The organism is Chryseobacterium angstadtii, assembly GCF_001045465.1.
Taxonomy (GTDB): domain Bacteria; phylum Bacteroidota; class Bacteroidia; order Flavobacteriales; family Weeksellaceae; genus Chryseobacterium; species Chryseobacterium angstadtii.
Map to the genome: position 1 here is coordinate 576,270 of NZ_LFND01000002.1, position 57,671 is coordinate 633,940.

Sequence of the window (57,671 nt, forward strand, 5' to 3'; positions counted from 1 at the left end):
AAAATATTTTTCAAAACTCATTATTCACACCTGCACCAGCACAAAATTATGGCTGTCTTACTATAAAACAGGATATAAATAAAAAATCCCCAGATTGCTCTGGGGATAAAAACTAATAACCATGAAAACTCAAATTAAACATGAGTTGCTTGATACATTGAAAAATCGTGCCAAAGTTGTTTTGAATTTCAATACTTTTTATAATTTCTTTTATTCCGTTATTGATGAAACGATTTCTTTTTCATAAGATTATTCCATTGTGGAAACTTTCTCTCTTTTAGAAATAAAAAAAGCCTCCACAATGGAGGCCTCAAAAACACAAATGATGAAAAAAATTTTTATAATTTATAATTAAAATTATTTGTCGTTTAATTCTGTATGTAAAATTACGTGTTTAAATCCGGTCATTTTATGAGTCCAGTCATAAAGTATTTTTTTTTACAGTTTTTCTGTTCAATGCCACTTAAAAAAGGAACTCATTAAACAGAAACAAAAGTTGAGAATATCAAATGTTTTTTAAATTAACAATAATTCATTGATAAATAATTATTTAAGAATTTTCAACACCATAATTTCATAAAATACAAAAAAATTAACAAATACACCATGATCCAGGTCATATTTTTCAACTATTTAATTTCCTAGTTTTACATCAAAATATTATTCAATATAACGTGATAAAATTCTCTATACTTATAGCCAATTATAATAATGGAAAGTACTTTAGAGACTGTTATAACTCGTTGATCAGCCAGACTTATAAAAACTGGGAAGTTATAATCGTTGATGATGCATCTACAGACGATTCCGTAGAACAAATACAATCCATTATTAAAAATGACTCACGTTTCAGGATATACCAAAACGCCACTAATCAAGGCTGCGGCTATACCAAAAGAGAATGCATGAAATATGCGAAAGGGGAAATATGCGCCTATCTGGATCCCGATGATGCACTTTATACGGATGCTTTAGAAAAAACAGCTGAAGAATTTTCCAAAAGTGACATTACAGCCGCTTACTCGCAGATGATGCTCTGTGACCAGCAGCTTAATCCGGATAAAGTATATGCCAGCACCAAGAAGATTTACAACAACAGGTACTTCTTCAACTGCCCTACCCAGTTCGCTCATTTCTTTACTTTTAAAAAAGAAACTTATCTGAAAACTTCCGGCATCAACCCCAATCTAAAAAGTGCCGTAGACCAGGATCTTTATCTGAAGATCCTGGAGCATGGCAGCGTAAAGTACATAAAAGAACCACTTTACCTGTATCGCCTGCACTCTAATGGAATTTCCCAGCACAGATTCAAACAAAGCGCCAAAGAATCTTTTGCCAAAGTAATTCATGATGCAATGAAAAGAAGGGGAATCAGAAGAATCAACAACCAGCTGGTCCCGGAAGTATATACCAACCCGCAGGAAATCTATGAACTTTTGAATTATCAGACTCAAAAACTCCACAGACTGATCAATAAAGTAAAAGTAACTTTCAATATATAACTAAATTAGAAGCTTCTCAGTAATGGGAAGCTTTTTTACTACCATCCTTCTATCCTAAAAAAGAACCTTATCCTAATCTGTATCTTCCTGTTTATTTCATTCGTCTGTTGAGCCCAAACAAAAGCCCCCAATGAAGGAGGCCTAAAAACACAAATGATGAAAAAATCTATTTAGAAAAATCCAAACAGAATTTGTAGACAATGAATGTCTTAATATTTTCTTTTACTGTATTTCTTCCAGTAAGGAAAGTCATAACTGTAACACCAGAAACCTGATTTGTGGTTAATTTTTTTGAGAAGCAGACAACATCCAAAAATAACAAGCATTGAGAAAGCAAACAGCATCATAAGTTTTAAAATAAACGAATAGTCGTAGATGTCCATAAACAGTAGTTTTTTTCAGTTTTTTTTATAATGTTAAATTTAATATAAATTTCTAAAACAAGTGAATAAAACAGTCTACAATCTATGAATTTATTAAAAAAATCCTCATGCGAGGATCTTTAAAAATGGATGTTCTTGTTTACCACAAATTTACTCGGCCCAGGTTACCGGAATATACACGGTAACATATCCGTCTGCATCCACCTGAGCATCCGATACTGTACCTGTTACAGACCCGTAGCCTGTCCAGCCTCCCTGCCCCTGCATAGCGGAAAATTGGTATGATCCTTCAGGAATTCCTTCATAATATGCAGGAAGCGTCTGAAATCCTCCACTATAATAAGTATCATACACTTCTCCGGTAACCGTATTTTCAGCCAGGAAACTTCCCACATCATGGTTTCCGGATAATGTTTTTGTTCCATCTAAAGAAATAAGTCCAAATCTCACCTTATAGGTTTTTGTTTTGGAGGCCTCCTTAGATGCTGCTGTATTCGTCTGAGGCTTTACATCTGCACTCATGTCATCGGCGGAAGAGCATGAAATACTTATCACCGACAGCCCTGCGAAAGCAATCGTTTTAAAAATTGATATTTTCATATTAAAGTAATTTGGTATTTCAAAAGTAGCCAATTCATATGAACTGAATAAAAACCATTAATTAACTTAAAATTACATTCATGAAGATAATTATCAACCCAAAAGCTTGTTTTGAAATCACCATAAACAGGGCTTTTTAACTTAAAAAACATTATTTTAACATTTATTAACTAAATTTTGGCTTCATAATTGAAAATACATAAAAAGTTGCCGCCGTTTTGGCTCAGACTACTTATTAAAATTTGAATTATGAGAAAGATAGTATTAGCAGGTTTTTTATCCGTCCTTTTAATGACGGCCTGCAAAAAAGACGACAGGACAGCTGAAAAATCACTGGAAGAGCAGAAACTTGAATTTCAGGCAAGACAGCTTGATATAGAAAAACAAAAGCTGGCCATTGAGAAAGAAAAAATAGTGTATGAGGCTCAGAAAAAAGCAGACAGCATTGCGGAAAGTAAAAAATCCCAGGCAGCTGCTGCCAACAATTCAAAACCTCAGATTATAAGAGAGACGAGAACAGTATACAGAGACAGAGGATCCAACTCTAACTCAGGAGGAGGTACCTATGCAGACAACGGAAACACGTCTTCACAGGGAACTACTACCCAGAAAAAAGGATGGAGTAAAGCCGCTAAAGGAACCGTTATCGGTACCGTAGGTGGAGCTGCAGTAGGTGCCATTGTTGCCAAGAAAAACAGAGGTCTTGGTGCTGTAATTGGTGGTGTAGTAGGAGGTGCAACCGGTTATACAATCGGTAGAGCCGGAGATAGAAAAGACGGAAGAGTTCAGCCGCGTAATTAATATTTTCACGATAACATGTAAAGATTGCTTATTTTTAGGCAATCTTTTTTTATGATGTTACTTTTCCTTTCCTCGGCACTCATCCTCTCAGTTCTCGCAGGCTGGGGGAAAATTTTGGAAAGTTTCTTCGGTTCTTTATACCGGGGAGTTTCGGGAAGTATTTTAACCGGAATATTAGGACTCGGTCTTATCTGGACGGTTCTGGCCTTCTTTATTCCTATCAATATATATGTAGAAATTCCTTTTGTAGCAGCCGGAATACTATTCTTCTTCAAAAAGAAACTGTATCTGGAATTCTTTGAGGTTTCAAAAAAAGATGGCCTTTTGACAGGAATAGCTTCCCTGGTTATTTTATATGGCGGTTCTTTTTACCCTTATATACTGGATCATTTCGGATATTATTTTCCTACCATCAAATGGCTCACAGAATTTGGCTTAGTAAAAGGTATTTCCAATCTGGATTTCACACTGGGGCAAATGTCTGTCTGGCATATTTTCCAGGCGGGATTTTCAGGTTTTTCAGATCCTTTTTTAAGAATAAACACAATACTGCTGCTCGTTTACACCCTTTATATTGTTGAACGGAAAAGCTGGATACAGCTCTGTTTTATTCCGGTACTTCTTCTTTTCTCGCAATCTCCGAGCCCCGATCTTCCTGTCATTACTCTCTCCCTGATTATTTTAAATGAAATTATTTCAGGAAATAAAAATACAGCTCTTCTGTTTGCCTGGTCAGTATTTGTATTTTCCATGAAACCTACGATGATATGGCTTCCGGTGCTGGTGTTTTTATGCTCAGTTTTTATTTTTAAATCGAATTACAGACACTGGATCCCGGGAATCGGAATTCTTCTTTTATTTTTCATTAAAAATCTGTGGACATTCGGATACCCTGTATTTCCTGTAGCCGTCGCCGATTTCGAATTGAGCTGGAAACCTAATCCTGAAGTATTAAAAATATCCTCTCAGTATGCCGTTCAGAAAACTTACGATATGCAGTATACTTATGAGGAAATTCAACAATTTTCGTCTTATGATTCGGTCAGAAACTGGTTTTCTCTGGAAGGCATTAAATCAAAGATCAATATTATTTTTATTTTGAGCCTCATTCTATTCACGACATTTGCCTTTATAAAAAGAAAAAAAATCATCAGTCTGATCTGTATTTCTCTGCTGATAAAAAGTGTACTGGTATTAGCATTTTCTGCGCAGTATCGTTTCTTTATGGATGTATTTTTTGTGATATTTTTCATCTTCTTCACTCATATCAGTAAAAGAAATTCAATTGTATTTTTTTCTGTCCTGAGTTTGCTCATAACAGGTATATTAAGTTGTCCTGATTCCATTCAGTATTATTTCCCAAGTTTCAAGCCCGGGAATTTCATGGCAGGATTTAGAAAGGAACAGTTTTACAAACCTTCAGTATATCATTACAACCGGTTTGAAACCTTCAGAACCGGAAATCTAAAGTTCAATATATCAAAAAATTATCCTTTTAATTTCGATACTCCTCTTCCCGCCATTTCATCCGGTTATATTCTTGATGATGCCCAAACAGGAATTTTTCCTCAATCCATTGATGAGAAAAATATAAAAAAAGGCTTTGTCTGGAAGAAAATGACTTCACAGGAAAAAAAGGAGCTGGAGAAGATTATTAATACTATCAAAAACACTAATCAATAGAACAAATCCAGAAACTTTATTATCTGAAGAAAAAAAGGTAATTTTGTAGTATGTTCAACACATTAGGTAATCTTCTCAGTCTTACAACATTTGGAGAGAGTCACGGCGTGGCTTATGGCGGTATCATCAATAATTTTCCGGCAGGTTTAACGGTAGATTTCGATAAAATTCAATATGAATTGGATCGTAGAAAGCCGGGCCAGTCTGCTATTGTAACCCAAAGAAAAGAAAGTGACACGGTAAAGTTCCTTTCCGGAATCTTTGAGGGAAAAACGACGGGTACCCCAATTGGTTTTATCATAGAAAATGAAAATCAGAAGTCTAAGGACTACGATCATATTGCTGATTCGTATCGTCCGAGTCATGCAGATTTCACTTACGACCAGAAATTTGGTATCAGAGACTATCGCGGCGGCGGAAAATCTTCTGCCCGTGAAACGATCAACTGGGTCGTTGCGGGAGCTTTGGCCAAACAGCTTTTATCCGGAATTGAAATCAATGCTTACGTTTCTTCTGTAGGTGACATTTTTTGTGAAAAACCTTATCAGGATCTGGATTTTTCGAAGACGGAAAGCAACGCGGTACGTTGTCCGGATGCTGAAACGGCTGAAAAAATGATCGAAAGGATCAAAGAAATTAAAAAAGAAGGCAATACAATCGGAGGTACGGTAACCTGCGTGATCAAAAACGTTCCTGTGGGAATTGGAGAACCTATATTTTCCAAACTTCAGGCCGAGCTTGGTAAAGCGATGCTGAATATTAATGCATGCAAAGGATTTGAGTATGGAAGCGGGTTCTGCGGAGCCAAGATGACCGGAAAGGAGCACAATGATGCCTTTAATACGGACTTCACTACCCAATCTAATTTATCAGGAGGAATCCAGGGAGGAATTTCCAACGGAATGGATATTTATTTCCGTGCTGCATTCAAACCTGTGGCTACTATTTTAAGACCTCAGGAAAGTGTGGACCGATACGGAAACCCTGTAATCGTAGAAGGAAAAGGACGTCATGATCCATGTGTAGTTCCAAGAGCCGTTCCCGTTGTGGAAAGTCTGGCTGCATTTGTATTGGCCGATTTATTTCTGATCAACAAAACAAGAAACATCAATAATTTTTAATATAAATACTTTAGTAATGAAAAATTACTGGGACCAGGCAATTTCTTTTGAAGAGTATATCCGAATCGGTAAAGAAAGATTGGAGCATCCTTCCAACCCACAGGAAATTGACTATAAACAATACTACGAACTTGGACTTCAGAGAATGGAAAGAACATTGAAAAAATATGTTCCGGATGAAGAGCAGGTAAAAGAACTGGCTAATAAAAATTTTGACGGAAAAATTCTGATTATTTCAGAAGCCTGGTGCGGTGATGCAAGCGCCACGGTTCCTGCATTGGTTACTTTTTTCAAAGAACATAACGAGGTGAAAATCTTTTTAAGAGACAGCGACAAAAGTCTGATCAACCAGTTTATGACAAACGGAACAGAATCTATTCCTAAAGTCATTATTCTGGACAAGGATTTCAATGTTAAAAATTCATGGGGACCACGTCCAAAATACGGATATGAATTACTAATGAAATATAAAGCCGATCCTGAAACGTATCCGAAAGATCAGTTTTATAACGATCTGCAGCTGTATTATGCCAAAAACAGAGGCAAGGACGCAGTTCAGGAAATATTAGAATTATTATAATACAGATTGAATTTCATCTATCTGCCTCTACATAACAGTAAAGATTAACGTATGAAAAAGAATATCATTTATCTTGTCCTTATCATTATTATCGGTGTGATTGCTTTTGTTCCGGGAGTAAAAGAATACCTCCGTGATCAGTTTTTCCCGATCGCTACGATTGAAAATGCAGTACATATAAGTGAAGCGGACTATGACATTGAGCTTAAAGGAATCAATGTTCCGGACACGAATCTTAAAAATTTAAAAGATAAACCTGTTTTCCTTAACTTCTGGGGAACCTGGTGCCCACCATGCAGAAAAGAATGGCCTTCCATCCAGAAATTATATGATTCCCGAAAAGGAAATGTAAATTTCGTTCTGATTGCCATGAATGATAAAGAAGAAGCGGTAAGAAAGTTTTTGAAAGAAAACAATTATAACGTTCCTGTCTATATTGCACAAAGTCCTATTTCTGAAAATATTCTTCCCAAAGTATTCCCTACCACTTTTCTTATAGATCAGCACGGAAGAATCATCATTAAGGAAGATGCATACAGAGATTGGAACACAGAGACTGTGCATCAGTTCATTGACAATATCATCAAGTAATTTTTTTAACTAAATTTTATAGTTTATTGGTATAAAATTTGCGAAATTTACTACGTTGAAAAATTTATTAAAACTAAACACAAAATGAAATATTCAAAATTGAATCTTGCAAAAGAAGCCATCAGCCATAAAGGTTTTGTAAAAAAAATACCTGATATTTTCAGAATGGTCAAATTATGGAGAAAAGGAGTTTATCCTATGAGATCTATTGACATCATCCTTCCTCTTCTGGGAATTTTGTATGTGATCTCTCCTATCGACCTTCTTCCTGAATTTGCAGTTCCGGTATTGGGTGTTATGGATGACTTGGCCGTATTGTCGCTCACGATTCCAAAACTGATTAAGGAAGTAGATAAATTTTTACTGTGGGAAGCCGAACAAAGACTGAACGGCACAAAAGTGATAGACGCAGAAATTGTAAAATAATTTTATTTACAGAAATAACATTGAAGCCACTCTGAAACATTCAGGGTGGTTTTTTAATGACAATTGCCTGATAAATTTTTAAGCCTTATTTCAAATCCTTAAATTTGCACTATCTAATAAAAAATAATGGAAAGTAAAAAAGAATTTTTCTTAGAGTGCTACAAACTGGGCATCATCAAATTCGGAAGATTTACTCTGAAAAGTGGCATTGAAAGTCCGTTCTACGTAGACCTGAGACCTTTGGCTTCAGACCCTAAAATCCTAAAAAATCTGGCTAATTATTTACTGGAAATGCTTCCACTGGATAATTTTGATTTAATCTGCGGAGTGCCTTATGCTGCTCTTCCGATGGCCACTGCAATGTCTCTGGAAAGCTACATTCCATTAATTATTAAAAGAAAAGAGGCTAAAAGCTACGGAACTAAAAAGCTCATTGAAGGAATTTACCAGAAAGGACAGAACTGCCTGTTGGTAGAAGATGTCATTACTTCAGGAAAATCTCTTGTAGAAACCATTGCCGAAGTAGAGCAGGAAGACCTTAAAGTAGCCGATATTGTTGTGGTTCTTGACAGAGAACAGGGCGGAAAACAGTTATTGGAAAGCAAAGGCTACAGAGTTCATACGCTGTTCAATATCTCAGAAGTCTGCGCTATTCTTCAGGAAACCGGAGAACTTTCGGATGAAGAAGTAAAGAGAATCCAGGATTTCCTTCAGGGGAACCACATTCAGTTTGAAGAAAAAATAAGAAGTTCTTACGAGCAGAAGCTTCAACACGCCCAACACTCAGTTTCTAAAAAGCTATTGGAAACCGCTTTGGCTAAAAAATCAAACCTGATTGCCTCTGCAGATGTTACTACTACACAGGAACTTCTTGACCTGGCAGAAAAGGTAGGGCCACACGTGATCGCTTTAAAGACCCATATTGATATCATTTCAGATTTTGAATATGAAAAAACCATTACTCCATTAAAAGCATTGGCTGAAAAGCACAGATTCTTATTGATGGAAGACAGAAAGTTTGCAGATATCGGAAATACGCAGGAACTTCAGTTTACCAGCGGTGTATTTAAAATTACAGACTGGGCAGATTTTGTCACTTCACAGGTGATCGGAGGATTTGAATCCTTAGACTGCTTTAAAAATGTAGGTGTAGTAGCTATTGTGGGGATGTCTTCCAAAGGAGCACTGACTACGGCCAGTTACCGTGAAGAGGCTTTAAAAATAGCATCATCCCACCCGAATGTAATTGGAGGCGTATCACAAAACCCGATTCCTGAAGAGCTTCTTCTTTTCACGCCGGGAGTGAATCTTGCAGATTCAGGAGACGGAAAAGGACAGCAATACAATACGCCTGAACATGTTTTCAAAATGCTTCATACCGACTTCATTATTGTCGGAAGAGGAATCTACAAATCCAATGATCCTGAAACGGCCGCTATTACGTATAAAAACGAGGGCTGGAGCGCGTATATTAATTCTTTGCAAAAAAACGAGATCCACGGCTAAAATCCTGTTGAATATTTTCAAAATAAGTTTATATTTGGGCTTTATCACAGGATATTGAAAAAGATCACCACATGTCTTATTTTGTTTTGGGGAATTATACAGATTTCCGGGCAGAAAGACAGCATATATATTGAAGCAAAATTATCTGCCGACAGGAAGACGCTGGAGGTCAATCAGGAAATGGTGTATTACAATCATTCTGATAAAGACCTGCATTCGGTGAAGCTCCTCAACTGGGTTTCTGCTTACAACAAAAGAGGAACCTCACTGGTATACAGAAAACTGGAAGACCGGAGCAGCGATCTGCATTTTGCAAAACCAGAGCAGCTGGCTAAACTTCTGGATTTACAGATTAAAGATTCGGCTCAGCAGCCTGTTTCTGTGAATTCCACGACAGATGAAAATCTTTTTCTTGCTCTTAAAGAGGCTTTAAAACCTGGCGAAAGCATCAAATTGCAGCTTCAGTACCGGATGATCCTTCCTGATAAAAAATTTACGGGATACGGTACTTCCGATACTACAACAGCTTTAAAATATTTCTTTATTGTTCCGGATCGTTTCGATCCGGACAATATTTCCAAAAGAAATTATCATGATATTGAGGAGTCTGTAAGTTTCAATACTTTCTGGACGATCAACTTTGATCTTCCGCCGAACAGCTTTATCGAAGGGAATCTTCCTCAAACCCAGATGAATTCTTTCAAGGGCTATCTTGATTCTGATCCCGAATTTATTATTTCTCAAAACGGGCTTCCTTCCATCACAGTCAATGTGGATGGAGCAGACACCACCATTAAATTCGGATACAGTCTGAAACCGGAAGAGAAGCAGAATCTTGAATTTTACCTGCCTTTACATTTAAAGTTTATCAAGGAAAAAACGGGTTTCCTTCCGAAAGATCTTTTTATTTCGGATAAGTTCAGATCTGCGGAAGATTTCTTCGGAAACAATGATATCACTTTCTGGAAGTTCAGATTTCAACTGTTCACTGATGCTGAAAAAACAGATCTCGATTATTTCGGAATCATCGCAAAAAAAATCCTTGACGAAGGTATCATTGCCGATAAACAGGACCATCACTGGTTCAAAAACGGATTGAAATCGTATCTGGAAATCCAGTACATCCAAAAGTTCTACAAAGACACCAAATTATTGGGAAATCTTCCCGAAACCCGTATTTTCGGAGTAAAACCTCTGAAACTGTTTCATGCATCGGAAGTAAAACTTATTGACCGTTACGGACTCGCTTATCAATATATTACGTCTCAAAACCTTGATCAGAAGATCAGTGAAAAATTTACGGTTTTGAGCAATTTCAACAATATGGCTGTCAGCAGCTTTGAAACAGGGAGTCTTTTCAATTATACTGCTGATAAAATGGGTTATGACCGTTTTAACAGTATTTTAAAGGATTATATCTCAAAAAATACAGACAGACAGATAAATCCGGAAGATTTTCTTAAAGAGCTGGCCGAAAAAGAAAAAACGTCAGCCTATCTTTCTGATTTTTTAAAACAAAAAAACAGGGTGAACTTCCGATTGAAAACAGTGAGAAAGGAGGATGACTCTTTAAGCATTAAGATCGCAAAAAATACAGACTCTCCTATTCCGGTAAAATTAGAAACCAAAACGAGTGAGGGTGAAAAAAAATCCTACTGGATAGAAACGGAAAGCGACCGGATGACCAATTTTTCTCTTCCGGCTTCTGAAGACATTCATAAAGTTACGCTTAACAGTGATTATATTTTCCCAGAATCTAAATACCGGGACAATTTTTTATATGCAAAAGGAATTTTTTCGAATGCTAAAAAAATAAAGTTTAAGCTTATCAAGGATATTCCCAATCCTGAATATAACGAAATATACATCAGCCCGAGGGTACGTTTTAACAACACATATGATAAATTCCTTCTGGGAGTGAACTTAAAGAATCAGTCTTTCTTCGATCAGAAGTTTCTGTACTCTTTTACCCCAACCTACAGTACCGGAACCGGAAAGCTGACAGGATCGGGAGCGGTCTCCTACTCTTTCCTTCCTGCCGAAAGTATTTTCAGAAGTATCACTTTTGGTGTTTCAGGTTCTTATTTCCACTATGATTACGGATTGGCTTACAGAAAAGGTTCTGTATTTTCCAGTTTCAATTTTAGAAAGAATCCACGAAGCACGGTAAGCAGAAGTATCGGGTTTTCTTATAATTACCTGGAAAGAGATCTGAGCCCCCGAATGGTAGCGAACAGAGATTATGGCAAGTATAATCTGTGGACCGCAGGATATGGCTACAGCGACAGCCAGATGATCCATGAAAAAAGTTTAAGTTTAAGCACTCAGGGAATGGAGGACTTCAACAAAATTACGGCTGAAGGTTTTTACAGATGGGAATTTGCCCCTAAACAAAAACTAAGTCTCCGTCTGTTTGCCGGCTATTTTATAAGAAACGATACCCGAAACAGTACGTTTAACTATGGAATTTCCAGGGTATCCAACTATTCTTTCTCTTATAATCTTTTGGGTGAAAGTGCTAACAGCGGGCTGCTATCTCAACAATTTATATTGGCTGACGGTGGTTTTAAATCTTTCCTTCCCGGATCTGTCAACCAATGGATTACTTCTTTCAATGTAGATTCAAGTGTATGGAAGATATTTCACGTGTATGCTGATGCCGGAATCTATAAAAATAAAAACCGTCCTGCAGAATTTATCTGGGACAGTGGTATTAAAGTGAGGCTAATTCCGGATTTTCTTGAAATATATTTCCCGATACAATCGTCTTTAGGGTTTGAGCCTTCTTTTAAAGATTACGGGAAACGTATCAGATATACTTTGATTCTTAATCTGGGTGCGGTTATCAATGCAGCCCGAAGAGGATGGTATTAAAAATAAAAAAGCAGCTGTAAAAAATACATCTGCTCCTTTTAACATGTTATATTGAAAACTAACTTTTGCTTTTGCAGAAACGGTTCCTACTCATATGATTCAGGTTCTTATTCTACACTAACAAAATATCAAAAACAGTACCACAAAATTAATTATTACTAAAGAATCAGCTCATCCGCAAAATATCAAACACATTTTCTATTCAATTCATTAAGATATTTCAAATAAAATTAATGATTAGGATAGCTTTAGAAAAAAGGCTCCGGCCATTTCTTCGAAATGGCCGGAGCTTATATTTAAAAAAAACTGAAATTAGTCTTTTAAGATCTTCTGAGATACAGGCTCGTTGTTTACCGTTCCTGTTACGATATAATTTCCTTTGGCAAGCTCAGCAACGTTTACGGTTCCGTTTTGTTTAACAGAAGTAGTTTTTACCACCTGTCCGAACATATTGTAAACTTTTACATCCTTCACATCAGCTCCGAAAGTGATCTCGTCGCTTTTTACAAAAGTATTTTTTACGAAGTTGGCTGTTTTTGCATTTTTCACATCAGACACAGCTAGTGAACCTGAAGTATTTTGAGGAGTCGGAGCACCTGCTACGAAATCTGCTGCATTATTATTGGTATCACCTGCTGTTCTTGCTACTGAATTAGCAGCTGACGGAGCCGGAGCAGGCCCTGTTCCTTCGAATTGAGTTGCGGTTGTTCCATACCCTACAAAATCTACCACATTAGCATCTGTAGGAGTTGTAACCTGTACTGAGTTATTGGCTAAAACTACTTTACCGGCACCCGCTGCCATTGCAAACCCCGGGGTTGTGTTTGTTCCTGTACCAAAATTGGTAGGAATCGGAGCGATGTAGTCCGGTGTTGGTAAATTAGTTGTACCTCCAGTACCTGCGCTTTCCTGTATTAAAAACATTTGGCCAGGATTCAAAGTAATGGTAGGTAGAGGATGATACTGGTTGAAAGTACCTGCGGCAGAAGCATATTGTAAAGTAGCTCCTGTTAAAGTAACAACAGTTGAACCTATATTTTTCAATTCAACAAAATCATTTTTATATGTAGATCCAGAGTTTCCACCGCCTCCATATACTTCATTGATCACAATCTGCGCATTCATTGATGCCGCTGCAGAAATTAATCCTAAAACTGTAAAGATTTTTTTCATTATAAAAAGTTTTAAATTTATGATATAAAAGTACAAAAAAACCGTCACTTTATTAAAATGACGGTATATAATTAATGATTAATTAAAATTACCTTTTAATAATTTTCTCTGAAACCGCTTTACCATTAATATTTCCGGTTACAATATAAATTCCTTTCTGAAGATCTGCAACATTTAAAACTCCGTTTTCTTTAACGGAAGCAGTTTTAACCAGCTGTCCACCTGCTGTGAAAACTTTAATATCAGATTTTAATCCGAAATGAATTTCATTCTCAACAGAAGTGTTTTTAACAAATGCTTTATCGGCTACTTTATTATCAATAGTTGCTAATGCAGAACCTTGTGGAGTAAGTGAAAAATCATCAATAGCAAGACCGTCATCTGTTCCGGTAATGTTTACATCAACAAATCTGATCCAGAATGTTTGACCTGCTGCAATATTTAATCCTGAAATAGTAGAATTAAGAGCTGTTCTCAAACTTGCACTATTACCATCTCTTGTTCCGGCTGTTCCTGAAATATCAGTAGTATTATACGTTAAAGCGGATACGCCAGTCCAGGTTCCTGTAGTAAGTGAAGTAGCATTTGTACTGTATTCAAATGTGATCTGATCATTTGTTCCTCTGGTCGCCTGCCCCATTCTCCATTCTTCTCCGGTATATGCAACTGCAAGCTGAGTGATCGGGCTTCCTGTATTGTTGGTAAACTGAGCTCCCCATCTTGATAAAAGGTTACCACTTGCGATAGATCCTAATGCTCTGTCTGTACTCCCTGTAGAACCATAGCTATAAGTATCTCCGGCATTCAAAGCACCTGTATCTGCAGTGTAGGTAGCATTGGCATTGGCTCCTGTTTCGGAAACACTCCAGCCTGCAAGAGTTCCTGATAAGGTTAAAGAACCTGTACTTGTATTGGCAAGACCATCAAAGTTTTGGGTGTAAGCTGTGTTGAGTGCTGTTAAACTGATTTGACCAAATGCAAAACCGGTCAAAGCAAGTAAAGCTAACGAATAAATTTTTTTCATGATTTTTAAATTATATAATTAATAATATCCAGGGCTAAATTACATGATTTTTTTCTTCAAATACAATAATTAGGTTAAATTTTTGTTAATAATGCCAAAACCGTTACTATTAACATTTTTTAGTTATTTTTACGAATTATTTTGAAAGGCTTGCGCAATCTTTTTCTTCTGATCGGTTTGTTTTTCATGGGCATATTTTCATCTTATGCACAAATATTTTCGTGGAAAAACCCCAACAATATTCCGGAAGATACTATTAAAAAAGACAGCATTCTGGCCGCTAAATTTGAACGGGATATTTTTGCAAAGGACACCCTGGATTTTGTAAGAACCAATAACAAAATAATTGTAGACGAAGCGGTACTCGCCAAAAACGATAAGAAAAGATTTTTAGGAGAGCTGAACTCTAAAGGTTCCATTATCCGCGGAATTACATTCGGTAACAATCAGGGGCAGTCTGTACAGAGTTCTATGGATCTTCAGATTTCCGGAAGGTTGTCAAAAGACGTTACCATTCTGGCCAGTATCTCAGATCATAATTTACCTATTCAGGCGGACGGCTATACGCAAACCCTGGAAGAATTCGACAAGATTTATATGCAGCTTAATATTAAGGATAAATCAATCCTTAGAGCAGGGCATCTTGATCTTCTGGAAGCCAAAACTTATTTTGCAAAATACCAGAGACGAAGCATGGGGCTTCAGTTTCAGACCGAATTCGGAAAAGATAATAAAACATTTGTAGATGTATCTATGGGTGTGGCCCGAAGTGAATTTCACAGAGTCCGTTTTCAGGGGGTTGAAGGTAACCAGGGACCTTACCGTCTGACCGGGAAAAACGGGGAACAGTTCATCACCCTTATTTCCGGTTCTGAGCAGGTATTTATTGATGGTATCCTTATGAAGCGTGGAGAAAATCAGGATTATATCATTAATTATAATACCGGAGAGGTGACATTCACCAGTTTCCGACCTATTTTCCAGCAGAATTTTATTACTATTTCCTATAACTATACGAACAGAAATTATTCCAGATATTTGTTTACAGGAAAAGTTGAACATCAAAGAGAAAAATTCAAAGTAGGCTTAAATTGGTTCATGGAAAATGACAATAAAAATGCCCCACTCTCTTTAAATCTTTCCAAAGAAGATGAACAGATCCTGGCCAATGCAGGAAATGATCCGAATCTGATGTACGCCCCATCCGGTGTGGTTACAGCATATGATGTCAACAAAATCCTTTACCGACTGAATCCTGCGGGGAGTTTTTATGAATTTTCTACAGATCAGAACGAAACGCTTTATCAGGTTTCTTTCACTTATTTCGGTCTCAATAAGGGAGATTATAAAATTACGCAGACTACCAATAACGGACGTGTATTTGAGTATGTCGGGAATAATATGGGAGATTATAAAGCAGTAAGAAAGCTTCCTTCCCCTCAGAAATCACAGGTGTACTCTGTGAATTCAGAATATCTTTTAAAGGAAGGAAAAATAGGTGCTGACTTCTCTCTGAGCAATTATGACCTCAATCTTTTTTCATCAAAGGACGCCGCTCAAAACATGGGCTATGCATGGCGCGTTTACGGAAATAAAAGTTTTACAAAAAGCAATTGGAAAGGAACTCCAAGTTTCGAATACCAATACATTGATAAGCAGTTCCATATTCTTGACCGTATTAATGATGTGGAATTCTCAAGAGATTTCAACTTAGCGCAGGAATTCAGCCAAAGAACCCAAAACAGATTTATTTTCAGCTTTTTAAACAAGTGGAATAATAAGTCTACCCTGAACTACAGAATCAATTACCTGGATGAGCAGGACACTTATAAAGGAATAAAAAATGATCTGGATTTTGGCTGGATCACCGGGAAATTCTTTACAAAAGGAAATCTGTCTTATCTGAATACCAATGCTACCCTTCAGGACACTAAATTTATCCGTGGTGGAGTTTCTACCGAGTTTACCGGTAAAAAAGGAAGCTGGGCCATTGGAGGAAGTATGGAACATAATGAGAAAAAGTATAATGATACCCAACTCATGGATGTCACAAGTTTCAGCTGGAAAGAAATTTTCGTACAGAAAAAGATTGGAGACAGTACGCGTACAAAACTCCTGGCAAAGGTTTATATGAGGGATAATGACTCTGTACGCGACAACAGGCTGCAGAGTATGAACAATATTCTGGGCTTCATGGCAGAAAGTCAGTTGATCAAAACAGAAAAAACCACTTTAAACGCTCTTATCCATTATAGAAAATTCTTCTACCAAAACGAGAATGCTGATATGACCCGAAATAACGATTTTGTTGTCGGAAATATTCTTTATAATCAGCAGCTTTTCAGAAACGGGATGAGACTTCAGGCTTTTTATGAACTTGGAAACGGACAGGAGGCGCAGAGAGAGTTCCAATATCTTAAAGTAACGGACGGACAAGGGGTTTATAAATGGACCGATTACAATGGTGACAGCGTTCAACAGCTCGACGAATTCGAAATTGCCGAGTATTCCGATCTGGCGCAGTACATCCGGATTTATACGAATTCGGTGCGTTATATTCCTTCAAATAAAAATAAAATACAGCTGGCATTGTTCGTCAACCCATCTATAGTTTTCAATTCTGAAAATGCATTTTTAAAGCGCTGGAATTTCAATGTCTCGTTAAATTCACAAAACTCTTTCTATAAAAAAGACAAAGTTCTGGTATTGAATCCGTTTGAAAAGAACAGCGACCAGATTCTCAAAAACCAGAACATTCTGGCTTCGGTACAGTTCAACCCTACTGAAAAATCAGGCTGGAATGGAAATTACTGTTTTATAACCAACGACAACCTCATCAATGCTAATTTCAGTAACGAAGAACGTGAGCAGACTTCACATTTCATCAATGTCGGATATTGGTTTAATAAGGAATTCAGAGTTGACTGGGAGAATTCTATTCACGATCTTAAAAACTCTTCACAATTGTTTGCTACGAGAGATTATCGCCTGAACAATGTGGAAACCAAGCCTAAAGCCACCTATAAATTCACGGATGCTATTCAGGCAGAGCTTTCTTCGGCTTACCGTCAGAAGAAAAGAATAGATGGTGAAGAATTACTGAAGGCTTTTGATATTACGGGTACCATTCAGTGGGAGCGCAAGAAAACTTCCATCCGTGGAAATTTCTCTTTTATCAACAATAATTTCACCGGAAACAATTTCAGCATTGTAGGAAATCAGATGCTGGACGGTCTTAAACCTGGGAAAAACCAGGTGTGGAGTGTCTTTATCCAACAGGCCATCAACTCATTCCTTCAGCTTAATTTAAACTATGAAGGAAGAAACTCCGGAGAAAGAACGATTCATATCGGAAGTATGCAGGTAAAGGCAAGTTTCTAATTGAGTTTGAGAGTTTGAGAGTGAGAGAGTTGGAAAGTTTGAGAGTTTGAGAGTTGAAGGGTTTGTGTATAGAGAGAATCAAATAATAGCCTTAATCTCAATCTAAACCTCTGCCTTAACCTTAGCCTCAGTCTGAAATCTAGTGTCTTCTCCCCCTGATTTCCCAATCTATTTTCACAATAGAAATTATCATATTCCCGAATGTTTAGAATTTCGTAAATTTGCGCCATGGTAAAAATAGGCAATATAGAACTGCCGGAATTTCCGCTTTTGCTGGCTCCGATGGAAGATGTAAGTGATCCTCCATTCAGACGTCTATGTAAAATGCATGGGGCAGATCTGATGTATTCAGAATTCATTTCTTCTGAGGGCTTGATTCGTGATGCAATGAAAAGCCGCAAGAAGCTGGATATTTTCGATTATGAAAGACCCGTAGGAATCCAGATTTTTGGTGGAGACGAAGAAGCAATGGCAATGTCTGCAAGAATTGTAGAGACCGTAAACCCGGACCTGGTAGACATTAATTTCGGATGTCCGGTAAAAAAAGTAGTATGTAAAGGAGCCGGAGCCGGTGTTCTTAAAGATATTGATCTTATGGTACGCCTTACCAAAGCTGTTGTAAGCTCTACTCATCTGCCTGTAACGGTGAAAACCCGTTTAGGATGGGACAGCACCAGCATTAATATTGATGAAGTAGCAGAACGTCTGCAGGAAACAGGAATCAAAGCGCTGACGATACATGCAAGAACGCGTGCGCAGATGTATAAAGGTGAAGCGGACTGGGAACATATTTCCAGAATTAAGCAGAATCCTAATATTGAAATTCCTATTTTCGGGAACGGGGATATTGATTCTCCGGAGAAAGCACTTGAATACAAGCAGAAATATGCCTGTGACGGTATCATGATTGGCCGTGCGGCTATTGGATATCCATGGATCTTTAATGAGATCAAACATTTCTTCGAAACAGGTGAACATCTTGCCGAGCCTACTATTTCAGACCGTCTGCTGGCTGTCCGTCAGCATGCAGAATGGAGCGTAGAGTGGAAAGGGGAAAAATTAGGGCTTATTGAAATGAGACAGCACTACAGCAATTATTTCCGCGGTATTCCTCATTTTAAAGAATTCAGAAAAAAATTCCTTGAGGTGTATACATTGGAAGAGATCGATGCCTTAATCAAGGAAACCGAACTTTTCTACGAGGAATATCAGGCACAGATATAAAATAAAAAACCATCAGAATCTGATGGTTTTTTTATGCTTTTTAATAACCTTCGGATGAAGATTCGTCTTTAATTAGTGCCAATGCGGAGGAAGTCCCAATTCTTTTCACTCCCATTCTGATCATTTTCTCAGCATCTTCGGGCGTTCTTACTCCTCCGGCTGCTTTCACAGGAAGTTTCCCTGCATTATCCAGCATAATTTTAATGCCTTCAAAGGTAGCTCCGTTGGGTTTTCCGCCTTCCGTCTGATAAAAGCCTGTAGAAGATTTTACAAAAATATTTTGAAAGTCTTTTTCAGCGAAGTTTTCTTCTGCCCAGACTGCAATATTTTTAGTGAGTGCCGCTATCTGATCATCATTAAGTGCTGCAATTTCAATAATCCATTTTACCACTTTATGATGCTGCAGACCCAGCTGCGTACATTGTATAAATTCTTCTTTTACCAGTTCCTGATCTCCGTGGAGATAGGCTGCATAATTAATAACAAAATCCAGTTCATCTGCTCCGTCTTCAATTGCTTTTGAAGCTTCCGCAAGCTTCTCGTCAATAGAATAGGTTCCTTCATGAAAACCTATCACGGTTCCTACCGCAACATTTGAATTTCTTTCCTGAATATACTTTTTGATCTCTGCTACATAATCCGGTCGGATCATGACGGCAAAAATACCATGCTCTATGGCTTCCTGCGCTAGTTTTTTATCTAATTGTAATGTTTCTTCGTTTGATATTCCCGACTGTGCAGGTGTTTTCAAATAAGTGGAATCCAAATATTGGGCAATGTTCATAATCTTTATACTTTCAGTTGTCTGTAAATACCTTGTTCCAAAGATATGAAAGTTTCTGTTCTTGTCACCCCTTTAAACTTCTGAAGTTTGTTAAGAATCTGCATCAGATGATCGTTGTCTTTACAAAGAACTTTTAAGAAGATGGTGTAATTTCCTGTGGTGTAATGAGCTTCTACTACCTCGTTTACATCATGAAGAGATTTTACAACATCAGGATAATGGCTCGGCTGATCCAAAAATACCCCGATATAAGAAATGACCTTGTATCCTATTTTTTTAGGATTCAGAAAAGAAATGGAGTTTTCGATAACTCCCGCGTGCTCTAGTTTCTTAATTCTTTGATGTACAGCTGTTGTAGAGATTCCAACATTTTTTGAAATGTGGGCTAACGATGTTTTGGCGTTATCCATCAGCATGTAGATGATCTCTTTGTCAATTGAATCTAAATGATAACTTGTGTTGCTTGAATTTTTCATTTTCTACTTTTTTATTATTTATGTTTTTGTTTCTTCAAATTTCACAAAAACCGGAAAGTGGTCGCTGTATCCGCCCAAGTACCGTGTACCGGCATAGGTTCGGAAGGGTCGTCCTTCAAAATTTTTTACTCGGCTGCTTATTTTTTCAGAGTTAAAAATATGGGCACTCTGAAAATTCAAAACCTCATTATCAAAAAGTGATTTTGATAAAATGATTTGATCATAAAGCAGTCCTGACTTGTAATGAAAAGTAGAATAATTTCTTGTTGAAAACAACTCTAGAAAAGGGTTTACTAAAACCTTCTCATGATCGTTGTCGTAGAGAATTTTTACTAAATTTTCATCATCCGGGTTTTCGTTAAAATCACCACACAATATCACATGTTCATTATCATCATGTACAATTTTCAGGATCCGCGAACGGATCTCATTAAGGATAAAGTCTCTTTTGGGCTTGTTAACGTCTTTTTCTCGCTTGGAGGGAAGATGGGCGATAAAAACATTAACAACAGTTCCTTTATATTTAATTTTAGAAAATAGTACGTCTCTGGTTGTGTCGTAATTTTCTGTGTTTTTTTTATTTATAATTTCAAAGAAGAAAGTAATAGTTTCTGAATCTATAATTTCTACTTTGCTTTTATCATACAGCAGGGCTACATCTACCTTTCTTTCATCCATAGAATTGTAATGTACAATTCCGTATTCTGAATTAAAGGGTTCCATTTCAACCAGATCTTCCAAAACTTTCCTTCCGGAAACTTCAGATAACCCGATGAGGAATGGAAGTACACCATTTTCGTCCTTCATCAACTGGAAAACATGTGAAATTTTAAAAAGCTTATTCCTGTATCTCTGCCCGTCCCAATTTTTTAATCCCGATTTCGTTGGGTCTAACCTATGGATTGGCTTGGGATCAGGTAAAAATAAGTTTTCGACATTGTAAAAAGAGAACATCTCCATCTGCACAAATTGCTATCTTAAAAATTATCACTTTCTTTTCCGTTGTAAATTTATTATTTTTTTTCAAATTCCGTTAATTTATTTATAATATTTTTACATTAATGTTATACAATAAATGTAACTTATTGAATAAAAAACATCAAGAAGAAAGCTTTTATATGACTAAATTATTAAGTATTTCAATTTATCAATCGGCAAAACAAAATTAAAATAATGCGTTTTTTTCAACTTAATAAAAATAAAATTCTTTAAATAGATAAAATTAATTAATAATTTCAATCAATATTAACTATTATAACAATTTCTATTCCGTTTTATTTATACTCTGCTAAGAATATGAAAAAAAGTAGCGGTTTAATGAATTTTACTTATCATTTTTAAAGTAAATCCGGACGTTTTTCCTCCGTAATTCTTACCGCCTCATTATGACGCCATTCTTCAATTTGTGCAAAATTTCCGCTTAACAGAACTTTTGGCACCTCTAAACCTTTATAAACTTCAGGCCTTGTATAGATGGGCGGCGAAAGAAGATCATCCTGAAAACTGTCTGTAAGAGCACTCTGCTCATCATTCAGAACTCCGGGAACCAGTCTTATGATAGAATCTGCCAGGACACATGCCGCAAGCTCTCCGCCTGTAAGCACATAGTCGCCGATGGAAATTTCTTTAGTGATATGAAGATCCCGGACTCTCTGATCAATTCCTTTATAGTGGCCGCAGAGAAAGATCAGATTCTTCGTAATGGATAAGGAATTGGCAATTTTCTGATTGAGTGTCACCCCGTCCGGCGTCAGATAAATCACCTCATCATACTCTCTCTGGGATTTAAGCTCTGAAATGCATTTATCCAGAGGTTCTATCATCATTACCATTCCTGCTCCACCTCCGTAAGGTTCGTCATCAATCTGCCTGTGTTTATTGATGGCCCAGTCTCTCAGATGGTGAAAATGAACTTCTACTATCCCTTTATCTATTGCTCTTCTTAAAATAGAAGTCTGAAACGGACTTTCCATCAATTCCGGAAGTACGCTTATTATATCAATTCTCATTGTAATGTACCGTTTTTCTTATTCGGTGAAATAATTAATCTTAAAGAAGAATCTTTGTTGAAATAGCTCCACATCCAGTTGAAAAATACTGCCAGCTTATTTCTTACACTCAGAATGAGCATGAGGTGGAGGAACATCCAGAAGTACCAGGCCAGAAACCCCTGAAACTTGATAAACGGAAGATCTACCACAGCTCTGTGTTTTCCGATAGTTGCCAGTGAACCCTGATCTTTATACTCATACTCCGTCCAGTCACTGCTGTTCTTCTTTAGTAAATTCTTACCTAAATTTTTCGCCTGATTAATGGCTACGTTAGCTACCTGCGGATGGCCCTGTGGATACTTTGGCGTTTCCATGTAGGCAATATCTCCCACCGCATAAATATTATCGTACCCTTTTATTTTATTAAATCTGTCTACTATATATCTGTTTCTTACCAGTTTATCTTCCGGAAAGCCATCTACCACATTTCCTGTAACACCGGCTGCCCAGATCACATTATTGGAAGGAATGTCTTTGCCGCTTTTCATGTACACTTTGTTACCGTCGTAATCTGTAACAATCTCTCCACTCAGGAAAGTAACGCCAAGATCTTTAAGGTATTTTTCTGATTTCTCCTGTGCTTCGCTGCTCATTACAGCCAGTGGCTTTTCTGTAGAACTCACCAGAATAATCTTCAGATGGTCAAAGTTCATGTACGGATAATCTCTGGGAAGAATTTCTTTTTTCATTTCGGCAAATGCTCCTGCCAGCTCTACTCCCGTAGGCCCGCTTCCTACGATAACGATATTCCAGTTACCATCGTCGCTTCTGCTTTTTTCAAGAATCAGTTTTTCAAAGGTCATCAGTACATGGTTTCTGATGCTTATGGCTTCCTGGGTATTTTTCATCCCGAAAGCTCTCGATTCCATGTCTTTGTTTCCGAAGAAATTAGTTTTACACCCTGTAGCAATAATAAGTTTATCATAGGTAAACTCGGCCTCATCCGTAATCACTCTGTTGTGTACAGGATCTATTTCTTTTACTTCGGTAAGACGAAACTGTGTATTTCTGGACTGCTGAAAAATCTTCCGGAAAGGAAAGGAAATATTGGAAGGTTCTATCCTTCCGCATGCAACCTGATAAAAAAGCGGCTGAAACATATGATGATTCACCCGGTCCAGAACGATTACTTTTTTGTTCTTGTTATTTAATGTTTTTGCAAGCTGCAGCCCCGCAAATCCTCCTCCTATAATGATGATTTTTTCGCGTGTTTCCATAATACACAAATTTACTGATTTTATTTAGCATTTAGTAGTGAAAAAAGTTAGTTTTGTAAAACTTTATGACACCCAGAAAGTACACCAAAAAAACTGCCAAAAAAGTACATGAGAACCGTCGGAAGAATTATTTTTTCCGGAGAAAAGTAATATTAGCCATCTTAATTCTTGCTTTAATAGGAACCGGATTTTATCTGAAGCAGTCTATCAGCTATTATTACGCATTATACTTTAATAAATTCAATCACAAAAAACTTCACAACAGCGAGAAAGAAGCGGCAAGAATTCAGAAAATTCTTACAGCCAATCTCGATAAAACTTACGGCTTTGATATTTCCCATTATCAGAACCGGGAAGATATCAAATGGGACAGCCTGAGCATTGGAAACAAAACCATTCCGCTGGAATTTGTAGTGATGCGTGCAACCATGGGAAACCGCAATGCAGACAAACATTTCGATGAATTCTGGGAACAGGCAAAAAAACACGAACTGATCCGCGGTGCCTATCATTTTTACCGGGCCGATGAAGATCCTGTCATTCAGGCCAACAATTTTTTATCCAATGTAAAGCTGGAAAGCGGCGACCTTCCTCCTATCCTTGATATCGAAAAGATTCCAAAACGGAAAACCAATAAAAAACTGATTGAAGATCTTAAAGTATGGTGCAAAATCGTAGAAGAAACCTATGGTGAAAAGCCTATTATTTATACTTATTATCATTACTATAAAGACTTCCTGAAAGGCGAATTTGATGGCTACCCGATCTGGCTTGCCAATTATAACGATGTGCCCACTCCTACTCCGGAAGGCCCGTGGGATTTCTGGCAGTTTACGGAAAATGGGATTGTCCACGGCATCAATTCAAAGATAGACCTTGATATTTACAATGGAAACTTGTGGTCGTTGAGAAGGTTGACACTGGACTAGGAATCATGGGCAATGAGTGATGAATGATGAGTGATGATTTATAAATAATCAACAGCCTATTTGCCTTTACACTCTCCAGCAACTCTGTCTATTTTCCCAAAAACCTCAGAATATCTTCATTAAGCTGATCCGCATGCTCAAAAGGAATCATATGGGTGGCGTCTTTATAAATTTTAAGTTCTGAATTAGGAATCTGCTGCGCCATCATTTCGGTGTGATCATGTTTAATGACATCTCGCTCTCCTGCAATCACCAAAACCGGATTTTTGATACCGGAAAGATCTTTTTTGCTGATATGAGGCTCATCGAGCATAATCTTCACCAGCCTGCGTTCGTTGAATTTTTCAGGCTTGTTTTCTAACTTCAGAACCAGCAACTGATTTTTCATATGGGAAATAAGTCTTTCATCAACCCCTTCAGGAAAAGCATTGGCTCCGATAGCAATGATTTTATTGATATTTTCAGGGTATTTGATTGAAAACTCCAGTCCTGTAATTCCGCCGTCACTCCAGCCTGCAATATTGATCTTTTTCATTCCCAGCTTATTGGCAAGCGCTTTTATATCGTCCGCAAACTGGGTATAAGTAAAGTCTTTTTTTGAAGTATCTGCACTTTTTCCCTGTCCTCTTGTATCTACGGCAATCACTTTGAAATGTTTGGAAAGTACGGGAATCTGCTGGTAAAAATCCTGTATACTTCCGGAGTTTCCGTGAAGAAGAAAAAGAGGTTCTCCTTCGCCATAAACTTCGTAGTAAAGTTTTGTATCCTTTAATTCAAGATAGCTGCCTGCAGACTCGTTCTTCCCGTACACAGAGTTTTCAGATTCTGTTTTGTATCGGGATGTGTCAGAGATCAATCCTTCAAGATCATCCCCTGAAGCAGCGGTTTCGTCATTGGTATTTTTTGCGTTTTTATCCACTTTTACATCTATATTAATGGCTGGCGCCGCCAGTGTGACTTTTTCCCAGTTTCCATAAAATTTTCTGATAAATCCGGTTCTGAAAAGGGCTGCACTGATATTAATCCGCCCTTCAAATTCTTTTAAAAACTGAATACCTATAAAAAATTTTCCCTGTACCCAGATATTATGGTCATTAACATCCAAAGTGTAGGTTCCGTCTTTAATCATATCCTGAGTAAGTTCTACTGTAATGTCTTCGTCCAGGATATTTTGATCCGGAAAGCCGTTTTTTTCGCTGTAAATGCTGTACCTCATCAGTACAGGTTTATCCGATGTATAACTGGCAATGTTCAGATTGATGTTTTTAATCTTGGATCTTTTTCCTGCATTAAATGCCAAAGCCGTTTCACCGAGAAAATCTTCTTTTCTGAACTGTGGATTAACGGAATACAAAACACTCTTCGTTTTTGTATTGACTCCCCAGTTTTTATCAACCAGCTTTTTCAGTTTGATACTGACTTCTTTTATATTTTTAGTTTTCTCTGTTAAAAAGATCTGTTTTCCATCCTGCTTTTTGAAATTCTGCAGTGTTTCCATATAAGGTTCATAGCCGGGAACTTCAATTCTCAGCTTCCGGGTGGAATCCAGCCCTGAAAGATCAATGGAAAAATGTCCTTTTTCATCGGAAACGGTTCCGGTATTTTCTTTTTCTACTCCTATTTTCACATAAGGAACCGGAGTATTTTCATTTTTAGATATAACGGTTGCGGAAACAACCTGTGCACTGAAAGAATAGCTGACTAAAAGAAAGAATAAGACATTTAATTTATTCATGGTATAAGTTTGGTGCAAAATTCCTTATTTCCAGGATTGAATATTCACAATGCCTTATTAAAATTATCGCTGATTTAGTTAAATTTATTTTAAAAACAGGCTATTTAACCTTAATTCGGTAAAGTATTTCTTTTTTAGGAGTGTCGGGAAAGTAGAGGCTATTGGGAACTACCCTTGTCAAGATTTTGAACCTTGACAAGGGTACCAACAGAACATAAGCGACTAAGCTCTACCTTCTTTTCTTAACCTAAGCTCAGAGCATTTAATTTATTTATTCTAAAATTCCGTTCAATTTTCTGCTTACAGAATAGCCATGATTTCTTCCCAGGAGTGTACTCTTTTGTAGCTTTCATTTTCAATCAGTTCATTATGAGGCTGGGTAAAAATGAGTTTTTCACCGGCAAAATGATCCAGATTTTTAGGATAATCATCAATCATTACATCTCCCTGCACTACTTTTTTACTACCGCATAAAACAATCTGCTCCCAGCTTATGAAAGGGAAATGTTCCGCCAACCAGTCGAACTTTTCTCTTAAACTGTTCGGAAACTCCATTCCTGCAGAAACAATATACAGATCATATTTGTTGTTAATATATTCCAGAGCTTTTTGGCTTCCTTCCATTACCGGAAGTGTTCTGAAAAAACCGATTTCATTCACGTGTTTTTTTCCGTTGGGAAAAGACTCCACTTCTGGAAGTCCTTTTGTACTGCTGATCTCTATTTCTTTTCCTGAATCTCTTTTTTCAAATTTTACAAGTTGGTGGTAGACGTCTGCCATTACCCCGTCCATATCTACAATTACTCTTTTCATTATTTCAATCTGATTTGGTATTATTATTTAAACTGAGTTTTAAATCCGTTCAAATTTACTAAATGTGTTTTCAGAAAAACAGCTCTGAAGTATTAAATAAATCTTAAAATAACCTGATTTTGGGGAATTTATGAGTGATAAATTATGAGTGATGAGTTATTTTGAGGCGTATCCTGGAGTTGGAGCACTTTCTCATTTCACTTGCATAGCAAAATTGACCATCGACCTTTCTAAATCTCAGCCTTAGCCTAAAGATCTGAAATCTTTCTATCCCGAACTCAGGTTAAAATAGTATTCATTTTCGTACTTTTGCGGCTCAATTCAAAATCAATATCAAACCATTACATTCCGATGAATTACGTTTCTGCAGAAAATCTTACAAAATCTTACGGCATCAAAGTTCTGTTTAAAGACATCTCTTTTCACATCAATGAAGGAGATAAAATAGCCATTGTTGCCAAAAACGGAAGCGGAAAATCTACCCTTCTTAAAATATTAATGGGGAAAGAAATTGCAGACAGCGGCACCGTAGTCATCAATAAGGATATCCAGGTGGTTTTATTTGACCAGGAAATTGATTATAATCCGGAACTTACGATTGATGAGTTTATGATGACTTTGGACTCGGAACCTATTCTTGCGCTTAAAAACTACCATAAATCTCTTCATTCTACAGATGATGCTTTCATTGAAAAAGCACTGAACGATATGGAAGCTCACAAAGCCTGGGATCTGGAAAATGAGATGAAGCAGATTTTATCTCAGCTTAAAATCACAGATCTGGAGGCCAAAATGGGCACTCTTTCAGGAGGGCAGGTGAAGCGTGTGGCACTGGCAAAACTTTTAACAGAAACCAGAGCAGAACACAAACATACCCTACTGATTATGGATGAGCCTACCAACCACCTTGATGTGGAAATGGTAGAATGGCTTGAAAATTATCTGACAAAAGCAAAAATCACATTACTGCTGGTTACCCACGACCGTTATTTCCTGGACAGTGTCTGCGATATTATCTGGGAAATGGAAGACCAGAATTTATATCTTCACAACGGTTCTTACGCAACCTACCTTGAAAACAAAATGATTCGTGAGGACAATATGAATGCTACGATTGATAAAGCGAATAACCTGTACAGAAAGGAGCTGGAATGGATGCGAAGACAGCCGAAAGCCCGTACTACAAAGTCAAAAAGCAGAATAGATTCTTTCTACGAGACTGAAAAAGTAGCAAAAACCGATACCCGCAAACAAGGTCTGGAACTGGATTTTGAAATGAAACGTCTGGGTAATAAAATTCTTGAACTGAAAAACATTGATAAAAGCTTTGGAGACAAAGTATTGTTGAAAGATTTCAGCTATCAGTTCCAACGTGGAGAAAAAGTGGGAATTGTAGGAAAGAACGGAGCCGGAAAATCTACGTTGTTAAATATTATTCAAGGGTTTGAAAAGTTCGACAAAGGCGAAATTGAAACGGGAGAAACCATTTCTTTCGGGTACTTTTCACAAAAAGGACTTACTTATAAGGAAGACGAACGTGTTATAGACTTTATCAAAGAGATTGCAGAATTCTACCCTCTTGCCAATGGAAAGAGTCTTTCTGCCTCACAGTTTTTAAGATTATTCCTGTTTGATGATCAGACGCAGTATTCTCCAATTTCAAAACTGTCCGGTGGTGAAAAAAGAAGACTTCACCTGATGTACATTCTTTATCAGAATCCTAATTTCCTGATTTTTGATGAACCTACGAATGATCTTGACCTTCCTACCCTTACCGTTCTGGAAAACTTCCTTCAGCAGTTTCAGGGATCGCTGATCATTGTATCTCACGACAGGTATTTTATGGACCGAATTGTAGATCATATCCTTGCATTCGAAGGCAATGGAAAGATCAAAGATTTTGTAGGAAACTTCTCAGAATACAGGGAAGCAAAAAGCCGTGAAGAGGCTATGGAAAAAAATACACCTTCCAAGCCTGAGCCTGTTAAAGAGACCGTTTCAGTAGCTGAGACCGCTCAGTCTACTAAAAAAAGAAAAATGTCCTTCAAGGAACAGCGGGAACTTGAAACTATAGAAAAAGAAATGCCTGAACTTGAGCAGCAGCGCGCCAAAATCATGGATCAGCTTAATAATGAAACAGAATATGAAAAAGTAGCTCAGCTTTCCGCCGAGTTGGAAGCTGTTTCTGAAAAGCTTGAGGAATATGAAATGAGGTGGCTGGAGCTTCAGGAAATTTAATATGTTTGAGGGTTTGAGAGTGAGAGAATTGGAGGGTGGAAGCGTTTTAAGATATTGACTTTTGATATCATTGCACCCGAACACTCTTACTCTCAAACCCTCTCACTCTCAAACCCTCAAACCCTACAACACTCCTACAAATTCACTACTCTCCCGTCTTTTGAGCTTTCCATAGAAGCGTCTATAATTTTCATATTCTGAACCACTTCCCTGCCCTGCGATGGTAATGCATATCCGAAGACTATGTACTCGTAGATCTGCTGGTAATAATCCATATAATTTCCGGGTTCGCTGGAAGTAAGTATTCTTTCTGTTTCTGAATTTTCATTTAAAAAATTGAGAATTCCATCTGTTCCTTTCAATGGCTCGGTCCATTCATTTCCGTAAACAGGTATGGCTCCGGCAACCAGCTCATTCTCCTGATTATCGGTTCTTTCCTGAAGAAAACTTCCTTTTTCACCGTGAATGGTGTAAGCGTAGTGAGCTTCTTTAGTAAAAACAGATGATTTCAGTCTTACTCTCAGGTTGTTTTTATAATACAGCAGGATTTCGAAATAATCATTGGCATATTCCTCACCTTTCATAGAAAATACATCTGCAAAAAGTTTTTCCGGATACCCGAAATACTGTACCGCCTGATCCACCAGATGAGCGCCGAGATCATGCAGAGATCCTGATCCGGTCTGCTGCGGATCTTCTTTATGCTGTTTCCCGCTTGGTGTGGTTCGGAATCTGTCGAACCGGATTTCTGCTTCTTTAATAGTTCCTAATTTTCCTTCGTTTATTATTTTATGAACCTGTAAAAAATCACGATCGAACCTTCTGTTCTGATATACGCTTAAAAAAAGTCCTTTTTCCTCTGCGAGATTCACCAATTGTTCGGCTTCGGAAACACTTACCGTGAATGGTTTTTCCACGATAATATTTTTTCCTGCTTCAAGGGCCATTTTTGCGTATTCAAAATGCGTCTGTACAGGGGTATTGATAATAACCAGTTCTATATCTGCCTCCTGAAGCATTTCTTCTACAGATTTATAAATGGTGGCTTCCGGATATTTTTCTTTAGATTCTTCTTTGCTTCTTTCTACGATAGCAGCTATAAAAAATCCCGGATGTTCTTTCAAAAACGGAGCATGAAATACTTTTCCGCTCATTCCAAAGGCACAAAGTCCTGCTTTTACCAATTGCATATGTATAATTTTTTAACAAAGATATTCAATAATCCTCAGTTTAAGAGCCTTTAACGAAAGTCGTTCTTTTTACAGGATCTTTAAAAGATGACAAAAATCATTTTATTATTTTTATTAATTCTAAATTGAATGTTTCCAATTTCTTATTTTTGCGGCTATTTAAAACTATTCTACATAAAAATAAGAAATGAAAAAACAACTAGCTTCTTTAGGTTTTTTATTGACTGCCTTATCTTTAAGTGCACAGATGAAAAACCCTGAAACTGATACCATCAGGACTCAAACTATAGAAGACATCAATCTTCACAAAACCGGAAACCCGAACCAGGCGAAAACCTTCTCTACGAAGTCTACGCTTACGGTAATGGAAAATCCTCAGCCTATCTCTATTGTAACTCATGAAATCATTGAGCAGCAACAGGCAAAACAGTTGAGCGATGTTCTTCAAAATGTTAACGGGATGTACTTGACTTCTTCCAGAGGTGGTTCTCAGGACAGTTTTGGAGGCCGTGGTTTTATTTTGGGTAATGATAATATCTTTAAAAACGGAGCTAGAATCAACAGCGGAGTATTTCCTGAAGTAAGCGGTTTGGAAAGAGTGGAAGTACTGAAAGGATCTAATGCGATGCTTTATGGTAACACGGCAGCAGGAGGAATCATCAATATGATTACCAAAAAACCTAAATTCAACTTTGGGGGAAGCATAGGACTGAACGGCGGAAGCTGGAATTCTTATAAACCAACAGTAGATATTTATGGACCTCTTTCCAAGAATATTGCCTTCAGAATCAATGGTGCTTATGAATATGCTGAAAGTTTCAGAGATGTAGTAGAGTCTGAAAAATATTACTTCAATCCTTCATTCTTATTTAATTTAAGTCCAAAATCTCAGTTAATTGTTGAAGCAGATTATCTTAAAAACAATTTTACACCGGATTTCGGGATCGGGGCCATTACCAATCCAGACAAAAGCTACGTCATGAATGATATCCTGTCGAGAAACGCGTTTTTAGGAACCGACTGGCAGTATCAAAATGTAGAACAGCTTTCTACTAACGTTACTTTTAACCATCAGTTTAGTGAAAGATGGTCTTTGAATGCTACGGCTTCTTATCAAAACTATACCAAGGATTATTTTTCTACAGAAAGAGTGCAGTGGGAATACGGTACAAACAACCGTCTGGTATGGAAAAGACCTCTAAACAGAACCTATAACGAGCAAAATTATACTTCTTTCCAGGCTAATATCAACGGGGAATTCAATACCGGGAAAATCAACCATAAAGTTTTAATAGGAACAGACGCAGATTATGGTCTTGCTGATTCTTATACTTATTATGATCCTACGACAGATCCTAAAAAACCATCTATTTACGGAACAACTTTCCTGTTCGGAACCAATGGAAATCCAAACGGTCTTGTCTATATGGATGATCCTTCAACTTGGGCAAGCGGTACCATGCCTACTGCGGAGCATGTAGCAAAATATGAAAGAACAAGAATTCCTACCCAAAGAATCGGGGTATATGCACAGGATTTCATCAGTATTTCTAAGGAATTTAAGGTATTGGCAGGTCTAAGATGGTCTTACGTAGAAAACAAAAGCACCAGAAAAGAAAACTTCAAGGACAACACTACGCCTGATGTTCCGAATTCAAGTTCTTCTGATATGGCACTTTCACCAAAAGCAGGAGTTGTGTATATGCCGAACGACAACCTCTCTGTGTTTGCAACCTATACCAATTCATTCTCGAACAATGTAGGTTTCGACAGGGATCAGCAAAGCCTTAGACCTACTTATATTGATCAGTATGAAGTGGGAGCTAAGAAAAACCTTTGGAACAATGCCCTGGCCATCAACCTAACCGTATACCAGATCCTTTACAGAAATTACTATCAGGTTGCTTTAAACGATGCCGGATTACAGATAGATCCTAACGGACTTTTAAAAGATTTCGCCGGAAAAATGAGAAGCCGCGGGGTAGAATTGGACATTACAGGAAATCCTAATGAGAATTTATCCATTATTGGTGGATTCTCTTATAACAACTCTGTCTATCTTGATACTCCTGAAAAATTTGGATACGTGGAAGAGCAAAGACTTGTAAGAACTCCTGCTACCACAGCCAATGCTTCGGTATTCTACAAATTTACACGTTTTGCGAAAGGTCTTAAAGTAGGAGCTGGTGCTTACTATATCGGAGATCGTCTGGCAGGATGGAATGATACAAAAACCGGAAGCAACAGCTTAGCAGCCAGAAATGGAGTAAGCAGAACATTTAAACTGAAAGATTACACCACCGTATCTGTATCTGTAGGCTATGAGTGGAACAAATTTTCTATACAGGGAAGAGTGGGCAACCTGTTTGACGTAGTGAATTATAACGTACACGAAAACTATTCAGTAAACCCGATTACTCCTAGAAACTATTATTTTACTCTGACGTATAAACTTTAGAATTAAATACTATAATAATTTCACCATTTAAAGTGGAAATTGCATTTTTGCAGTTTCCGCTTTTTAAATTATATACAAAACAAACAATACGATATGGATAAGATCAAGGACACAAGAAGTTTCATGAGAATCACGCACCGCTATCTCGGTTATTTTCTGGCGGGAATAATGGCAGTTTACGCCCTGAGCGGAGTTCTGCTTGTTTACAGAGATACGGACTTCCTAAAAAAGGAGAAGAAATATGATAAGACCATCGCTGCTCATCTTTCCGAAAAAGAATTGGGGAAAGAATTAAAAATCAAAGGGCTGGAAGTGGAAAAAACAGAAGGCAATATTCTTCATTTTAAGAGAGGAACTTATGACTCATCAACCGGGCAGGCCAAATACAGCAAGATGGAACTTCCGTTTGTTCTGGATAAAATGGTAAAGCTTCACAAATCGCAGTCAAAAGAAACCTTATCACCACTGAATACATTTTTCGGGATCTCCTTATTTTTCTTCGTGATTTCCAGCTTCTGGATGTTTAATCCTAAGACAAAAGCCTTTAAAAGAGGAATTAAATTCACAATTGCCGGCCTGATTATTTCAGTGATCCTTCTTTTTATTTAAATTGTGGTATCATCAAAAAAATGACCAAATAATTCACATTTCGATTACCTGTAAATTAACAGTTATTCTGAGTTTTTATCTAAAATTAAGAAGTATGGCACATTTCTTGTCTTTTATAAAATCTACAAATGATAACATTTAATTATTAAAATAATAAATTATGAAAAAACTAATTTTTGCAGGAATATTGGCAGTAACAGGTTTGACTGCAACAGCTAATGCTCAGATTCAAAAAGGTAACTGGCTGGTAGGAAGTAAATTGATCTCCAGTAATTTTGGATTAAATACCGGAGGTGGGTACAATATTGGTATCCAGCCACAAGGTGCTTATTTTATTGAGGACAATGTAGCAATCGGGGGATATGTAGATTTAGCGATCAACAAAGTTACCAACGGAAGCCCAACAGAATTCACTTATGGAGTAGGTGGTTTAGGACGTTATTATCTATCACCGGGAGAAAAAGGTGTTGATAACTTATTACACCACGGTAGATGGTTCCTTGAAGGAAACGTAGGGATCGGAGGTAGATCTGTTGAGAATGGAAGCTCTACTACCGGATTAGACTTTGGAGCAGGTCCTGGGTACTCTTATTTCATTACGCCTAATATAGGTTTGGAAGGTTTAGTGAAATACAAAGGTAGAGCAGGATTTGGTAGCGAAGGTTTGAATTCTAACATTACTTTCAACGTAGGATTCAGTATTTACTTACCTACTTCAAAAGCTAAAGAAGTAGCAAGAGATGTAAGATAATTTATTTTACAGTAATCAGATAAAAATGAAATCGCCCCGGAATATTTTTCGGGGCGATTTTCGTACAAATTAAAACTAAACTATAAAAAATCAAATAAATCATGTATTAGGTTGGGGCGTATATCTCAGATACGGCTTTATTTCTGTAACGCCTTTCGGGAATATTTTCCGGGCATCTTCCGTAGAAATAGCCGGTGGAATAATAACATCCTCACCGTTTTCCCAGTTGACTGGCGTAGCTACTTTATGTGAATCAACCAGCTGAAGAGAATCCAGCACTCTGAGAATCTCATTAAAATTTCTTCCCGTAGAAGCCGGATACGTAATAATAAGTCTTACTTTCTTTTCTGGATCAATGATCAGTAAAGAACGAACGGTTGCCGTAGCCGAAGCATTCGGATGAATAAAATCATAAAGCTCTGAAATTTGTCTGTCCTTATCAGCAATAATCGGAAACTGCACATCTGTATTCTGAGTCTCATTAATGTCCCTGATCCAGTTCTGATGGTCTTCTACTCCATCCACACTCAAAGCAATTACTTTGGTTCCTCTCTGATCAAATTCCGACTTCAGCTTTGAAGTATATCCCAGTTCTGTAGTGCATACCGGCGTATAATCTGCAGGATGTGAGAAAAGGATTCCCCAGGAATTTCCCAGAAACTCATGGAATTTTATATCGCCTAAAGTGGTCTCTGCCTGAAAGTCCGGTGCTGTATCTCCTAGTTTGATTGACATAATATTTCGCTTTATTAGTCTACAAATTTAGTAGACTTTTTGATACTGGCAAAATTTTTGATGAAAATTTATATCTTTAATTAAAAATTTATCCATGCAGAACATTGAACACAGCTACACAAATGTTATTTACAGGGTTTTGGAAAGCTGGTATATGAAGTTTGCCGAACTTACCCCCAAACTTATCGTGGGAATCTTAGTCTTCACTTTTTTCCTGATTACTAGTAAGTATCTCAGTTTGGGAGCTGTAAAATTATTTCATAAATTTTTTCCTAAAAGCAAAAAAGAAAGCTCACTGGTCACCTTAATCAGTATATTCCGGTTTCTGATTATGATGATGGGAACTTTCATTACACTTGAAATCATGGGCTTCAGCGGATTCCTTTGGAAGTTTATCGGAAGTTTAGGAGTGGCAGGGGTAATTGCCGGGGTTGCATTGAAAGATCTTGTCTCCAGTATTTTCTCAGGAATGCTGATCGGAATTGATAAAGCATTTAAAGTGGGCGATTATATTACCATCGGGACTCACTCCGGTACGGTTCAGGAAATTGGATTTCTAACAACCAAAATCATTACTGACGATGGCAAAAAAGCTTATATTCCGAATCAGGTGGTTTTTAATGCCCCTTTCTACAATATCACGGCTTCCCCTCAACGCAGAATTATTCTGAATTTTGAAATTCCTGCAGATGAAGATATCAGCAAAGCACAGAAAGGAATGCTGGATGTTATTAAAAGTCTTGACAATGTAGACAAACTGGATACTTCGGAAGTTATTTTCACGGATTTAAAACAGGGAAATTTCAACCTTCAGGCTAAATTCTGGATGAAAGTAGGGGCCAATATGGTTCAGCTGAAAAGTGAGGCCTACCTGAAGATCAAAGAGCGTCTGGATGCCGATAACATACAGCTGGTAACGCCTACGAGTATCAGTATCACCAACGGAGAAAGCCATCCCGGTGAAAATCAGGATAAGTAAAAATACTAACCGCTTTTTTTAAGCGGTTTTTTTATTTCTCAATTTTTTTCTGATGTTTTGATTTCAGACTGTCCTTCTGATGTATTTTGGCAACGGAATCATTTTCGATCTTCATCTCGCCCATTACATATTGATCATTAGTAAGAAGGCTGTCTTCTTCCATAACTACAACACCTGTGGTGGTTGCGCAGGCTTCTTCTTTCGGCTTAGAGCAGCCTGTCAAAAATAAAATGATGGAAATTATGGACAGAGCTATTCTATTGTTCTGAAAATTCAAAGGAATGGATTTCAAAAACCTCCTTTTCAATTTCTCAGATTTCTCGGTCTTACTACCCAGTTGATAATTATAAAATCTGCCGCAAATATTTTCTTCCTGTCTCTCTTTGAAAATAGATTCAATTTCTTCAGGCTTCTTTTCTGTAAAATCAATGACACATTTGCTGCAGGAAGAGCAGAATCTTCCCTTTTCCTGAGGCAACATATCCGCCCAATTGACCGAACATGGGTCTGAAATGTTTATATTCTTCATCAATTAGTATTTATTCAATTAATAAATCAACAATAAATAAAAGGTTTTAACCAATCCTAATTAATCAAAAAGAAAAAACCGTTCCAAAAATGAAACGGTTTTTATATTTATTTGAATTTTTAGTATTATGCTAAAACTTCTTTTACTTTGTTTGCAGCTTCTTCCAAAGTAATTGCAGAGTGTACCGGAAGACCAGACTCGTCAATTAATTGTTTAGCTTCTACAGCATTAGTTCCCTGTAGTCTTACGATCAAAGGAACCGGAAGGCTTCCCATCGCTCTGTAAGCATCTACAACACCCTGAGCAACTCTGTCACATCTTACAATACCTCCGAAGATGTTGATAAGGATTGCTTTTACATTAGGATCTCTAAGGATGATTCCGAAAGCAGTCTGTACTCTCTGAGCATCTGCAGTACCTCCTACGTCAAGGAAGTTAGCCGGGTTACCACCAGATAATTTGATGATATCCATAGTTGCCATTGCAAGACCAGCACCGTTTACCATACAAGCAACGTTACCATCAAGCTTTACGAAGTTAAGACCAGCTTCACCAGCTTCTACATCCATTGGATCTTCTTCTCTTGTATCTCTAAGTTCAGCTAAGTCTTTGTGACGGAACAGTGAGTTGTCATCCAAAGTTACTTTAGCATCTACAGCGATAATTTTGTTATCAGAAGTTTTCAAAACCGGGTTGATTTCGAAAAGAGAAGCATCAATACCTGTATAAGCATTATAAAGAGATGCAATGAATTTTGTGAATTCTTTGAAAGCATTTCCTTCAAGACCTAAATTGAAAGCAATTTTTCTAGCCTGGAATCCTTGAAGACCTAAAGCAGGATCAATGATTTCTTTGTGGATCAAGTGAGGAGTTACTTCAGCTACGTGCTCAATATCCATTCCTCCTTCAGTAGAATATACGATTGTATTTTTACCTTCAGCTCTGTCTAAAAGAATAGAAACATAAAATTCTTTAGTTTCAGATTCTCCAGGATAATAAACATCTTCTGCAACCAAAACAGAGTGTACTTTTTTACCTTCAGCAGAAGTTTGTGGAGTTACCAACTGCATTCCGATGATGTTCTGAGCGTTTTCTTTAAGCTTATCCATGTTTGGAGAGAACTTTACACCGCCACCTTTACCACGACCACCTGCGTGAATCTGTGCTTTTACAACCCAAGCTTGTGCTCCGGTTTCAGCAGTCAATTTCTCAGCAGCTGCTACAGCCTCATCTACGTTATTCGCTACGAAACCACGTTGGATAGCTACTCCATACTTTGATAAAATCTCTTTTGATTGATACTCGTGAAGATTCATATTATTTTTATTATTTTATTTTAAAATTTAAAGGTTGACAAATTTACTAAAAAGAGTTTAGATTTAAAGAATTACAAAAGAGAAGTTGAAAGCAAATTTTAAATTGTTGACAAAAATCAACTTACATCAGTTGCTCTGTGAAAATATCACCCTGTTTCAAACCTTTCGAAACATTCCATTTCATTCATTCTTCAGTCCCGGAGCAGATGAATAACCTCTGAAGAACAGATTTAAAATAAAACCGTAAGTTCTCCCAATTACACCCTTCTCCTTCTATGCCGCGAATGTAAGAATATCTGATGAATGCAGATACAAAACCTGTCGGAGATGCCCTATTCTAATCACATTTTAATCTCATTCTAATCTGTCTGAGAATCATTAACAGATCCCATCCATTATCTTTGAGGCCCCGAAATAAAACATGGAAACTCATGATTTTTTTAATTCAAAATCATGACCGAAAGAAATTTTCGTACCCGGATTTCGGATTGTTTAAAATATTCAACCTTACTAAGAAAGATGGAAAGTACAGCTAATGAACAGGGTAAAAGGCTCATCCGCTACATTACGAAAGAGAAAAAGGATGTCACCAATATTTATTTTTATGCTATTCTGAACGGTCTCGTGCTGCTGAGCATCCCTTTGGGCATACAGTCTATTGTAAGCTTCGTGATGGGAGCTACGATGGCTACCTCTATTTATATTCTTATATTTTTTGTGGTCATCGGAACATGGCTGGCTGGATATTTCAGATTAAAGGTAATCCAGATCATCGAAAAAATACAGCAGAAAATTTTTGTAGAATTCTCTATGGAAATTGCAGACAAAATTCCAAAGGTAGATCTTTCTTATACCCGGAAATACTATCTTCCGGAGCTTGTCAACCGTTTTTTTGATATTCCGAATCTTCAGAAAGGAGTTTCAAAAATCCTTCTGGAAATTCCTACCGCACTGATTCAGATATTCTTCGGAATTCTTTTGCTATCCTTTTATCATCCGTGGTTTCTGGCATTCGGAGGGTTGGTTGTGATTTCCGTTGTGATTATATTCAGATACACCATGGAAAGCGGGATTAAATCCAGTATTGAAGAGAGCAACAAAAAATATGATACCGCAGCCTGGATAGAAGATATTGCCGGATCTGTGAAAACATTTAAGATGCACTCTGAAAAGGAAGTTCATCTGCACGGAACGGATGAAAGAGTGGTAGAATATCTCGATCACAGAACATCTCATTTTAAGGTTCTTGTTTTCCAGTATAAAACGATTATTGCCTTTAAAGTCATTATTACGTTGGCTATGCTGGCAATCGGGACTTACCTTCTGATTAATCAAAAGCTTAATATCGGGGCTTTTATTGCTACGGAGATTGTTGTTTTAAGCATTATGTCCGCAGTAGAAAAACTGATTGTGAGTCTTGAAAGCTATTATGACCTCATCGCTTCTTTCGCCAAGCTTTCAAAAATTACTGAGCTTAAAGAGGAGAAAAATGGTGAAATCGTCCTGTCTCAGAAAGAAAAAGGGCGGGAAATTGAATTCAAAAACGTCAGCTTTTCATTTAATGACAGCATTCCGATTCTTTCCGACCTGAATTTTAAAATCCCGGAAAACAGCATTACCATTCTAACCGGAAAGCTGGGAACCGGAAAATCTCTTCTTCTCAATATGATTGCCGGTTTCTTTGAACCCAGCTCCGGGACTATACTTTTCGACAGAATTCCGTTACAAAATATAGATAAGAAACAGCTGAGGAATACCATGAGTCTTTATCTTGAAAATATGAAGATCATTCAGGGAACGGTAAAGGAAAATATATTACTTGGCAACAGCCAGAGCAGTACCGAAGATATTCTGGAGCTTTCGGAAAATCTTGGAATAGAAAATATTTCAAGCCTGTTCAGCAACGGATTTTTTACGGAAGTAAGCGAAACGGATTCGGAAATTACCTTCAGTTCAAAGAAAAAAATTCTTCTGCTGCGTGCCCTTTTAGGAGAGAAAAAGCTCATCATTCTGGAAAATCCTTTTGCAGGCATCCGCGAAGAGTATCAGGATAAAATGATTGAATACCTGCAAAAAATCAAAGAAAAAACAACCGTAATTATTGTTTCACAGAATGAAGACCTGCTTCAGCATGCAGATCAGCACCTTCATATGGAAGACGGAACTTTAAAGGTTATATCATAAAAATTGAAACAAAATGGAACTACAGTCCTATCATAAAATATATCATATTCATAAAAAATCCAGGGTCAAAAGATGGTTTCTGTTTATCTTTATTGGCGGTATTATCACGCTATTTCTTCCCTGGACACAGAACATTAAAGTAAAGGGAAATGTAACTTCTCTTTATCAGGAACAGCGTCCGCAGCAGCTTAACTCTCCTATCCCCGGAAAAATCATCAAATGGAATGTAAAAAACGGTGATTATGTAAAAAAAGGCGATACGCTGCTTCAGCTTTCGGAAATAAAAGACGATTATCTGGATCCACTTCTTGTCCAGAGAACCCAGCAGCAGGTACAGGCAAAAAAAGGCGTCAGAGAATATTATGAAGCCAAAGCAGGAACAGCCAAAAACCAGCTTCAGGCGTTAAACACGGCAAGAGATCTTAAACTCAATCAACTGAAAATAAAGATCAGCCAGTTAAATAATAAACTAACAGCTGAAGAAGCTGAACTGACCGCTGCTCTTAATGAACTCAGGCTTTCTGAAGATCAGTTTTCCCGACAGAAAAAAATGTATGATGAAGGCCTGGTCTCTCTTACCCAGTTTCAGCAGAGAAGTATCTCATATCAAAATGCGACGGCCAAGAAAACATCCGCAGAAAATAAAGTAGCGCAAACCCGTCAGGAAATTTTAAATACAGGCATTGAACAGAATTCCGTGATTCAGGATTATACGGAAAAGCTGAGCAAAACAGAAGGCGAACGTTTCCAGAGTATGGGCCAGATTGAAGGCAGTGAAGGGGATATTGCGAAACTGGAAAATCAGGTGGCCAATTACAAGGCAAGACAGGGCTTGTATTTCATTATTGCATCACAGGACGGGCAGGTCGTTCAGCTGAATAAGTCCGGAATCGGAGAAGTGCTGAAAGATGGGGAAAATATCGGAACCATTGTTCCTACTAATGTTAATTATGCCGTAGAGATTTATATCAGGCCGGTAGATCTTCCGCTTGTGAAGGAAGGACAGCGCGTGATGTGTATTTTCGATGGATTTCCGGCCATTGTTTTCTCCGGTTGGCCCAATTCAAGCTACGGGACTTTTGCGGGTAAAATAGTAGCCGTGGAAAGCAATATCAGTGGAAACGGGCTTTTCAAAGCACTTATCATTGAAGATCAAAAAGAGAAAAAATGGCCACCCAAAATTAAAATGGGAGCCGGAGTGCAGGGAATTGCCATTCTGAATGATGTGCCGATTTGGTATGAACTATGGAGAAACATCAATGGATTCCCTCCTGATTATTATGAAGTTAAAAATAATGAAGCCGGTTCGTATGAAAAATCTAAATAAAATTCTTTTCATTATTGTCTTTTGTTTTTTTCAATATGGTCAAGCTCAGGATTCACTTAAAATTTCAGCCCAAGAATTTATTTCTGCGGTAAAGAATTATCATCCGCTGGCTTTAAAATATCAACTTCAGAATAAAATAGCCGGGTCCGAAATTACAAAAGCAAGAGGGAATTTCGATCCGGTTCTGGCGGCAAAACTCGGAGAAAAGAATATTGACGGGACACAGTATTATCAACAAAAAAATATAGAGCTGGGCATTCCCACCTGGTATGGAATTGATCTTACAGCAAGCTACAATGATCTGAATGGCCAAAAACTGAATTCCAGTGATACCAAAGGCGGACTTTATCAGATGGGAATCACCATTCCTCTGGCTAAAAATCTGTTGTACGACAAGCGGAGAGCCTTACTCGACCAAGCTAAATTTGCCCTGAAAATGACGGAAGCAGAACAGGCCGTTTTGACCAATGATCTGCTTTTGGACGCAGAAAATACCTACTGGGAATGGGTGCAGAGTTTTGAAATCTACAGACTCCAAAGCAAAGCCGTAGAAATCAACAAAGCCCGTTTAAATTTAACTCAAAAGACTTTTGAATATGGTGAAAGGGCAGCAATAGATACCGTAGAAGCACTTTCGCAGCTTCAGAGCTTTGAACTCCAGCAGCAGGAAGCTTATCTTAATTTTGTAAAAAACACGCAACAGCTTCAGGTGTTTCTATGGAAGGACCATCAGGAGCTTTATGAAATATCGCAACTGATTTATCCTTCTGATGGTCTTTCGAATCATGCTGCCTATTCGGATTTTGAATTTCTGCTTCAGGAGCTTCAGCATAAAACAACAGACAACCATTTATCCGTACTTTATTACTTGGAAAAAAATAATGTACTCGAAAGCGAACGAAAACTGAAATGGCAAAGCTTCCTTCCAAAACTCGACTTCACTTATAATTTCTTCAACAAAGAAAATTACCGTGCTGATTATCTTCCTCTTTTTGACAATAATTTTCAGTATGGATTAAAACTTGAAATCCCGGTTTTTCAAAGAGAAGCCAGAGCCAGTTATCAGATGGCAAAGTTTAAGATCCTCCAGAATCAACTGGATACTAAACTTAAAAAAAGAGAACTGGATACCAAGATGGAAACGTATAAAAATGAGCTGGTAAATTATCATCTCCAGATTAATCTCTCACAAAACAATCTTGCTAATTATCAAAAACTTCTCATGGCGGAAGAAACAAAATACAGCAATGGTGAAAGTTCACTTTTCCTGATCAATTCCAGGGAAAATAAGGTGATAGATGCTCAGGAAAAATTTATTTCAATCAGAACAAAGTTTTTGAAAAGTTTTAACAAACTCAAGTGGATGAAGGAGAACTTCTCTTTATAAAAAATGGTAAAACATCTTATCCATCCGCTTCATCGAATCAATGAAATTGATTCCCTCTTTGCCACCTAAGCTATGCAAGATTAAATTAAAGCTTTGCGTTAAGAAACAAATCATCTGGTATTTTTTAACGCAAAGAAAACTTTATACTGCAGAATAAAGTAAGCTAAGACGGAATCAATTTCATTGATTCGACGAAGGATGAGGGTTAAATTATCCTGATGATTTTAATTACAGAAAGGTTGCATTGCTTTTATTCTTCAGATAATTTTTCTGATTGTGAACCGATGAATGGAATTTTAGGAGCCAGGAAATAACCTGTTAAGCTGGCGAAAAGTATCGGGACGAAATAGGTAAATCCGGTTAATGTTCCCAGAATAATGGTGGTACTCATAGGTGTTCTTGTCACACAGGCATTGATGGCAGCCATACAACTTACAATAGCCAGTGTAGTATCTACCGCAGGAAATAACTGGTGAATAATCAATCCTAAGGTGGTTCCCACAAAAAACAGCGGAATAATAAAGCCGCCTCTCCATCCGGAAGTAACGGTAACCGCAATGGCGATAATTTTAAAAACCAGAATTACAATCAGGAAATTAAGGGCAAAATTCCCGTTGATCAGTTCATTGATTTCATGGTGTCCAAAATATCTCGTGATAGGAAAATTGTAGGCTATAATTCCTAGAATAATTCCTCCCGTCAATGTTTTGATATAGATAGGAAATGATTTGTATTCGAAAATCTTTTTGAAAAACTTAACCACAAAAATAAAAATCCATCCGAATAAAGTACCCACAACACCAAAAGCTGCCGCGTATGCAAAATCATAAACGCCTGTATAATGATAGGCTTTCAGATCCCATGCAGCTCCTATTCCCAAATGAATGATCAGTGCAAACATCACATAGCTGAAACAGCTGGCCACCAATGCCGGAATAATCGCCCTGTAATATTCTACGGCGTGTTTATGATGAAGAATTTCCAGAGAGAACAAACTTCCACCTAATGGGGCTCCGAAAAGTGCCGTAAAACCTGAGGCCATTCCTGCAATACTCAGAGAACGCAGCTCCTCTCCTTTCAATCTGAAAATCTTCCCGAGCCAAGTTCCGGTAGAACCCGTTACCTGAACCAAAGGTGCTTCCGGCCCAAGACTTCCACCCGATGCTACACAAAACAAAGATGAAAGAATCATGGAAGGATTGTTTTTAGGGTCTAATTTCCCTTTATTAAAACGGATATTGTTAACGATAAGGTGAATTTCTCCCGGATCTCCGATAAAATGAATGACCAAGCCAGCCAGCAAACCACATATAGCCATTGTAGGAATCACCATCCAGCCCTGAAATGCTGCCAGAAATTCAGTGAAATGCTCTAGGACAATCCAGTAAAGTCCGGCAATAGTTCCGCCTACCAGACCCGTTAAAGCCCACATGAAAAAAGTACGGCTGAATACAAAAGGATTAAATCTTATAGGCTGATCAAGAAGATTGAATGTTTTTATTAACCGTCTCCTTCTATTGATTTTCATTTAATTTAATTTAAATATTAAAAGAACCTCATCATTTGTTTTACTGTTTTTGAATATGCACATATACACGACAACTCCTTAATAGTACGTGCTATAATCTATTCAAATCTTACTATAATCGGTTGGGAAAACTGTTGGATAATTGGCTTTTTGTTATAGAGCAAAGGCTTTTCCAAAGATCCGATTGCATACAGGAACAATGCACTGATAATATTGAATTCTGTGCCGGATGACCCGCTGTATTTTATTTTTTTGAATTTACCATCCACATCAATAATAAAATTCAATTTACATTGGTAAAGTTCTTCACCGCTGTCCTCTATCAAATAAACCGGAAAATCAACAGTTAAACGCTTTTTTAAATCGGTAAGCTGCTGATAGTTTTCTATTTGAGCTATATCCACAATTTTACTTTTTGTTTCAGCTTGAGGAGCAGCTTCTTGGGGCGACACTGTGTTTGTCTGTATCTCGTTCGTTGCCTTAAATAAAATACTGGTATCAAACTTTCCGGTAATTACATCTTTTTCATATATACTTTGGTACAAATTTTTCAGATTCTGTATTTTTTCACTGTAAAAAGCTCTATATTTTTCACTGTATAAAACAGAATTCTTTTTGTAGTCATAATGACTTATACTATCCGAAAAACGCTTTTGAATATTCTTCACTTCTGTTAAAATATTTCCATTCAGTAGTTTTCTCTTCTCCTGTGCTTCCATCTTGTGAGCACTTAGAAAAAGGAAAAGGAACGCAATAAGAAAACTTGTAAAACGATTATTCATTTTTAAATTTTTCGGTAAGCCACTATGTAAAGTGAGTATATTTTTCTTTCTGCAGATTGAACCGCAATGATTATATTTTTGTCTTGGCAAAATACCAAATCAGCATTCCCCAGCTTAGAATCATAAACAGACCTCCCAGCGGCGTGATAGGCCCTAAGAATTTCAGGTTGGCTCCAAGATAATCCTGTAAGCTTAAAAAATAGATACTGAAAGAAAACAGCATGGTTCCTGCAATCATGAAAATAGAAATCCATTTTTGCGATGAAGTATCAAATTTTAAGATGTATCCTACAACCAATAAAAAGAAGGCTGCATACATCTGATATCTCACTCCCGTTTCAAAACTTTCCAGCCTTTCCACAGATAATATTTTCTTTAAAGCATGTGCTCCGAATGCCCCCAAAATAACGGACAGCATTCCGTATGCCGCACCAAAAATCAAAGTAATTGTTTTCATTTTATAATTCTTCTAATTCTAGATTTAAATATTTTTTTGTTTTGTAATCCTGCCAGGTTCCTGTGATCCTGCTGCCTTTTCTTACAGCCTGAATTTCAGCCCGCTGAATCCATTCTCCTTTGCCTTCATCATAACGATCATTTTCGGTGATGGAAATCTTATCTCCTTTTATCTTTCCGCTCCACTCGATCAGTTTTTTATTTTTATCATACCAATATACCGCAGAGAAGGAAGTTTCACCATTGTCCTGATACAAATGCTTAATCAGAACAGTGATGGGATACTGATCTATTTTCCCTTTCATCAATTTATTCTGGAAGCCGGTAGTTGCTGTATTTCCTGATCCCGACAATAGATTTTTCGCGTAAGAGCTCCAGTATTTTTCAAGATCTTTATACGGGACTTCTATCGAATGGCTGTCGAGATCATCCAGAGCTCTCATCGCATGATTAGAGCATCGCCCGGCAACAAAAGTCAGAGATGTCTTTCCAAAATAAAATTTAATATATTCCAAAGTATTGTCCGTAGAACAACCTTCGTACAACCCGATCTGTTCCTGAACTTCTTCTGTAGGATTTTTTTCTGATTTTAATTGGGTAAGAAAATCATTAATTCTTTTTCTTACTTTTTTATTGATTATATTTTCAACTGCCTTCACCGCACTGGGTTGAAATAAGTCATAAGCATTAATAGCGTTTCCTGTCCGCAGATCAAAATTCTCCCAATTTGAAAAACCTTCCGGATATGCTCCTGAAGCTTCTCCATCCATCGCTATACTTAAAATATTGTCAGGAGTCTGCAATTTTTTCCAGCTGTAGAAATAGACATAGTTGGAATAAGAATTAGTGGCTGTAGAAACCAGTTTAAAGGGATTCCCACCTGAGTCGGGAATATATTCCAGCTCGCTTACCTGCAAATAGGTATTGATCTTTTTTTCTACTAAGGGATTTTTCGAATAGGAAATCAAAGGGAAAACAGAATCTTCAGTTTTGGGCTGCAGATCTGTTATTTTCACCAACTGCTGCTGTGAAAAACTTAAACCTGAAATAAACAAAAAGAATACTATTTTCCGTTTCATTATTTTGATTTGATGTAGATTAAAATAAGTTTCGCTACCAATGTTGAAATTCCAAGAATAATAAAGACATTGGAAAGTTTTTTAGAATTCCTGAAACCCGGAGATGTCGTTTTCTTTAAAAAGATCCCGAATACAATGAATACAAAAGGTAATATAATCTGCAGCATTACTGGCCTCTCATTCTGTTAAACTCATTGATCACCTCATGATGGCTTACCGTCTTATCTTTAAAATAAGTCACAAAATGCTGTTTTTCTTCTTCCGTAGCACCCAACTGATTTAAAATATTCAACAGGTGCATTTTCATGTGTCCTTTCTGAATTCCTGTAGTTACCAGAGAACGGATGGCTCCAAAGTTCTGTGCCAGTCCGGAAACAGCCAGAATACTCATCAGCTGCTGCGCTGAAGGCTTTCCAAGCAGTGCCAGTGAAAACTTAACCAAAGGATGAAGATTCGTAAGTCCGCCCACAACGCCTACAGAAATCGGAAGATCAATCCAGAATCTGAAAATACCGTTGTCAATTGTGCAATGGGTAAGCGATCTGTATCGTCCGTCTCTTGCTGCATACGCATGAGCACAGGCTTCAGTAGCCCTGAAATCATTTCCTGTTGCAATCACTACTGCATCCACACCATTCATGATTCCTTTGTTATGAGTTGTTGCACGGAAAGGTTCAATTTCTGCAATAGTCACCGCCTGTTTGAATTTCCATGCAAATTCTTCCGGAGCAATTCCGCTGTCGTCTTTCAGGTCTTCAATCTTACAGGATACTTCCGCTCTCACCAGACAATCAGGTGTAAAGTTGGAAAGGATATTCATCACAATCTGCAGGGAATTCTTTTCTTCCTGAGTAAAATCTTCAGAGACCGCAATCTCCTGTTTCATCGTTTTTCCAAACTGCTCCAGACATGAATTGATAAAGTTTGCCCCCATGGAATCTACCGTATCAAAACTTGCTTTAAGCTGATAATAATTGGGCATTTCGGCTGTTTTATCAACCAGTTTGATATCCAGAATCCCTCCGCCTCTCTTTCTCATGTTGGCGGTAATCTCTTCAGTCGTTTCGAAGAGTTTTTTCTTTAAATTAAAATTAAAGAAATGAGACAGTTTATGAGATTCTACATTAAAAATAAAATGAGTGTGTCCTAATTTTTCATTGTTGATAATGGTTGTTTTAAATCCTCCTTTATCAATCCAGAATTTAGCTGCTTTTGAAGCCGCTGCCACTACCGAACTTTCTTCCACCGCCATTGGAAGAGCGAATAATTTCCCGTCTATTAAAAAGTTCGGGGCAATTCCGTACGGCATATAGAAATTGGAAATCGTGTTTTCAGAAAACTCATCGTGAAGCTTCTGAAGATCTGTGTTTTCGTTCCAGTATTGTTTTAATATATTTTGATAATCTTCGTTGCCTTCAAGGTATTCATTGACAAGCCAATCCATTTTCCCCTGCTTGGTAAGTTTAGAGAAACCTTCTACCGGTTTATGATTCATAGCATAAATTTAATATGTGTAAAGATAGTAATTTTGTAAGTCACCATTGTTGATAACTTCCATTGAAAAAGGTTGACATTTATCAATTTTGGAACTAATTTTGAACAGAATTTTGATACAAATCATAACATCCTGAAAAAAATATGAACTTTGACCGCCTGAAAGAAAAGCTTGAAATCCTTGCCGATGCAGCGAAATACGATGTTTCCTGCTCATCCAGCGGCGGGACCCGAAAGAATAAAAAAGGCGCTTTAGGAGACAGTTCCGTAAGTGGGATCTGCCATACCTATACGGAAGACGGACGCTGTGTTTCCCTGCTCAAAATTCTCCTCACCAATCACTGCATCTATGATTGTGCTTATTGTGTATCCAGAAGTTCCAATGATATTAAAAGAGCGGGATTTACCGTGGAAGAAGTCGTGGATCTGACGATTAATTTTTACCGAAGAAATTATATTGAAGGGCTTTTTCTGAGTTCCGGTATTTTCAAAAATGCAGATACCACTATGGAGCGTCTTGTGCGGGTAGCCAAGAAACTGCGTCTGGAAGAGAACTTCAATGGCTATATTCACCTGAAATCTATTCCGGGAGCAAGCGATGAACTGATGGAGGAAGCAGCACTGTATGCGGACCGATTATCCGTTAATCTTGAAATTCCTACAGAAAGCGGACTGAAATTATTGGCTCCGGAAAAAAACCGCCAGGATATGATTGCTCCCATGCGTTACATACAAAAAGGAATTGATCAGTATAAAGACGAAAAGAAAATTTTCAGAAAAGTGCCCAAATTTGCTCCTGCCGGACAATCTACACAGATGATCGTGGGAGCTACGAATGAAAATGATTTACAGATTATCAAAGTAGCCGATCATTTTTATAAAAATTTTAATCTGAAAAGAGTCTATTATTCGGGCTATGTCCCAGTTTTGGAAGATAAGAGACTGCCTTCTCTGACAACGGAAGTTCCAATGCTTCGTGAAAACCGTCTCTATCAATCGGATTGGCTGATGCGTTTTTACGGGTTTAAAGCGGAAGAAATTTTAGATCCGACAATGCCGTTTTTAGATTTGGAAGTTGATCCTAAGCTGAGCTGGGCTTTGAGACATCTTCATCAGTTTCCCGTGAATTTGCAGACTGCAGATTATCAAATGATTTTAAGGATTCCGGGAATTGGGGTAAAAACCGCACAAAAAATTGTGAGTGCAAGACGTTTTCAGGTTTTGAATATGGACCATCTGAAAAAATTGGGAGCTGCCGTCAACCGCGCCAAATATTTCATTGATTTCACTGCGGGAAATGCTTATCTGAAATACCTGACTGATCAGAATTTCAGGCAACTTCTCATCGGCGGAAGTTCTTCCAAATTTCACAACCAGTTTTCGCAGCAGCTGAGTTTGTTTTAAATGGATTGAAAGATTAAAAAATTTAAAAATTAAAATATTGAAGACTGGAAATTATCTATTTAACTGTAACCCAATCAACACATCAACACATTATCAAATCAACACATCCCAATGACTACACTTCTCTACGACGGCAGTTTCGACGGACTTTTAACCGCCATATTCGAAGTTTTTGAATATCGTTATAAGGACGTGGAAATTGTAAGCAGAGAAAGGTTTCATCAGGAAAATATTTTTGCAGAAATTCATGAGGTGATTACACAAAATGACAAATCTGAAAGAGTTTTAAATAAATTAGAACAGAATATCGGGAAATCAGGAATTCATGAATTGTTGAAGGTTTATTTATCGGAAGATCCGGAACTGGAGCAGCTTATTTTTTCAGCCATCCAACAGTCTATCCAACATCCTGATAAAAATATTCTGCAAAATTATGCAGATCATGATATTTTAAAAATTTCTAAAATCTGTAAATCTGTCAGTCGGGAAAGGCATCGAATGACGGCTTTTGTCCGTTTTGAAAAAATGCAGGATGGTGTTTTCTTTGCCAAAATCGATCCTGATTTTAATGTCATTCCTTTGATCCGGAAACATTTTAAAGACCGTTATCAGGATCAAAAATGGATGATTTATGATTTAAGGAGAAATTATGGAATTCTCTATGATCTGGAAACCTGTGATTTTTTTTATCCTGAAGAAAAATTAGACCTGCAAAAATATCAGCAAAAATTCCACGATGAGGAAAAGAACTACCAAACCTTATGGCAGCGGTATTTCACAAAAACCAATATTACAGAACGCAAAAACCTGAAGCTTCATGTGCAGCATGTTCCGAAGAGATATTGGAAATATTTGACCGAAAAATGGTAGCCGGAAATCTCATATTGTGGATAACTTTTTATTTCGACGAAAAAAGATCTTATTTCAAATTCTATTTTCGAACTTTTTATTTAAACTATTAATTTTGTAACAGATATAATTCACAAAAATCGATAACTCATATTGTGGATAACTTTTTCCCGTTAACATACAGTTAATATTGGATTTGTTTCAACTTTATTTTTCACCTGAAAATCCAACAAAAAAGTCACTCCTTAGGAAAATAAGACTTTGAAAAGGTCATATAATCATATGTAAATCTGCAATGTATGGGATAAAAAATCAAATCAACATTTTTACTTTGTGGATAACTTTCACTTTTTAATGGTTCTTAAAGCTTTCCTGACAATATATTGAGTCTCTTTTGTAGGATTTTCACGAAGCCATTCATCACAAATCTCTATGACAAACTCGGGTTGTGATTTGCTGGCATCATTCAGCCAATTTCCAACGCTGTCCTGAACATATCGGGATGAATCAGATCGTAAAGGTTCTAAAATTTCAAGTCCCAACCCGGGATTTTGTTTTAAAACATCAATATGTTCACACCAAACTCCTCTCGGTCTGGTAGACTCACTGGAAAAACGTCTGATATATTCATTTTCGTGAGCTGTCCATTTGGATAAAATTGAAAGACTTTCTTCAAGATTACCGGCAATATCCGGTCTCACGGCCATCCAGCAAATTTCCCGCACTCCAAAATGGAAGTCGGAAGCAAATGGCTGAATCTGTTCCAGTTTTTGCTGTATCGTTAAAGCTTCATTTCTACCGATCATGTAGGTTCCCCAACATCTCACAAGATCTGATGTATGACCGGAAACTACAGAAAAAAATCCTTCATCATTATGTTTTAAAATTTCATCCAGGATGCCTGTACCAATAGCTTGATTAACGGTATTAACGGTTTGTTTTTTCAGATTGCTAACCGCACCCAGTATGGGATCCAGGTATTCTTTTCTGCTATTTTGCAGCAGAAAATTCTCCAAAAGCAGTTTCTGATCTACCGCCAGCCATTCTGTGAGATTGACACTTTCAATTTCGCCGCGATTTAACTGATCTAAGATATTGGCAGGAATATCTTTTGTGGAGCGGGCTCCTTTACGCTTTTCAGTCATCTTCTTATTCATGTAAATGGTTAACTTTACAAAAGTCTGAAAGTGGATTAAAATAGGCAATAGCGCATATTTTTCTCCCATAGTGACAAAAAAGTCAATTTTATGAAAACAAAGATAAAAGTTGAAGAAAATAAAATCTGTCCGTTGGAAATGGCCGTCAATACCATCAGTGGAAAATGGAAAATTCCTATTGTGTGGCAGATTCATGAAGGGAAGAAACGTCCGAGTGAATTTCTCCGCGGTATCGTTAAAGTAGACCGCAGAGTTTTGAATCAACAGCTCAATGAGATGGTGCAGGATGGCATTTTGGTTAAACAGTCGTTTAATGAATTGCCTCCCAGAGTTGAATATACTCTAACAGAGCTTGGTGAAAAACTGGTACAGATTCTCTGGCAGCTGAATGACTGGGGAAAGATTTTAATCACTGAAAATGAGGAAGTTTAACAAATTTCATTCATGTAAATTGAACAAAGAACAAAGAATAGAGAACACAGATAAAACGCAAACATATATGTAAATCTGTGAAATCCGTGGTTAAAAAAACATTTCATCTTCAAAAAATCCATCATATTTGTAATTCAATAAAAACCACATGAAAAAAACTATTTCCATATTAATGACTGCATTAATCACATCAGCATGCAGTAATGACAAAGCCATATCAGGAAGTAAGACCAATATTGCAGAGGTCATAACTCAGGAAAATCCTGTTCAAATCGATAAAAATAAAAATACAATCAGAGAGCGATTTTCCGCCCCTGAAGGCTATACATGGATGGAAGAAAAGCCCGGTTCTTTTGGATATTTTATTGAGAATTTTAAACTTAAACCTTATGGGAGCCAGATTATGAAATATGACGGAACGGCCATTGCCACACAGGATCTTCACGAGGCTGTTTTCGATATTGACACCGGGAATAAAGACCTGCAGCAATGTGCTGATGCTGCTATCCGGCTGCGGGCAGAATATCTCTATAAAGCCCAAAAGTATGATGAGATTCAGTTTCATTTTACAAGTGGAGATCTGGTTTCATGGAATAATTATAAAAACGGAATCCGGACATTTGTTAACGGAAATTCGGTGCGTTTCAGAAAGGCAGCAGGTTTTGATAATTCCTATCAGAATTTCAGAAAGTATCTGGACCTGATCTTCAACTATGCAGGAACTATTTCATTAAACAAGGAAACTCAGCCTGTTTTAAAGACTTCAGCCCTGAAAACGGGTGATATTCTGATTACACCGGGAAGTCCCGGACATATTGTTTTCATATCCGGAGTATGCAAAAATAAAGAGGGCGAAAAGTTATTTTTATTAAGCGAGGGCTTTACTCCTGCCCAATCCATTCATACGCTTTCCAATCCTTTTGAAAAAAATATTTCGCCGTGGTACCGTCTTGATGTAAATTCTCCGGAAACGAAAACAGCGAGGTATTTTTTTAAACCTACAAATTTTAGAAGCTTTTAATTATTTATATTCAAAAGTCTTATCAACTTACTGCCATTATCTGAACTTGTTTTTGTAAATTTGTGTTCGAAATTTTTTACTAGATGAAAGAGAGTGCTGTAAAAAAAATTGCGGTTCTTACTTCAGGAGGTGACTCTCCGGGTATGAATGCAGCATTGAGGGCGGTAGTAAGAACCGCCAACTATTATAATATTGAATGCTACGGAGTAAGAGAAGGCTATAATGGGCTTATTCACAACGATTTCCTGAAAATGGGACCTCGTTCCGTAAAAAATATAATCAACCAGGGTGGTACTATTTTGAAATCTGCCCGTTCCGCAGAATTTAGAACCAAAGAAGGCCGTCAGAAAGCTTATGAAAACTGTATAAAGCTTGGTATTGAAGGCTTGGTCTGCATCGGAGGAGACGGAACTTTCACGGGAGCTAAAGTTTTTAATGAAGAATTTGGAATCCGTGTAATTGGTGTTCCCGGAACTATTGATAACGACATTTTCGGAACTGATAACACAATCGGTTACGACACCGCGCTGAATACGGCAATGGATGCGATTGATAAAATCCGTGATACGGCCACGTCTCACAACAGGGTTTTCTTTGTGGAGGTAATGGGTCGTGATGCCGGTTTTATTGCTTTAAACAGTGGATTGGCAACGGGTGCTCTGGATATTTTAATTCCTGAGAAAAAAGACAGTATCGATGAGCTTTTCGCTAATTTCAGAACTGCTGAAAAATCAGGAAAATCATCAAGTATCGTAGTAGTAGCAGAAGGTGAAAAGCTGGCTAACGTTTACGAACTGGCAGAAAAAACAAAACTGGCGTTCCCTGATTATGATATTCGTGTAGCGATTTTGGGCCATATGCAAAGAGGAGGTTCTCCGAGCTGTGCCGACAGAGTTTTGGCGAGCAGACTGGGCTATGGTGCGGTAACAGGATTAATGGAAGGGCAAACCAACGTAATGGCAGGAATGCGTTCCAACGATGTGGTGTATACGCCTATCGAAGAGGCCATCAAAAAACATAATGAAATCAATCAGGATCTTTTACTGATTTCAGAAATTTTAGCAATCTAATATTTTTAATATAATTTAAAACAAACTATTATGTCAACAATTAAAGTAGGTATCAACGGGTTTGGTAGAATTGGACGTCTTGTTTTCAGAGCAATGACTGAAAGAGATAACATCGAAGTAGTAGGAATCAATGACCTTATCGATGCTACATACATGGCTTATATGCTTAAATATGATTCTGTACACGGGATTTTCCCAGGTGAAGTTTCTGTAGAAGGTAATGACCTTGTAGTAAACGGAAAAAGAATCAGAGTAACAGCTGAAAGAGATCCTAGCAACCTTAAATGGAACGAAATCGGTGCTGATTACGTAGTGGAATCTACAGGTTTATTTTTAGATAAAGAAAATGCTGCAAAACACATTACTGCAGGTGCTAAAAAAGTAATCCTTTCTGCTCCATCTAAAGACGATACTCCAATGTTCGTAATGGGTGTGAACCACAAAGAACTTACTGATGATGTTAAAATCCTGTCAAACGCATCTTGTACAACTAACTGTTTAGCTCCTTTAGCTAAAGTAATCCACGATAACTTCGGAATCGTTGAAGGTCTTATGACTACCGTACATGCTACAACAGCAACTCAGAAAACAGTTGACGGTCCTTCTATGAAAGACTGGAGAGGAGGAAGAGCTGCTCTTAACAACATTATCCCTTCTTCTACAGGTGCTGCTAAAGCGGTAGGAAAAGTAATCCCTTCACTTAACGGAAAACTTACCGGTATGTCTTTCAGAGTACCAACTGTAGACGTTTCTGTAGTAGACCTTACCGTAAGATTAGAAAAAGCTACTTCTTACGATGAGATCTGTGCTGCTATCAAAGCTGCTTCTGAAGGTGAATTAAAAGGAATCTTAGGATACACTGAAGATGCAGTGGTTTCTCAGGATTTCGTAGGAGATAAGAGAACTTCTATCTTCGACAAAGATGCTGGTATCATGCTTTCTCCAAACTTCGTAAAACTTGTTTCCTGGTATGACAATGAAATGGGTTACTCAAACAAGTTGGTAGATATGCTTGTACACGCTGCTTCTTTATAATTAGTTATGAGCAATTAGCGATACATAATAAAAGCCTTCCTGATGGGAAGGCTTTTTTAAATTTTTATAATTAAGTTTATAGTGCAAACATAAGAGTAAAATATATAAAAGAAACAAGTAATTCTATTCTTAATAATTGTCTTAACTATAAACTATTTTGCTACAAAAGGATTCTTATCAAATCTAAAGGATATTCCTACAAATGGATTTACCCTGTATTGCATTTTGTTCAAATTATCTGATGTCACTGAACTGTCAATTGACTGCCCTACCGTGTAATCTGTATTTGGGCGGTTCTGCTTATGTACGGCAACTCCTGCTGATAAAATAATATTCTGTCCAATTCCCAGAGCACCACCTGCAAAGATAGACAGTTCTTCAAAATTATATCCTAAACCACCTGTGAATCCGGGAGAAAAGTTCTTTTGATTGTTCATAAATGTAAACATAATACTGGGCATCAGGTCCATCGTTTTACCATCTCTGTTTTGTACAACTACATTATCTACAGACGTAAATCTGGAGTGATTGGTGTGAAAAACAGCATTTCCCCCGAAAGAAGTAGTCCATTTCCAGTCAGATTCACTTTTTATAATATATATTCTTTTTTTGTCTTCTCCTGTAACTCCAATGTGCAGAATATATTTTGTATTGCTTTTAAAATTAAGTTCCGCTACCGCTTCATTGTTAAGGGAAGAGCTTTCTGGAATCCCGTCTTTTTTATCTGTACCTGTTTTTAACGGTTCATATTCAACTGCCTTTTTAAAAATCACCAAACTTTTTAACTGGGAAGATGGTATATAGAGCTTATAATTTCCTTTTTCAACAGGAACTTCAATACTGTCAATTTTAACCGATAAATCTATAGTAATACTTCTATTAATAACAATTTTATTGTTAACAATTTCTTCTGCTTTTTCAACTTTTATTTGTGCAAAAAAGATGATAGGCGTAAAAATTACGAAAGCAAAAATCTTTAATAATAAATAAGTTTTCATGGCTATTAGTTTTGTACAAAGTTTGGAAATCCATGAATACAAGTAAATTACCCGTTCGGGTGATTTTAAGATAACAAGAAAGATAAGTGCATAAAAAAGAAAAAGCCTCTCCAGCAATGAGAGGCCATTAGTTTATCATTTTCAAACAACTAAAAAGAAAAGAGTAAACCGTTTTTATAACATTCATTATTAACTTTAAAATAAAAGCCGTTTTTACTGACGGCAGGTGAATAGATTGATGATCAATATTTCAATAATTAATAAAATAATAGAAAATATTTAATCATTAAACAAATCATAATAGAATACAATGAGATGTCATGGTTATTAGTTAGTACAAAGTTTGGAATTTTATCAAAGTAAAAAAATCCCCCTTTTGTGGTATTTTGTAAGTATTTTAGCTATTTTAGCATAAAACTATTTATCCATGGAGAATTCGGAAAAGAAACACCCTCTCATTGAAGTTTGGAATACTTACCCCGGTATCAGAAGAGACAGAGAAATACTGAACAGACTTCCCGTGGAACGTATTATAGGAGAAATGTTTGCCATTGGTGAATTCTACTATTATGCACTAAATCTTACCAACAGTACACTTTCTCACCATCATGAAAATATTCTGAAACTGCATGGTCTCACCGGCTATCCTGAAAATTTAAAAGAAGTTATCGACCTTACCCATCCTGATGATATTAAATTTGTAATGCAGGCCGAACAAACCCTCATTGACAAAATGAGAGAAATAGGCCTGGAACACCAGCTTTATATTAAATGTAGCTATTGTTTCCGAATGAAAACGGCGGAGGGAAATTATGAACTCTTCCATCATCAATCCGTTATCACTATGGAAGATGAAATGGGTATTCCCGTTCAGGCAATAAACATTCATACCAATATCCATCATATTACAAAAGAAAACCCTTATACAGTCCTGATTTCCGGGATTGGTCCAAGAAATGATTTTCATCAGATCAGACTGGATTGCTTTTCAAAACCTGCCCATTTTTCTGAACACTTAACGAAAAGAGAAATGGAAATTCTTGCTCTTATCACCAAAGGATATTCAGGGCCTGAAATTGCTCAGGCATTGATCCTTTCAGAACATACAGTACGTACACACAGAAAAAATATTTTACGAAAAACAGATTCCAGAAACTGTAAAGAACTTGTGAAAAAAGCTTTTGAGAGTGGACTTGTCTGATCCCCTCCCATTAAACACAAAGCCTGACAAATCTCACCAGGGAATTTCGGTGCAAAACTTGTATTTTTATATACAATGGAAGTAACGATTATACAACCCCGTTTTAATGATGCCCCACACTTCAGAGATTTTTGGGAGAAAGGCAATGGAAAACAGCTTATTGAATTTTCCGGAGCGGAAGTAAATTTTAAAGACTTTCAAAAATTTTCGCCCTATTTTTACCATGTGGATGAAGTGGGTGACGCAGTAGTAAAAGATGTCTATTTTACGAAAAAATTTCACGAAGCATCAAGAGAGATTGAAGAATATATACGAAACGGTGTTTCCGAAGCAGATCCTGTTCCCCAAAGTGTAAAAGAACTTTTTACCCAAACTCAACAAATTCCCGAATGGCTTGATTATCACCTCTTGAAAAGCGGTGCAGAGCTCTGTATGCGAAGCAACCTGGATTCATTGATCTCGTTAAGGGATTACTGTTTGATAGGAGGCTATGATTATGCCTATCTCAACAAGCCTCTAACTGCTACAGAAGCATTGAAAAAAGGGGCTGTGAAACGTCTTTCGGAAACCCTGGATTTTTGGGTAAAT

Annotated in this window: 49 protein-coding genes (1 of these 49 only partly in view); 28 read left to right on the plus strand and 21 right to left on the minus strand. The window is 37.3% G+C overall.

What is annotated here, in order from left to right:
• Positions 1 to 674: 674 nt before the first annotated feature.
• Positions 675 to 1,502: a glycosyltransferase family 2 protein gene (locus ACM46_RS07945; protein ID WP_048506082.1), complete on the plus strand. Its 828-nt coding sequence runs from the start codon at positions 675 to 677 to the stop codon at positions 1,500 to 1,502.
• A gap of 533 nt (positions 1,503 to 2,035) precedes the next feature.
• On the opposite strand, the gene ACM46_RS07950 is transcribed toward ACM46_RS07945, so the two are convergent.
• The gene (locus ACM46_RS07950; RefSeq protein WP_048506083.1) at positions 2,036 to 2,485 is read right to left on the minus strand and encodes a hypothetical protein; all 450 of its coding nucleotides are present in this window, start codon (positions 2,483 to 2,485) and stop codon (positions 2,036 to 2,038) included.
• 249 nt (positions 2,486 to 2,734) lie between these two features.
• Here ACM46_RS07950 and ACM46_RS07955 point away from each other — a divergent pair, with 249 nt between their 5' ends.
• The 8 genes from ACM46_RS07955 to ACM46_RS07990 all read left to right on the plus strand — a co-directional run bounded on the left by ACM46_RS07955 (position 2,735) and on the right by ACM46_RS07990 (position 12,067).
• Positions 2,735 to 3,286 (plus strand): YMGG-like glycine zipper-containing protein, encoded by a 552-nt coding sequence (locus tag ACM46_RS07955; RefSeq protein ID WP_048506084.1) that lies wholly within the window; start codon positions 2,735 to 2,737, stop codon positions 3,284 to 3,286.
• A gap of 51 nt (positions 3,287 to 3,337) precedes the next feature.
• A complete protein-coding gene (locus ACM46_RS07960; protein WP_048506085.1) occupies positions 3,338 to 4,969 on the plus strand; it encodes an LIC_10190 family membrane protein in 1,632 nt (543 codons plus the stop codon).
• A 50-nt stretch (positions 4,970 to 5,019) separates the two neighbouring features.
• Positions 5,020 to 6,090, plus strand: a complete 1,071-nt coding sequence (gene aroC, locus ACM46_RS07965) for a chorismate synthase (protein WP_048506086.1) — start codon at positions 5,020 to 5,022, stop codon at positions 6,088 to 6,090.
• Between the two features lie 16 nt (positions 6,091 to 6,106).
• Positions 6,107 to 6,670, plus strand: a complete 564-nt coding sequence (locus ACM46_RS07970; protein WP_048506087.1) for a thioredoxin family protein — start codon at positions 6,107 to 6,109, stop codon at positions 6,668 to 6,670.
• A gap of 51 nt (positions 6,671 to 6,721) precedes the next feature.
• Entirely contained in the window at positions 6,722 to 7,261 is a 540-nt protein-coding gene (locus ACM46_RS07975; RefSeq protein ID WP_048506088.1) for a TlpA family protein disulfide reductase, read from the plus strand.
• Between the two features lie 84 nt (positions 7,262 to 7,345).
• Positions 7,346 to 7,687 (plus strand): YkvA family protein, encoded by a 342-nt coding sequence (locus ACM46_RS07980; RefSeq protein ID WP_048506089.1) that lies wholly within the window; start codon positions 7,346 to 7,348, stop codon positions 7,685 to 7,687.
• Between the two features lie 126 nt (positions 7,688 to 7,813).
• A complete protein-coding gene (gene pyrF, locus ACM46_RS07985; protein WP_048506090.1) occupies positions 7,814 to 9,193 on the plus strand; it encodes an orotidine-5'-phosphate decarboxylase in 1,380 nt (459 codons plus the stop codon).
• A gap of 54 nt (positions 9,194 to 9,247) precedes the next feature.
• Positions 9,248 to 12,067 carry a gluzincin family metallopeptidase gene (locus ACM46_RS07990; RefSeq protein WP_241485980.1) on the plus strand — a complete coding sequence of 940 codons (2,820 nt, stop codon included), beginning with the start codon at positions 9,248 to 9,250 and terminating at the stop codon, positions 12,065 to 12,067.
• A 312-nt stretch (positions 12,068 to 12,379) separates the two neighbouring features.
• Here the strand turns inward: ACM46_RS07990 and ACM46_RS07995 are convergent, their stop codons facing one another.
• Complete coding sequence (locus ACM46_RS07995; protein ID WP_048506091.1) at positions 12,380 to 13,240, minus strand: lamin tail domain-containing protein; 861 nt, start codon at positions 13,238 to 13,240, stop codon at positions 12,380 to 12,382.
• An 88-nt stretch (positions 13,241 to 13,328) separates the two neighbouring features.
• The gene (locus ACM46_RS08000; RefSeq protein ID WP_048506092.1) at positions 13,329 to 14,264 is read right to left on the minus strand and encodes a T9SS type A sorting domain-containing protein; all 936 of its coding nucleotides are present in this window, start codon (positions 14,262 to 14,264) and stop codon (positions 13,329 to 13,331) included.
• A 186-nt stretch (positions 14,265 to 14,450) separates the two neighbouring features.
• On the opposite strand from ACM46_RS08000, the gene ACM46_RS08005 reads away from it, so the two are divergent.
• Both ACM46_RS08005 and dusB read left to right on the plus strand, forming a co-directional pair.
• Positions 14,451 to 17,645 (plus strand): hypothetical protein, encoded by a 3,195-nt coding sequence (locus ACM46_RS08005; RefSeq protein ID WP_048506093.1) that lies wholly within the window; start codon positions 14,451 to 14,453, stop codon positions 17,643 to 17,645.
• A gap of 228 nt (positions 17,646 to 17,873) precedes the next feature.
• Positions 17,874 to 18,869 carry a tRNA dihydrouridine synthase DusB gene (gene dusB, locus ACM46_RS08015; RefSeq protein ID WP_048506095.1) on the plus strand — a complete coding sequence of 332 codons (996 nt, stop codon included), beginning with the start codon at positions 17,874 to 17,876 and terminating at the stop codon, positions 18,867 to 18,869.
• A gap of 40 nt (positions 18,870 to 18,909) precedes the next feature.
• Here the strand turns inward: dusB and deoC are convergent, their stop codons facing one another.
• From deoC to ACM46_RS08040, 5 genes are all read right to left on the minus strand, one after another.
• Complete coding sequence (gene deoC / locus ACM46_RS08020; RefSeq protein WP_420911829.1) at positions 18,910 to 19,653, minus strand: deoxyribose-phosphate aldolase; 744 nt, start codon at positions 19,651 to 19,653, stop codon at positions 18,910 to 18,912.
• Between the two features lie 5 nt (positions 19,654 to 19,658).
• Positions 19,659 to 20,129 carry an Lrp/AsnC ligand binding domain-containing protein gene (locus ACM46_RS08025; RefSeq protein ID WP_034723648.1) on the minus strand — a complete coding sequence of 157 codons (471 nt, stop codon included), beginning with the start codon at positions 20,127 to 20,129 and terminating at the stop codon, positions 19,659 to 19,661.
• Between the two features lie 18 nt (positions 20,130 to 20,147).
• A complete protein-coding gene (locus tag ACM46_RS08030) occupies positions 20,148 to 21,089 on the minus strand; it encodes an endonuclease/exonuclease/phosphatase family protein (protein WP_048506097.1) in 942 nt (313 codons plus the stop codon).
• 377 nt (positions 21,090 to 21,466) lie between these two features.
• Positions 21,467 to 22,138, minus strand: coding sequence for a tRNA (guanosine(37)-N1)-methyltransferase TrmD (gene trmD, locus ACM46_RS08035; protein ID WP_048506098.1), 672 nt, complete (start codon positions 22,136 to 22,138; stop codon positions 21,467 to 21,469).
• Entirely contained in the window at positions 22,135 to 23,397 is a 1,263-nt protein-coding gene (locus tag ACM46_RS08040) for an NAD(P)/FAD-dependent oxidoreductase (RefSeq protein WP_048506099.1), read from the minus strand. The genes trmD and ACM46_RS08040 overlap by 4 nt, the downstream gene beginning before the upstream one ends.
• Before the next feature lie 65 nt (positions 23,398 to 23,462).
• Here ACM46_RS08040 and ACM46_RS08045 point away from each other — a divergent pair, with 65 nt between their 5' ends.
• A complete protein-coding gene (locus ACM46_RS08045) occupies positions 23,463 to 24,326 on the plus strand; it encodes a glycoside hydrolase family 25 protein (protein ID WP_048506100.1) in 864 nt (287 codons plus the stop codon).
• 88 nt (positions 24,327 to 24,414) lie between these two features.
• Here ACM46_RS08045 and ACM46_RS08050 read toward each other — a convergent pair whose 3' ends face one another.
• A complete protein-coding gene (locus ACM46_RS08050; protein WP_048506101.1) occupies positions 24,415 to 26,061 on the minus strand; it encodes an alpha/beta fold hydrolase in 1,647 nt (548 codons plus the stop codon).
• Between the two features lie 300 nt (positions 26,062 to 26,361).
• Positions 26,362 to 26,874: a 5' nucleotidase, NT5C type gene (locus ACM46_RS08055; RefSeq protein WP_048506102.1), complete on the minus strand. Its 513-nt coding sequence runs from the start codon at positions 26,872 to 26,874 to the stop codon at positions 26,362 to 26,364.
• 351 nt (positions 26,875 to 27,225) lie between these two features.
• On the opposite strand from ACM46_RS08055, the gene ACM46_RS08060 reads away from it, so the two are divergent.
• Complete coding sequence (locus ACM46_RS08060) at positions 27,226 to 29,112, plus strand: ABC-F family ATP-binding cassette domain-containing protein (protein ID WP_048506103.1); 1,887 nt, start codon at positions 27,226 to 27,228, stop codon at positions 29,110 to 29,112.
• 134 nt (positions 29,113 to 29,246) lie between these two features.
• On the opposite strand, the gene ACM46_RS08065 is transcribed toward ACM46_RS08060, so the two are convergent.
• Complete coding sequence (locus ACM46_RS08065; protein WP_048506104.1) at positions 29,247 to 30,302, minus strand: Gfo/Idh/MocA family oxidoreductase; 1,056 nt, start codon at positions 30,300 to 30,302, stop codon at positions 29,247 to 29,249.
• Between the two features lie 187 nt (positions 30,303 to 30,489).
• On the opposite strand from ACM46_RS08065, the gene ACM46_RS08070 reads away from it, so the two are divergent.
• The 3 genes from ACM46_RS08070 to ACM46_RS08080 all read left to right on the plus strand — a co-directional run bounded on the left by ACM46_RS08070 (position 30,490) and on the right by ACM46_RS08080 (position 34,120).
• Entirely contained in the window at positions 30,490 to 32,760 is a 2,271-nt protein-coding gene (locus ACM46_RS08070) for a TonB-dependent siderophore receptor (RefSeq protein WP_048506105.1), read from the plus strand.
• Positions 32,761 to 32,853: 93 nt separating this feature from the next.
• The gene (locus tag ACM46_RS08075; protein WP_048506106.1) at positions 32,854 to 33,369 is read left to right on the plus strand and encodes a membrane protein; all 516 of its coding nucleotides are present in this window, start codon (positions 32,854 to 32,856) and stop codon (positions 33,367 to 33,369) included.
• A 160-nt stretch (positions 33,370 to 33,529) separates the two neighbouring features.
• The gene (locus ACM46_RS08080) at positions 33,530 to 34,120 is read left to right on the plus strand and encodes a hypothetical protein (protein ID WP_048506107.1); all 591 of its coding nucleotides are present in this window, start codon (positions 33,530 to 33,532) and stop codon (positions 34,118 to 34,120) included.
• Positions 34,121 to 34,219: 99 nt separating this feature from the next.
• Here ACM46_RS08080 and ACM46_RS08085 read toward each other — a convergent pair whose 3' ends face one another.
• Positions 34,220 to 34,855: a peroxiredoxin gene (locus tag ACM46_RS08085; protein WP_048506108.1), complete on the minus strand. Its 636-nt coding sequence runs from the start codon at positions 34,853 to 34,855 to the stop codon at positions 34,220 to 34,222.
• Positions 34,856 to 34,949: 94 nt separating this feature from the next.
• On the opposite strand from ACM46_RS08085, the gene ACM46_RS08090 reads away from it, so the two are divergent.
• Positions 34,950 to 35,834, plus strand: a complete 885-nt coding sequence (locus ACM46_RS08090) for a mechanosensitive ion channel family protein (protein WP_048506109.1) — start codon at positions 34,950 to 34,952, stop codon at positions 35,832 to 35,834.
• Between the two features lie 31 nt (positions 35,835 to 35,865).
• Here ACM46_RS08090 and ACM46_RS08095 read toward each other — a convergent pair whose 3' ends face one another.
• Positions 35,866 to 36,363 carry a hypothetical protein gene (locus ACM46_RS08095; RefSeq protein WP_048506110.1) on the minus strand — a complete coding sequence of 166 codons (498 nt, stop codon included), beginning with the start codon at positions 36,361 to 36,363 and terminating at the stop codon, positions 35,866 to 35,868.
• Positions 36,364 to 36,488: 125 nt separating this feature from the next.
• Positions 36,489 to 37,679 carry an ADP-forming succinate--CoA ligase subunit beta gene (sucC, locus tag ACM46_RS08100; protein ID WP_048506111.1) on the minus strand — a complete coding sequence of 397 codons (1,191 nt, stop codon included), beginning with the start codon at positions 37,677 to 37,679 and terminating at the stop codon, positions 36,489 to 36,491.
• A gap of 519 nt (positions 37,680 to 38,198) precedes the next feature.
• Between sucC and ACM46_RS08105 the strand changes: the two genes are divergently transcribed.
• The 3 genes from ACM46_RS08105 to ACM46_RS08115 are packed head-to-tail and all read left to right on the plus strand — an operon-like array spanning position 38,199 to position 42,577.
• Positions 38,199 to 39,863 carry a peptidase domain-containing ABC transporter gene (locus tag ACM46_RS08105; protein ID WP_048506174.1) on the plus strand — a complete coding sequence of 555 codons (1,665 nt, stop codon included), beginning with the start codon at positions 38,199 to 38,201 and terminating at the stop codon, positions 39,861 to 39,863.
• A gap of 13 nt (positions 39,864 to 39,876) precedes the next feature.
• A complete protein-coding gene (locus ACM46_RS08110; RefSeq protein ID WP_048506112.1) occupies positions 39,877 to 41,190 on the plus strand; it encodes an HlyD family secretion protein in 1,314 nt (437 codons plus the stop codon).
• Positions 41,174 to 42,577 (plus strand): TolC family protein, encoded by a 1,404-nt coding sequence (locus ACM46_RS08115; RefSeq protein ID WP_048506113.1) that lies wholly within the window; start codon positions 41,174 to 41,176, stop codon positions 42,575 to 42,577. The genes ACM46_RS08110 and ACM46_RS08115 overlap by 17 nt, the downstream gene beginning before the upstream one ends.
• 250 nt (positions 42,578 to 42,827) lie before the next feature.
• Here ACM46_RS08115 and ACM46_RS08120 read toward each other — a convergent pair whose 3' ends face one another.
• The 5 genes from ACM46_RS08120 to ACM46_RS08140 form a co-directional block, all read right to left on the minus strand.
• Entirely contained in the window at positions 42,828 to 44,105 is a 1,278-nt protein-coding gene (locus tag ACM46_RS08120; RefSeq protein WP_048506114.1) for a chloride channel protein, read from the minus strand.
• A gap of 98 nt (positions 44,106 to 44,203) precedes the next feature.
• On the minus strand, positions 44,204 to 44,887 hold the full coding sequence (locus tag ACM46_RS08125) for a hypothetical protein (RefSeq protein ID WP_048506115.1): 684 nt from the start codon (positions 44,885 to 44,887) through the stop codon (positions 44,204 to 44,206).
• A gap of 70 nt (positions 44,888 to 44,957) precedes the next feature.
• Complete coding sequence (locus ACM46_RS08130; protein WP_048506116.1) at positions 44,958 to 45,344, minus strand: DUF423 domain-containing protein; 387 nt, start codon at positions 45,342 to 45,344, stop codon at positions 44,958 to 44,960.
• A 1-nt stretch (position 45,345) separates the two neighbouring features.
• Positions 45,346 to 46,422: a hypothetical protein gene (locus ACM46_RS08135; RefSeq protein ID WP_048506117.1), complete on the minus strand. Its 1,077-nt coding sequence runs from the start codon at positions 46,420 to 46,422 to the stop codon at positions 45,346 to 45,348.
• Positions 46,423 to 46,588: 166 nt separating this feature from the next.
• The gene (locus tag ACM46_RS08140; protein WP_048506118.1) at positions 46,589 to 47,917 is read right to left on the minus strand and encodes a hydroxymethylglutaryl-CoA reductase, degradative; all 1,329 of its coding nucleotides are present in this window, start codon (positions 47,915 to 47,917) and stop codon (positions 46,589 to 46,591) included.
• 143 nt (positions 47,918 to 48,060) lie between these two features.
• On the opposite strand from ACM46_RS08140, the gene ACM46_RS08145 reads away from it, so the two are divergent.
• On the plus strand, positions 48,061 to 49,320 hold the full coding sequence (locus ACM46_RS08145; protein WP_048506119.1) for a putative DNA modification/repair radical SAM protein: 1,260 nt from the start codon (positions 48,061 to 48,063) through the stop codon (positions 49,318 to 49,320).
• A gap of 111 nt (positions 49,321 to 49,431) precedes the next feature.
• Positions 49,432 to 50,190 (plus strand): TIGR03915 family putative DNA repair protein, encoded by a 759-nt coding sequence (locus ACM46_RS08150; protein WP_048506120.1) that lies wholly within the window; start codon positions 49,432 to 49,434, stop codon positions 50,188 to 50,190.
• 323 nt (positions 50,191 to 50,513) lie between these two features.
• Here the strand turns inward: ACM46_RS08150 and ACM46_RS08155 are convergent, their stop codons facing one another.
• Positions 50,514 to 51,326 carry a DNA alkylation repair protein gene (locus ACM46_RS08155; RefSeq protein ID WP_241485981.1) on the minus strand — a complete coding sequence of 271 codons (813 nt, stop codon included), beginning with the start codon at positions 51,324 to 51,326 and terminating at the stop codon, positions 50,514 to 50,516.
• Between the two features lie 90 nt (positions 51,327 to 51,416).
• Between ACM46_RS08155 and ACM46_RS08160 the strand changes: the two genes are divergently transcribed.
• The 4 genes from ACM46_RS08160 (at position 51,417) to gap (ending at position 54,884) form a co-directional block, all read left to right on the plus strand.
• Positions 51,417 to 51,758, plus strand: coding sequence for a winged helix-turn-helix transcriptional regulator (locus ACM46_RS08160; RefSeq protein WP_048506121.1), 342 nt, complete (start codon positions 51,417 to 51,419; stop codon positions 51,756 to 51,758).
• Between the two features lie 148 nt (positions 51,759 to 51,906).
• Positions 51,907 to 52,779 (plus strand): DUF4846 domain-containing protein, encoded by an 873-nt coding sequence (locus tag ACM46_RS08165; protein WP_048506122.1) that lies wholly within the window; start codon positions 51,907 to 51,909, stop codon positions 52,777 to 52,779.
• A gap of 83 nt (positions 52,780 to 52,862) precedes the next feature.
• Positions 52,863 to 53,849 carry a 6-phosphofructokinase gene (gene pfkA, locus ACM46_RS08170; protein ID WP_048506123.1) on the plus strand — a complete coding sequence of 329 codons (987 nt, stop codon included), beginning with the start codon at positions 52,863 to 52,865 and terminating at the stop codon, positions 53,847 to 53,849.
• Between the two features lie 30 nt (positions 53,850 to 53,879).
• Positions 53,880 to 54,884 carry a type I glyceraldehyde-3-phosphate dehydrogenase gene (gene gap / locus ACM46_RS08175; RefSeq protein WP_048506124.1) on the plus strand — a complete coding sequence of 335 codons (1,005 nt, stop codon included), beginning with the start codon at positions 53,880 to 53,882 and terminating at the stop codon, positions 54,882 to 54,884.
• A 152-nt stretch (positions 54,885 to 55,036) separates the two neighbouring features.
• On the opposite strand, the gene ACM46_RS08180 is transcribed toward gap, so the two are convergent.
• Positions 55,037 to 55,882: a hypothetical protein gene (locus ACM46_RS08180; RefSeq protein WP_048506125.1), complete on the minus strand. Its 846-nt coding sequence runs from the start codon at positions 55,880 to 55,882 to the stop codon at positions 55,037 to 55,039.
• Between the two features lie 427 nt (positions 55,883 to 56,309).
• On the opposite strand from ACM46_RS08180, the gene ACM46_RS08185 reads away from it, so the two are divergent.
• Both ACM46_RS08185 and ACM46_RS08190 read left to right on the plus strand, forming a co-directional pair.
• Entirely contained in the window at positions 56,310 to 57,083 is a 774-nt protein-coding gene (locus tag ACM46_RS08185; RefSeq protein WP_048506126.1) for a response regulator transcription factor, read from the plus strand.
• A 75-nt stretch (positions 57,084 to 57,158) separates the two neighbouring features.
• Positions 57,159 to 57,671: the 5' end (the start) of an oxygenase MpaB family protein gene (locus tag ACM46_RS08190; protein WP_048506127.1), read on the plus strand. It continues 684 nt past the right edge of the window; the window shows 513 of its 1,197 coding nt (coding positions 1-513); its start codon is at positions 57,159 to 57,161; its stop codon lies beyond the right edge, outside the window.

Excerpts from the sequence above, each read along its gene's own strand:
- ACM46_RS07950 (WP_048506083.1), bottom strand. The coding sequence starts at position 2,485 with ATGAAAATATCAATTTTTAAAACGATTGCTTTCGCAGGGCTGTCGGTG.
- ACM46_RS07955 (WP_048506084.1), top strand. The coding sequence starts at position 2,735 with ATGAGAAAGATAGTATTAGCAGGTTTTTTATCCGTCCTTTTAATGACG.
- ACM46_RS07960 (WP_048506085.1), top strand. The coding sequence starts at position 3,338 with ATGATGTTACTTTTCCTTTCCTCGGCACTCATCCTCTCAGTTCTCGCA.
- aroC (WP_048506086.1), top strand. The coding sequence starts at position 5,020 with ATGTTCAACACATTAGGTAATCTTCTCAGTCTTACAACATTTGGAGAG.
- ACM46_RS07970 (WP_048506087.1), top strand. The coding sequence starts at position 6,107 with ATGAAAAATTACTGGGACCAGGCAATTTCTTTTGAAGAGTATATCCGA.
- ACM46_RS07975 (WP_048506088.1), top strand. The coding sequence starts at position 6,722 with ATGAAAAAGAATATCATTTATCTTGTCCTTATCATTATTATCGGTGTG.
- ACM46_RS07980 (WP_048506089.1), top strand. The coding sequence starts at position 7,346 with ATGAAATATTCAAAATTGAATCTTGCAAAAGAAGCCATCAGCCATAAA.
- pyrF (WP_048506090.1), top strand. The coding sequence starts at position 7,814 with ATGGAAAGTAAAAAAGAATTTTTCTTAGAGTGCTACAAACTGGGCATC.
- ACM46_RS07995 (WP_048506091.1), bottom strand. The coding sequence starts at position 13,240 with ATGAAAAAAATCTTTACAGTTTTAGGATTAATTTCTGCAGCGGCATCA.
- ACM46_RS08000 (WP_048506092.1), bottom strand. The coding sequence starts at position 14,264 with ATGAAAAAAATTTATTCGTTAGCTTTACTTGCTTTGACCGGTTTTGCA.
- ACM46_RS08005 (WP_048506093.1), top strand. The coding sequence starts at position 14,451 with ATGGGCATATTTTCATCTTATGCACAAATATTTTCGTGGAAAAACCCC.
- dusB (WP_048506095.1), top strand. The coding sequence starts at position 17,874 with ATGGTAAAAATAGGCAATATAGAACTGCCGGAATTTCCGCTTTTGCTG.
- deoC (WP_420911829.1), bottom strand. The coding sequence starts at position 19,653 with ATGAACATTGCCCAATATTTGGATTCCACTTATTTGAAAACACCTGCA.
- ACM46_RS08025 (WP_034723648.1), bottom strand. The coding sequence starts at position 20,129 with ATGAAAAATTCAAGCAACACAAGTTATCATTTAGATTCAATTGACAAA.
- ACM46_RS08030 (WP_048506097.1), bottom strand. The coding sequence starts at position 21,089 with ATGGAGATGTTCTCTTTTTACAATGTCGAAAACTTATTTTTACCTGAT.
- trmD (WP_048506098.1), bottom strand. The coding sequence starts at position 22,138 with ATGAGAATTGATATAATAAGCGTACTTCCGGAATTGATGGAAAGTCCG.
- ACM46_RS08040 (WP_048506099.1), bottom strand. The coding sequence starts at position 23,397 with ATGGAAACACGCGAAAAAATCATCATTATAGGAGGAGGATTTGCGGGG.
- ACM46_RS08045 (WP_048506100.1), top strand. The coding sequence starts at position 23,463 with ATGACACCCAGAAAGTACACCAAAAAAACTGCCAAAAAAGTACATGAG.
- ACM46_RS08050 (WP_048506101.1), bottom strand. The coding sequence starts at position 26,061 with ATGAATAAATTAAATGTCTTATTCTTTCTTTTAGTCAGCTATTCTTTC.
- ACM46_RS08055 (WP_048506102.1), bottom strand. The coding sequence starts at position 26,874 with ATGAAAAGAGTAATTGTAGATATGGACGGGGTAATGGCAGACGTCTAC.
- ACM46_RS08060 (WP_048506103.1), top strand. The coding sequence starts at position 27,226 with ATGAATTACGTTTCTGCAGAAAATCTTACAAAATCTTACGGCATCAAA.
- ACM46_RS08065 (WP_048506104.1), bottom strand. The coding sequence starts at position 30,302 with ATGCAATTGGTAAAAGCAGGACTTTGTGCCTTTGGAATGAGCGGAAAA.
- ACM46_RS08070 (WP_048506105.1), top strand. The coding sequence starts at position 30,490 with ATGAAAAAACAACTAGCTTCTTTAGGTTTTTTATTGACTGCCTTATCT.
- ACM46_RS08075 (WP_048506106.1), top strand. The coding sequence starts at position 32,854 with ATGGATAAGATCAAGGACACAAGAAGTTTCATGAGAATCACGCACCGC.
- ACM46_RS08080 (WP_048506107.1), top strand. The coding sequence starts at position 33,530 with ATGAAAAAACTAATTTTTGCAGGAATATTGGCAGTAACAGGTTTGACT.
- ACM46_RS08085 (WP_048506108.1), bottom strand. The coding sequence starts at position 34,855 with ATGTCAATCAAACTAGGAGATACAGCACCGGACTTTCAGGCAGAGACC.
- ACM46_RS08090 (WP_048506109.1), top strand. The coding sequence starts at position 34,950 with ATGCAGAACATTGAACACAGCTACACAAATGTTATTTACAGGGTTTTG.
- ACM46_RS08095 (WP_048506110.1), bottom strand. The coding sequence starts at position 36,363 with ATGAAGAATATAAACATTTCAGACCCATGTTCGGTCAATTGGGCGGAT.
- sucC (WP_048506111.1), bottom strand. The coding sequence starts at position 37,679 with ATGAATCTTCACGAGTATCAATCAAAAGAGATTTTATCAAAGTATGGA.
- ACM46_RS08105 (WP_048506174.1), top strand. The coding sequence starts at position 38,199 with ATGGAAAGTACAGCTAATGAACAGGGTAAAAGGCTCATCCGCTACATT.
- ACM46_RS08110 (WP_048506112.1), top strand. The coding sequence starts at position 39,877 with ATGGAACTACAGTCCTATCATAAAATATATCATATTCATAAAAAATCC.
- ACM46_RS08115 (WP_048506113.1), top strand. The coding sequence starts at position 41,174 with ATGAAAAATCTAAATAAAATTCTTTTCATTATTGTCTTTTGTTTTTTT.
- ACM46_RS08120 (WP_048506114.1), bottom strand. The coding sequence starts at position 44,105 with ATGAAAATCAATAGAAGGAGACGGTTAATAAAAACATTCAATCTTCTT.
- ACM46_RS08125 (WP_048506115.1), bottom strand. The coding sequence starts at position 44,887 with ATGAATAATCGTTTTACAAGTTTTCTTATTGCGTTCCTTTTCCTTTTT.
- ACM46_RS08130 (WP_048506116.1), bottom strand. The coding sequence starts at position 45,344 with ATGAAAACAATTACTTTGATTTTTGGTGCGGCATACGGAATGCTGTCC.
- ACM46_RS08135 (WP_048506117.1), bottom strand. The coding sequence starts at position 46,422 with ATGAAACGGAAAATAGTATTCTTTTTGTTTATTTCAGGTTTAAGTTTT.
- ACM46_RS08140 (WP_048506118.1), bottom strand. The coding sequence starts at position 47,917 with ATGAATCATAAACCGGTAGAAGGTTTCTCTAAACTTACCAAGCAGGGG.
- ACM46_RS08145 (WP_048506119.1), top strand. The coding sequence starts at position 48,061 with ATGAACTTTGACCGCCTGAAAGAAAAGCTTGAAATCCTTGCCGATGCA.
- ACM46_RS08150 (WP_048506120.1), top strand. The coding sequence starts at position 49,432 with ATGACTACACTTCTCTACGACGGCAGTTTCGACGGACTTTTAACCGCC.
- ACM46_RS08155 (WP_241485981.1), bottom strand. The coding sequence starts at position 51,326 with ATGAATAAGAAGATGACTGAAAAGCGTAAAGGAGCCCGCTCCACAAAA.
- ACM46_RS08160 (WP_048506121.1), top strand. The coding sequence starts at position 51,417 with ATGAAAACAAAGATAAAAGTTGAAGAAAATAAAATCTGTCCGTTGGAA.
- ACM46_RS08165 (WP_048506122.1), top strand. The coding sequence starts at position 51,907 with ATGAAAAAAACTATTTCCATATTAATGACTGCATTAATCACATCAGCA.
- pfkA (WP_048506123.1), top strand. The coding sequence starts at position 52,863 with ATGAAAGAGAGTGCTGTAAAAAAAATTGCGGTTCTTACTTCAGGAGGT.
- gap (WP_048506124.1), top strand. The coding sequence starts at position 53,880 with ATGTCAACAATTAAAGTAGGTATCAACGGGTTTGGTAGAATTGGACGT.
- ACM46_RS08180 (WP_048506125.1), bottom strand. The coding sequence starts at position 55,882 with ATGAAAACTTATTTATTATTAAAGATTTTTGCTTTCGTAATTTTTACG.
- ACM46_RS08185 (WP_048506126.1), top strand. The coding sequence starts at position 56,310 with ATGGAGAATTCGGAAAAGAAACACCCTCTCATTGAAGTTTGGAATACT.